The following is a 57,671-nucleotide window of genomic DNA, read 5'->3' as shown; positions in this document are numbered from 1 at the left end:
GGACACTCTGTATCCCGATCTGGCCGGCCCCAGTCCGGCCATGTCCATGGCGCGTCTGGCCCCCGGCCCGCAGATCGACAGCATGGTGGGCGGGCACGAGGTTGTCCGGGGCACAAGATTGGTATCTGGCTTACGCGACGGGCTGACCACACGTTCAACATTCACAACCGCACAAGCGGTGCACCTGTGGCCCGTCAAAATCTCCAAGGTGGAATACCTGCAGGACCCGGGCTCCCTGCGAGAGGCAGGGATCGGGGATCAGGCCGGATCGCAGCCCCAGGCGGGCTTGCGGATCGAACTGACACGCACCGGCCCTGGGCTAATGTCCGATCTGAGCTTGGACAGTCTGGATATCTACTTCGGAACCAGCAGCAGAGCAGGTGCAATTTTTGATGCGGTGTTTGGATTCGGGCATCGTATGGTGGTACGCCCAGCCGAACGCAACGCACGATTTCAGCCCGCGGCGGCACCGACCATGGTCGGTATCTCGGACGATGAGGCACTGACCCCCAAAGTTCGCCACGCCTTCGAAGGCTATCGATTGCTGCGGGAATACTTCCTGATGCCGGAGCGGTTCCATTATGCACGGCTGTCGGGCCTGTTTAACGCAGTGGCAACTTGCACGGGCACCAGCATCGAATTGGTGATCTTGCTGGACAAGGAACAACCCGCGCTCAACGATGTGAAGTTGAAGGATTTTCAACTTTTTGCCACTCCGCTGGTCAATCTGTTCGAACGGGAATGCAATCTGGTTCAGCTAGATCCGCAGAAATCGGCACACATCATTCATGCTGACCGCACGCGCCCCCGGGATTACGAGGTCTATCGCCTGCTTCGTGTTGAAGATGCCGAAACCAACGGGCCGCAGGCGCGTGTCACCCCGATATTTTCCGTCGAACAGCGCTCGGATTCCGGCTATGTATATTCGGTCGAACGTCGACCGCGCCGACCGGGCGAAGATGAAATCAGACGTGGGCAAACCCGGACCAGCTATACCGGTGATGATCTGTTCATCTCGGTGACCCACCCCGCTGGCATGAACAGCAGCGGGGCCCTCAAACGGCTGGATATCCGTGCCCTCTGCACAAACCGCGATCTGCCGATCCTTGATGACACCCCTGTGCTTACATTGGAAACCGGAGATCCGGTGGGCAAGGTCGACCTGTTAAGCGCCTTCAAACGGCCGCGCCCATCGCTGCGCTCGGCCCTTCCATCAGGGTCCGGGTCCGAACGCAAGATGGACGATCTGACCTGGCGCTGGATCGCACAACTCAGCCTGAACCACATCTCGTTGGCAGCCGAAGGGCGCGACAGTGAACCTTTGCGCGCATTGCTGATGCTATATGCCGACCGGGGCGATCCGACGCTGGAACGCCACGGTCGCTCGCTGACGCGCGTACAATCCCGGCCCGTGATCGAGCGGATCCAGCGCCCCGGACCTATCTGCTTTGGCCACGGAGTCGAGATCACGCTGGAAATAGACGAGACCGTTCTGTCGGGTCACAGTTCGCTGCTTCTGTCAGCTTTGCTGTCGCACCTGTTCGCCCGCCATGTCGGCATAAACTCATTCATCCGGACCCGCACGCATCTGACGCAGCAACAACAGGAGGTAGCATGGCCGATGACGCCCGGCGCGCGCAGCCCGATCTAGCAGAACAAAGCATCACCGAGATGGATTTCTTCCAGATGCTGGCACTGCTGGAAACTAATGGGCAAAGGTTTGGCCGCTCTGGCGGGCCCATGAACGAACCTGCCCGGCTGGGTCAATCACCAAGGCAAGGATTTGCCACCCAAGATGTCGCCAGCCTGACCCTTCGCGAAGGCGGCGTTCCGCAGGTTTCCGTCAATGTCCTGGGCCTGTTGGGTCCTGAAGGTCCGATGCCGCTACACCTGACCCGCTGGGTACGCGAGCGCTTGTCGAACCGCTGGTTCGCTGGCGACAACGCCGGCGCACTGGCGGACACGTCCTTTCTGGACCTCGTCAACATGCTTCAGCACCGAATGCTGGCGTTCTACTGGCGCGCCTGGGCCGACGCCCGCCCGGAAATTCACATGGTCCATGACGATGGCGGGCGGGTAACTGCCATGCTGCGAGCCCTAGCGGGGCTTGGCCTGCCCGGCACCCTGTCCGACGACAAAAAATTGAACGATGCCAAATTGCGGCACGCAACGTCGCTGGTACAGGACCGTCACAGTCCCGAACGTTTGACCGCCTTTATCGAGTCTGTCGTGGATGCGCCGGTCGCGCTTGAAGAATTTGTCGGTGTCTGGATCGATCTGCCCGAAGCGCTGCAAACCCGTCTGGGCCAGGCTCATTCAGGTCTGGGGACTGAGGCGGTCGTGGGCGCGCGCAGCTTTGACCGCCTGTCACGAGCCGAGCTACGTGTCGGCCCGTTGAGCTTTGACCAATTCGCTGCATTTCTGGAAAATCCGGATCTGTGGGAGCGGCTGTGCCATGCCGTGGTGTTTGCGGCCGGGCGCGAGATCGAATTCAACCTGCGCCTTGTCCTGCGCGCCGACGAAGTACCGGATGCCCGGCTGGGCGCATGCCAATTGGGGCGTACGATCTGGCTCAACCCGTTGCCGGATCAGGATGCTGACGACCTTTGCGTGCCCAGTATCACAAAAAACTGGAGTGCCACCCCTGACAACAAGGTGGCCGCATGAACGTAACCCTGACTCTCGAAAGCGCCCCACATGCGCAAAGCGAAACGCAGAAAACCTATCTGGGTGGCCAGATGCTGATCGGGAGAGGTGAGGATTGCGACTGGCGGCTGGATGACCCGGATATGTTCATTTCGCGCAAACACCTAATTCTGACCGACGAGAGCGGTGAGCTTGCGGTTCTGGATGCCAGCTCGGGCGGGCTGTTCATTGACGGATCATCGGAACCATTGGGCACGGGCAACAGCCTCCGACTGGAACATCAGATGCGCCTGCGTCTTGGCGATTTTGTCATTCGCGTCGATCTGCACGACGCTAAGACGGACGAAGCCACTTCGCCACAACCAGCCGGCGACAGCTTTTTCGATTTCGGCACATCTGAGATGCCGGATGCTGGACCAAAGGAAAGACCCAAGGAGTTGCCCGACCCATTTGGTACCAGAAGCACATCCGACGAGTGGGACAAATGGGCCGAGCCGAATGAACCGGCCCCTCCGCCCCGCCCGCTGGATCAGCGCGATCCGTTTGAGCTTGACCTCAGCAGGCGATCTGCCGCCCCGCAGGAGACATCGTTTTCGGCGAGCCGGTATTTCGACGACACGCCCACCGAGACACACGAAGATCCTCTGCCGGATGGGGCAGCAGACGCGACAGATCCTGCGCCATCCGTAAGGATTGCCCCCGAACCTGCACATAAACCGACAGAGCCGGTTCAGCCCCAGACACCTTTGGCAACCGAAGACGCCGATCTGCGCACGGCCCTGTTTCGGGGTTTGGGGCTTTCGGAAGAAGATGCTGAACGTGCCACAGCAGAAGAGATTGAGGCGATCGGCGCGCGCCTGCGCGAAAGCGTTGAAGGGTTGATGTTCTTGCTGCGCACCCGGGCACAGGAAAAGCAGAAGATCCGCGTAGCCCAGACCATCATTGCGAATTCAGACGTTAACCCGCTGAAGTTTCTGGCCAGCACGGACGAAGCACTGCTTTCTATCATACGCAATCGAGACGCCACCTACCTGCCCGGCGATCGGGCTGTAACTGATGCCTATCGTGACCTTGCCGATCACCAGATCCGCACTTGGAAAGCTCTGCAGGCAGCGCTACGCCGGATGATCGACCGGTTCGACCCGGAGGAGGTTGAGAGGGAACTGGAGGATACCGGTTTTCTGGAACAGATCGTGGCAGGCGGGCGTTCCGCCAAGATGTGGCAGCTTTATCAGGAACGATACCGAGACATCGCCAAATCTGCAGAAGAGCGGTTTCTTGGCGAGGTCGGCGCGGATTTTCGCGATGCATACGAAACAAAAGGGAGTTAGCAGAGATGAGCCTGAACCGACGTTTATTCATCGGCGGCATCGCCGCCACCCTGACCATTTCCGCCTGTAAAAAACCAGGTACTCTGACAGTGTCGGCACAGGGGCAACCCGGTGCGAACCCCGGTGTGGACGGGCAGGACCGACCGTTGACCATCTTCCTGCTTCAGATGTCTGGCAGCGGTGCTTTTGACAGCGCGGATTTCTTCGCCCTTCAGGACCCATCCGCGGCCCTGGGCAGTGAGCTGCTCAAAGCCGAACAGATCGTGCTGACCCCGGGCAATGTGGCAACCAAAACCCTGACCATGCAGCCGGAAACAACCGTCGTTGGGTTCGTAGCTGCCTTCCGCGACCCGACGGGCAAGCAATTCCGCGCCAAAACGCCCGCACCCGGCAAGAATGCCGGTGTGATCCTGTCCGCCGGACCCTCGGGTCTGCAACTTCAAGACGCCTGAACCGCAAAAGGAGCCGACTGCGCATGACCGATAGCAACAAGGTGGTCTGGTCCGAAGGGCTGTTCCTGCGTACACAACACTTGCAACAGCAGGATCGCCATCATGAATGGCTGACCCAGCGCGCAATCCGTGCCGTGCCTCTGCAAAACTGGGGCTTCGGAAGTCTGACGCTGGACCGCAATGCGCTTGAGGCAGGGCTTATCGGTATCGAAACGGCAGATGGTATCCTGCCTGATGGTACGATATTTTCAGTACCCGGCAGCACAGCGGCGGTGCCGCCAGCTCAGGTAAGCGCGGACACCGAAGCCGGGTTGGTACAATTGGCAGTGCCGCTGGAACGGGCCGACGCCGCACAGATTGACCCCAGCCATGCGGACCCATCCGGCACCCGCTATCGCGGTGAGATCATAACCGTGCGCGACGCCATACGCGGCGGGGCCGATCCCACCGAAATAGAAGTGGCACGTCTTGCACCGCGGCTATTGTTGCCCGGTGATGACACCGCAGGCTACACCTCCTTGCCAATCGCGCGCATCAACGGGTTGGATTCCAACGGTGCAGTGACTCTGGCTTCTGGATTTCTTGCGCCTGCTCTCACACTCGGAGCGCAATCCGGATATGCCAGTTTTCTGAAAGAACTGGTCACCGGTCTTGATCGGATTGCAGATGCCCATGGCAAAATGGTTCTGGGCGGCACGGGCGCATCAATGGAAAACCTGCTGATACTGCAACTGGCCAATGCAGCACGACCGCGGATGGCACACATTCTGGCGCAGAACAATCTACACCCCTCGGATCTGTTCATGGAGCTTTCCGGGCTGGCAGGACAGATGGCAACTTTCGGCTCATCTTCACGCAGGCTGGCCGAGTTCCCGTTGTATGATCACACGGATCCGCAACCCGCCTTCGATGCACTGACCGACACGCTACGTTCACTGGTACTCTCGCTTCAGCATGTCGAGCCGAAATCCCGTGCATTGGCCGTCAAACGGCATGCAGACAACATCTGGACCGTGCGCATCGACAATCCCGGTATCATCGAAAGCAACCGTATCGTAATCCGGGTCGGCAGCGAGATGTCCGAAGAGATGATGCGTAAGATCTTTATCAATCAGGCCACTGTCGGTGCCGCAGATGATTTCGACGATCTGTGGAAATCGAAACTGCCGGGTATTCCGCTAAAACCTCTTCATTCGCAGCCTCGTGAAATCCCCTATGACGGAGACAGGCTGTGTCTGGAACTTGATCGCAACTCGGAACATTGGGCGGCCCTCGCGGACGCGCCGGGTTTTGTTCTTGGGGTGGCGGGAAAGCTGGACCGCGACCCTGACATTGACTGCTACGCCGTGAGCCGCAAACCATGACGAAAGATGATCCATTCGGACTGGGCCAAGATGCTGGCCGCACGCGCATTCGACCTGTGTCGAAAAAGCGCGAAGCAACGGCGTCACAACATGGTCACTCACATTCGACGGTTCCAGTTTCCGATGCGCGATTGCGGGACGCCAGAGCTTCGGACAATCCACTAGTCAATGCGTTTTCGCCGCTGCTTGGGCTCGCGCCAGAGCTTGAAACCGCCTCGGCCCCTGAAAACCCCGAGGTTCTGCGCGCCCGTTTACTGGACAATCTGACATATGCCCGCGACAGCGCTGTCTCTTCGGGGCTGACATTGGGGCAAGCCGACAAGGGCGCCTGGTTTGTCGCCGCCCTGCTGGATGACATTGCGCTCAACACGCCATGGGGCGGTGGGTCTGGTTGGCCAAGGATGCCGTTGGTGGCTGAACTCTATGGCAATGTCGATGCAGGGGAGCGGTTCTTTGACTTGACCGACGACTTGCTGCGGTTCCCCGAGCGTGATCCGCATTTGGCCGAGCTGGCGTTCTTGTGCCTGTCCCTTGGGTTTCGTGGCAAACACCGGCTGACGGGTTCAAGCGGCGAAGCCACGCTGACACAACTGCGGGCTCAGCTGGCGCGCGCACTGACGGACCGTGACGCCGAAGACAAAGCCATTTCACCCCATTGGCAAGGGGTTGTCGCCGAACATGATAATCCGGGATTCATTGTGCCGCTCTGGGCGATTGGCCTGATCGCCATCGCGTTCATGGCACTGGTCTATGTGGGACTTGGCGTTCGTCTGTCAAACAAGGGCGAACAGCTCTATGCGCTGGCCGAAGTGCTCCCCCCGCCTGAAAGGGCCGCCATTTTCCGACCCATCATTGAAACCGTCAAGGAACCCAGCCCGATACCCGAACCGCTGATTATTGAATTGTTGCCATTATTTGCGCAGGCCGCCCCACCTGACACCGTATCCGCCCTGTCCGGGCGCGAGGACGTCTCGCTGGCGATTGTGGTCCTGCAGGCAACCAACCCCGAGGTCTTCCGCTCTGCCAAGGCAGATCTGAACCCGCAATACACGACTTTGGTTCAATCGATCGCCAGCGTAATCGTGGATAATCAGGACATCATCGGCAAACTGCGTATCGTCGGCCACACGGACAGCATTCCGGTGCAACGCACCAACCCATTCCAATCCAATCAGGGCCTGTCCGAAGCCCGAGCCAAAAGAATCGCAGAACTCCTGATCGCAGCCGGCGTTCCGACCGATCTGATCTCGGTCGAGGGGCGCGCTGCGGCGGAACCGATTGCTGACAACGGTACCAAAGAAGGCCGTGCCCGGAATCGCCGGGTCGAAATCATCGTTCAGAAGAGGGTTTAGGGATGGGTGTTGTCAAAGCAATCTTCGGCTTTCTCTTCTCCCGCCTTTTGTGGACTATCATCGGTCTCAGCCTGTTATCGGTACTGATCTGGCTGTTTGGAGGATTGCTGAAATTCGGCGAAACAGCGCCCCTGGAAAGTGATCTGTCGCGCACGATCACCATTGGCGTGTTCTGGATTCTCTGGCTACTGCGGCTGCTTTACAAGCAGATCAGGGCAGCGCGCGCCAATCGCATGTTTGTCGCCGAACTGGCCGCCGCCCCGCCCGAAGAGCCCAGCGCGCCCGGCGAGGAAAATGTTGCTGAGGTCAACGCCAAATTCGCCGAAATCATGGATCAGATGAAACGATCGAAACTGGGGGGGCGTAAATTCCTGCGCGACATGCCCTGGTATCTGTTCATCGGCCCGCCCGGCACTGGCAAAACCGCAGCCCTGCGTAATTCCGGTCTGCATTTCCCAATTGACCTGTCAGACGACCTCAAAGGCGTTGGTGGCACTCGAAACTGCGATTGGTTTTTCACCGAAGAGGCCGTGCTGGTCGACACCGCAGGCCGCTATGTACAACAGCAAAGCGACGCCGAGGTCGATGCCGCCGAATGGAAAGGTTTTCTCAAACTGCTGAGCAAACACCGCGGTCGGCGCGCGCTGAACGGTGTGATCCTGACCTTGTCGGTTCAGGAACTTGCCGGGTCCGACGCCTCGATCCGTGAACACGGGCGAGAGCTGCGCAAGCGTCTGATCGAACTGCAGGATGAGCTGGGCCTGCAACTTCCTGTTTATCTGATGATCACCAAGGCGGATCTGATACCCGGGTTCGAGCCCTTCTTTGCCGATCTGTCGACCCGTGAGCGCGAGCAGGTTTGGGGTGCTACCCTACCCACAGATGTCCGGGTAGATGGGGTTACGATAGATCGCGAAACCCGTGCCCTGCAATCCGAACTCGAACACCGCCTAGTCGGGCGCATGGCATCGGATTTACCGCTGGACCAGCGTGGCGCAGCCTTCCGCTTTCCCAGTCAACTGGACCAGTTGAGCGGTCCGATCAAGCAACTGATCGATGCCGTCTTCGGGGAAAGCCGCTATGAAGACAGCCCCTGGCTGCGGGGATTCTATCTAACTTCAGCCACTCAGGAAGGTTCGCCCATAGATCAGATGATCTCTGGTATGAGCCAGTCTTTGGGCTTGCCGGTTGCACCGCCCAAACCTCGGGCGATGGGGGAAAAACGATCGTTCTTCCTGCGCAATCTGTTAACCGAGGTTGTGTTCAAGGAGGCCGGGCTGGGCACCTTTGATCCACGTGCCGAAGATCGCCGGCGTTGGATATTCCGCGGGACATTGGCTGCGGCAACACTTGCCACGGTGGTGGCCGTGCTGATGTTTACATTCTCGTATCTCCGTTACTCCGGTGGATTGACGGATCAGGAGCGGCAATTGTCTAAGCTGAATGCGCGGCTGGCCAATGTTGCTGCCCGCCAAGCTCCGACCGATCCGCTGGATCTCGATCTGGCGCTGGATGCGGCCACCGAAACCATCAATTCCGACAGCGCTGTGCAAGCTGGTTTAATGACCATATTCGGCCCCACCGCCAAAGCTGAGCTGGATCAGGCGCAAACCCTGGCCTACGATCACACGCTGCGCAATATTCTCGAACCACGCATGGTTGCAACACTTGAGGCCACCATGTGGCGCCATTCACGTGATCCGGACTTCCTGCTTAGCGCCTTGAAAACCTACCAGATGATGACCGGATTGGCGGCCTATGACGCCGATTTCATCGCGGAATGGTGGCAGATTGATCTGCCCGAATACGCCCCGATTGATGTATTTCCGACGCAAGATGCCGTTGATCACCAATTGGCTGCCATTGCCCGGATGGCCAATGAGGAGGACCGTATCGCGCCCGATCCGGCCCTGGTGAATACCGCCCTGGAAAGCATCTGCACCATACCGCTTGCGATCCGTGCCTATCGGTCCTTGATGCGGCAGCCGCAGGTTTCGGGACTGGAGGACTGGATACCCGCTGAACATACCGGACCCAACGGGACACGTGTTTTGACACGGCTGTCCGAGAAAACTCTGCGGGTGGGCCTCCCCGGTGCCTTTACCTATGAGGGGTTCCACAAGACGGTGCTGCCCGCCGTGCCCGAAGTGGCTGCGCAGGCCATTCTGGATCGCGCCGTGTTCGAAGGGGGGTGCGCCGAAAGCTCGGATACCACAACGACATTGCTCGAGACGGATATTCTCAAGCTATATTACGATGACTACGTGGCCCAGTGGGACAGCTTCCTACGCGACATCCGGCTGGCCCCGATCACCGATCTGAACACGGCACGGGTCAATCTCAAGGATTTGTCGTCGGATGACAGCGCGCTCAAGCGGCTACTGCTGGAAGTGGTGGCCCAGACCCATCTCACACGCGTTGAAAATACCGATAGCGGCGGACCACCCAAAGGGTTGCTCAAGGCCGCCACCAAAAAACTCGGTAAAGTCGGAAAGCTTGCGAAAAAGGGTTCTAAAATCGTCGGGTCCGGCGGGGGCGCGACAGCGACCCTCCCCGGTGCACCGGTCGCCGATCACTTCAAACCGGTTCGCAGCGTTGTGGAAGAGGTCGAAGGACAACCACCGCTTATCGGCGACACAACCGTAGCGCTGACCGCGCTGTATAATGAGCTTCAGACAGTATCTGCCGGGGCGAACCCCCAGGCGGAGTTGCTGGCGCGCGGCGGATTGCCGGTGCTGACTGGTGCGATTGCCGACGAGGCGCAGTTCCTGCCCCCGCCGATCAATGATTGGGTACGCGGAATTGCGGGCGACACCATCGAATTCACGCGCGACGCAATCGTCGCTGGTCTCAACGCACAATGGCGGGCGGATGTGATGCCGTTTTGTGTTTCGGCAACGCGGGGGCGATACCCGTTTGATCCATCCAGTTCGATTGATGTGAATACGGCCGATTTCGCGCGACTATTCGGGCCTGGTGGCTTGGTCGACAGTTTCACCGAAAACCACCTTGCCCCTTATATCGATACCACCACCCGGCCCTGGAGCTGGCGCAATGATCTGGGGCTGGACCCGGCGTCGCTGTTCCCTTTCCAGAACGCGCGCGCCATGCGTCAGGCCCTGTTTCCCGGTGGCGCGGGTCCGGTGATGTCCTTTGCGCTGGAGCCCAGGGACCTTTCAGCCAACGCAAGCAGGATCACGTTGAATCTGGATGGTCAAACGCTCAGCTACTTCAACGCAGCCGCGCGGCCAGTGCCGATGACATGGCCGGGACCGGATGGGACAAATATGATCACGATGAGTTTCGCGCCTGTGGATGGCTCGACCGAGGTCATCACCTCGCAGACCGGGTCCTGGGCGTTTTTGCGACTGATCCGGGCCGGGCGCCTTTCGCCCACAACACTGCCCGAAGTGTTCCGCCTTAGCCTTTCGGCGGCCAATTACAAAGCCGATTTCGATCTCCGCGCCAATTCCGTGGACAACCCCTTTAATCTGGAAATGTTTTCCGGCTTTGATTGCCCCAGCGGGTTCTGATCGATGGGTACTGGCTTCTTTGGCAAAATGCCAGCATCCGGCGATTTCGTCGCACGCGGGTTGAGACCACATATCCGGCCTTTGCTGGATAGATGGCTGACCCTGCATCTGGCCGAACCGGCCCGTCGGCCCGAAATCTGGCCTGAGACGGCCCTGCACGCTTTGATACAGGGGCCGGAGCATATGCTGGCTCTGGCGATATTGCCCAGCCAAGATGCCGTCGGGCGGCACTTTCCTCTGGCGGCGTGTTGTCCTGTGGAGTCTGCCGATCAGGCAGGGGTTGAAAACTGGGCCGCCGCTGTTTTCCCAGCGCTTTGCATGTCACAAAGCCCAGCATTTAACCCGGATGCGTTGTACGCAGCCCTGCAGCCCGTTTCCGATCCTCCAGCCGTGGCTTCCTCGCTGACACCACCGCTGGCCTGGGCCTCAGACCCGCCGGTCAAACCAGAAGACTGCTTTGGCAATCTTTTTTGAGTGAGCCCCCAATAGCCGAACTCAGTTCTGGCTGATCTTGCTGGCTTTCAATGTCATGTTGCCACTGGCCTTGGCCACGATCTTACCGCTGGCCTTCAACGACAGATCTTTGCTATCCAGCACAATCGTTCCGTCCTTTTTCATCTGCAGCTTGGCATCTCCACAAACCAAAGTGATGCTGTCGACGGCCTTGATCGACAGATCTTTGCCAACCTCGACCTCCATCATCTCAGCAATTACGTGTTTCGAGTCTTTGGAGACATTAACAGACCTTGAACCGGCAATCTTATAGGCCCCGTCGGCACCAATCTCGACATCTTGCGTTGCTGCGATTTCGACCTTTTGGTTACCGCCGATTTTCCAACTGTCATCAGCACCGATCTCGTGATCCTGTTGCGCCCCCACGGTCATTGAACGGCTCGCACCGATTGTATTTGTCTGTACCGCCCCGACAGATCGGGTTTCTGCTGCGCCTACTGTATCAGTGCGCGCCGCACCAACTGTTACGGTCTGCAGCGCCGCTACGGTCTGGGTGTGGTTCAAACCGATAGTTTCCGTGGAACTGGAGCCGATGGTGATCGATTCCGTATCCCCGACAGTAAGCGTACGCGTTGCGCCGACTGTTTCAGTGTCATGGCTGCCGATGATCACATCGCGGTTTACACCCACCGATGTAGACTTGTTGTTGCCGACACTTTCAGTGCGGTCATTGCCGATGGATTGGGTGCCGTCATGGCCCACATCCTCGACCCAATCGTTGCCGATGGTGCGGGTCTCATTATTCTTGACCAACTCATTGTGATCTTTTTCGGCTTGGAAATAGACCTCTTCCGAGCCCTTTTTGTCTTCGAAACGCAATTCATTCCAGCCGCCCCCGCCCAATGACGAGTTAGACTTCCAACCTGATTGCGTCGCATTGTCAGGTAACCCGTAAGGCGGCATCTGTTCTGCGTTATAGACGCGGCCGGTGATAATCGGCTGATCCGGATCACCTTCCAGAAAATCAACGATGACCTCCTGCCCGATGCGCGGGATCTGGATAAAGCCCCAGCCCGCCCCAGCCCAGACAGACGACACCCGCACCCAGCACGAGGAATTTTCGTCATTCGCCCCCTCGCGATCCCAATGGAACTGCACCTTGACGCGCGAGTATTCATCTGTGTGAATCTCTTCTCCGGATGGGCCCACAACCACAGCTGTCTGCGGGCCACGCATAACAGATTTTGGAGTTACCTGGGGTGGCCGGTATTGGATGTCGCCGGGCATCAGAAGATATCTGGCCTCGAAGCCGGGGTGTTCGTTGTCGCCCAGAAGCGACGAATAGGCCTTGCCTTGCATGTCATAATCGACCCGCAGAATACAGTATTCCGCGTTCTCGGCATCACGCGGATACAGCGCCAACTTGAAGCGCGCACCGGACCACGGCATTCGTGCGGTGGATACAGCAGTGATCCTTTGTGCCGGGGACAGGCCCTCTTGCAGTCTGACAGTGGCCAGATCTTTGCCGCGTCCATGGTCCTTATAGGTACCGGGATAGCTGTAACGTTCCTTGTCGTCCTGTTCATGTCCGACCGGCAGCTCGTCCAGCGCCATCAGATCGGCGGACGGTTTGATGAAATCATAGTCGGTATGCACATAGGCACCCGGCACGACAGCATCAGTTCTGTCCCAATCCGTGATGACTTGCGGGTCCTGCGCAAAATCAATCTTGTCGCCTTCAAATTCGATCTCGGTCATCCCATCGGTGGCAATCAAGGTGGCAATGTCATCGACCAGAACCAGCTTGTGTTCTCCATCGTCAAATTCATGAAAATAGTAAATGCCTTCATGCTCCATCAGCCGCTGAATAAAATCCAGATCGCTTTCACCATATTGAACGCAATAGTCGCGCGGCTCATAACTTTCGTTCAGACGCAGTTCGAACAGCAGATTGTCCTGCTCACCCAGAATTTCTTCGATGATTTCGACAACGCTTTTGGCCTGAAAAATGCGATTATCTGTGGTTTTCGATAGAAACCACAAGGCAGGCCTGAGCGTGAGCTCATAAAGGCCCCACCCTTCTTTGAGACCGGCAAAGCGAAACTGATCGACCAAACCGTGAAAATAGCGCTCGTGTTCTTCAAACCCAGCCCGGACCGTAACGGGAGTTCCCAGCAACTTGTCCGAACTAACGTTGAAATCGGACGACTGCAGTGTGAGTTCGAATTTGAAACACGTGCTGATGGCATCGAAGCCGGTCATCCGGGCAAAGCGCAACCCATCCGGGTCGTCGGGGGTATCGACTAGCTCGGTCTTGGCCTGGAAATGCCGCTCGTCAAACATCACTGCACTCGCTTCCTGAAAATCTCTTTCAAATCTGCGTGCTAATGTAGCACAGGCATGGCGCGCCGCAGAGTCCCGGCGCGCAATTTACAGAACCGGTGGGCATGAGAATCCACGCATCAAGCTACGCGCCGAAACTGGGTTCGCCGCATCCGGGAACACAATTTCCACAAATGCGCGTCCATCATCGCTGCGAATGTCGACCAGAACCCGGGCACCTTCGTCGCGAAACCGCAGCCGGAACCGATCCAGAAGCCTCAACAATCCCCAATATCCGGCGGCATTAAGTTCTGCATTGTCTGTGCCCTCACGGAAGCTGATACTGGCCCCCATTAGCGGCGCCGGGCCCGGCCATGCCAATATCGCCGGTTCACCTGTTGCACGCACCGGCGCGCCCTGTCCCCCCACTGCGACAACCATTCGTCCGCGTTCGGCCAATGCCGCCATCTCGAGCTGCAGCTGCAACTGACCCTGCGCATCAAAAAGCGCATCGGACAACAGGACGGCACGTTCGAAAAAGGCGGCTGAATCTGGGTCCAGCCCGGCAAAACGTGCTTCTGGTTTCCAGCGCCATGGCCGTGAGGACTGATCGAGGAATTGGGCCAGATAAGCACTGTAGAACTGCATCAGACTGCCGTTTGGGGCCATCAATGCAGTAACCTCGGACGGAACTGCGTCCGCACCGTCTGCGAATGGGTACTGATTGTGCAACACTCTGCGGCAGGCGGGATAGATGGTTTGTTGCCAGCGTAGAACCAGTGGATCTGCGCCAGACTGAGAGGTTGCCGCGTTGGCCTGTGCCAGCACATCTTCAGCAATCTGCACAATGATCCGGGGGGCGGTTTGCAGCACGTTGATCGTCCGCGCACGTTCCTGCACGCTAACCAGTTTCGCTGTACCTTTCTCTCCGTCGCGCTGCCGCGTGCTGAGTGCCACGTTCAATGTTGAAAACAGCTGGCTGAGCTCTGCCATGCCGCCTTCATCCATCCATTGGACCACCGGACCAAAAACACGGCCCAATTCGACCTTTTGGTCAAAGCTTCGGCTTTGGTCCCGCCCTCCCATCTGCGTCCAGCTTGCGCGCAGCACCTGCGATAGCGGATTCGCGCGTTGCGCCAATACGCCTGAAACCAGAATGGCCCGATCCGGGTCATCGAACGGTTCCACCCGCAGATCGGACAACCACTCCGTCCACACGGCAATCGTTTCCCGATGCAATCGGGCCTGAACCTCGTCCGGGGTTTGATTGACCGGGTCAGACATCTGACCCAACACCACCGGAACCATGCGGCGGGCATCCTGTACGGCGACGCCAATGCCGTAATCCCGCGCATAGGCCCAGCCGTCCTGCGTGAACAACCCCGGCAAAGCCGAATCCAACGCAACGCCGGAACGGCGTACAAGGATGTCGGACAGACCCGGTATATTTGCCTCGGGATTCCAGGACGGCAGAGCCCGGGTCTGCGAAGCGCGCAACAGTTCCAGCCACACCCGATCCGCCTCGGACGTCTCGCTGGCAAAGCCACGCGCCAGATCCTGTATCTGCGCATCGGTGGCCTGTATCGTACCGTCGGGGGTTGGAAACGCCATCACATGACGAGAAAACCCGGGTAAACCATGGGCGTCTTGGTTATCCTCCAACCAGCCTTCAAGATAGGCGGGTGACCATTGCAGATCACCGCTGAGCACAGCAAAAGCCCGAAGCGCGTCGTAAAGTTTCAGGCTGTCGCCTTCGGTCGCCAGCACCTCCTCCAGTACAGTGGCCAGCGTGGCGGGACCAACTTTGGCTACGTCAGACCGGTATCTGTTTTCCGCGACTGTTTCGCTGTCCACGCGTGGCAATCGAACAACCCGGCGCAACGGTGCATATTGTGCTGCACGAACCACCCGATCCCGCGCTTGGGAAACCTGTGTCAGTGAGTTGGTCAACTCGGCCCTTGCCATATCAGGTGCCAGCGTAATCGCACCAATATCCTGTTCAAACCGATCCAGAATTCTGGCGTGGAACCGATACTCCAGCCAACACGCATATCCGGCCAGCGACAGCAAAAACACCAGAAAACTCAGCACCGCAAACACGCCCCAATTCGAGCGGCTTCTTGTCAGGCTGCGACCACCCGTTTGTACTTGCAGCGCCACATCGTCCAGAAACGCTGCAAGACCAGCATAGTCAGCCCCGGCATCGCGGGCGGTTTGGGAAAACTCGCGTATACGCGACAGCGACATTTGGTGGTCATCAAACAAAGCCTTTTGCGCCAGAACACTCCACGTAGTCAGTTTCAAAGCGCTCTGCGCGCGGGCCCGCGTATCGATCAGCATGGCGAGCCCCAATCGCGCCGGAGCAATCGCAGGCTGCGGAACATCGCTTTGCTCCAACGCACCTGCGAACACGGTCAGGGCCTCTTTTGCACGCGCCAACAACGCAGATTCGCCAGCGCGCACTTCTTCATCCATACGGTCAATCAAATCGAATATGGGAACCGCAGCTTTCTCGAAGACCTGCTTGCCCGACGCTGGCTGAGCATCTCTGCGCACCATCAGCTACAGCTGACCTTCTGCGCGCCAGCGCAGCAACGTTTCCTCGCCAACTTCGAAATGCATCGAATCTTCACGGCGATAGGTCGCGCCCCAATACCAGCCTTCGGCATTGAACAACTCGGCCAGTAACAACAGACCAAACTGCGTACCACCATCGCCAAAGCCATCCAGCTGTCCTTGAAGCTTGATGTCGATCGCCGTGCCGAATGAGTGATTGGAGATCGAACTGCTGGAGCCCCGGATCAGCCGTACGCACAGGCCACCTGCCGTCCCGAGCGCTGCATAGATATCAGGTTCGGTGGCTTGCAGGGTGTTAAAAATCCGCTCCAGCGAGTCCAGCGCCGGACGCAGCAGGGTTACACGAATTGGACCCACCTGCCTTGTTTCCACGAGCGCGCTCAGCGCCGCGTTGGTGATACCCTGACAGTTGGTGCCATAGTCGCGCCGTGGCTGACCCAACAGCTTGAGCATCGTGGAATTGCGCGGTTGCGTTATCCCCTTGTTGAAACGCGCCTTGGCCAACTGCATGACCTCGGTCATCTCTTCAGTGGGAATGTGGTCCGCGATCTCGGGCATGGTTTGCGTCACATCAAGGCTTAACCCCTGTGCTGCATCGCCGACGGGATTTGTCGTCGCGGCAGAGGGCACCTGGGCCGCAAGAAGCGCATTCGCTTCCGCCTGTCGTTCAATGGCTGTTTCAGCTTCATTCAACGCCTGACTCAGCGCTTTGATTTCGGTGGTCAGGGTCTCAATCCTGTCTTCGGCACGATCCAGCCGTAACTCAGTCCCGCCATCGGCGGTCTGCAAGACCGCTCCGACCACCGCAAAGGCAATCGCCGCGGCAATCAAACCTATCGCAATGATGATCGGGCCGATCAGCGTACCTTGTCGCATCAGCGTGCTTCCTGCACGAAGGTCGATACCACCGAAACATTGTCCGGCGCACCGCGTTCAAGGCAATGGATTATAAGATCGGCGCACAGGGCCTCGGGGTCTGTCGCCCTCAATGCGCAATCGGCGATGTCATGATCACCCAGACACGCCGTCAGCCCGTCGCTGCACAGCATCAGAATATCACCTGGCACCACCGGAACGGACAGCGCATCAAGTTCAATCTCAGGTTCATATCCGACGGCGCGGGTGACAACATGAGCGTCAGGATGGCTGGCGCTGTCTTCATCACGCAGCAACCCCTCATCGACCATAGTTTGAACGACCGTGTGATCACGTGTCAGCAACCTAAGGCAGCGTTGTCGCATCAGATATGCACGACAATCACCCGCCCAAACGATATTGGCGTGACCGTTCTGAAACATCAACGCCACCACCGTTGCACCAAAGCGTTGTGTTCCCTTGGACCGCGCCACTGACTGAATTTCAGTATTCGCCGCCTGAAGGCTACTACGCAGCGCAGGTATTGCTGACATCGTATCAACCACTTCAGACAAATGACGCGTGATTATGTCTGAGGCTACATCTCCGTTCCCGTATCCACCCATCCCATCGGCCACGGCCCAAAGAACCCCGGTTGGATCAGTTAAGATAGCATCTTCATTGTCAGACCGCACCCGGCCGGTATGGGTCAGCCCCGCCCCGGCGACATATAAAGCCGCACGGCGCGGCGGGTGTGGAATTTTGGTCGTCGGAACTGTCATACCGAGCGTTCACCCAAGTCCGGCAGCCCACAACACAGGGCCGAAGAAGCAGCCAATACAAAAGACAGAATTGAATATTTGTAGATATTAACCTAGTATCGGGACCGTACAAATCCTTTTTTCTCAGGTGATTCAAATGCGGTTTTATTCAGGATGTATCGGCGGAATCTGCCTTGCCGTTCTGGCCCTGCCCGCGCTTGGCCAAGAGATGACTCCGGAGGAAATCAATGAGATTTTCAACCGGCAGATTGAGGTTCAGAACCGGCCGCTGACCCGCTCGCTTGACGGCAGTTCGAATGCCCGTGGTGTTTCGTTGGTCACGGTAGAGGATATTCAGGCCGAGGCGGTAAGCCCCGAAAGCATTGAGATCTCACCTTCGGCGCAAACTGCAACCCTGCCAACGACGGAAACAGCAATCACGACACAGGAAACCGGCACGACGTCAACGCCGGATACCACTCAGGTCACCAGTGCAACCGATCCGAATAAGCCACTGGTCTACGCCAAGCTCGACACCGAATTGCAGATCAATATGCATATCAAATTCGGGTACGATTCTGCTGCGCTGGATGAAAGTCAGAAATCCAAGCTGTCAGCTATGTGTACCGCAATGAAGACCAGCCCGATTGACCTGTTTCGCATCATTGGGCACACGGATACATCCGGCTCGGATGAATATAACCAGCGCCTTTCGGTACTGCGCGCGAAAGAAGTCGCGCGTCATCTGGTACAGGAATGTGGTATCGCACCTCAGCGTCTGGAAACAGTCGGGATGGGGGAACGTTTTCCGGTCAACTCCAGCAATCCGCGCGCCGAGGAAAACCGCCGCGTAGAATTCCAGGCCATGAGTTGACGGCTTGCAGTTCAACCGGAGTTGCCCCGAAAATACGCGATGGTACGCCGTAGCCCTTCATCAAGATCAGTCTGCGGGGTCCAGTCAAGCACGGCCTTGGCGCGGGTAAGATCCGGTCGGCGACGTCTTGGGTCATCTGGTGTAGTGTCCTGAAACTCAATCCCCGAGGGCGATTCCGTGAGTGACAACACCCGCTGAGCCAACTGTAATATCGTGATCTCCTGCCTGTTTCCCAGGTTGAGCGGACCGGTCACTCCAGCATCGGTCCCCATTAGCGCCATAATGCCGTCGACAAGATCATCCACATAGCAAAATGAACGGCTATGGCTGCCATCACCATAGATGATCAGCGGTTTACCGGTTAATGCACGCGTGATGAAATTCGAAACCACCCGTCCGTCAGCAGGATGCATGTTCGGGCCATAAGTATTAAAAATCCGGGCGACCTTTATGTCTAACCCATGCTGCCGATGATAGTCGAAGAATAGAGTTTCGGCACAACGCTTCCCTTCGTCATAACAAGAGCGCGGCCCGATCGGATTAACATGCCCCCAATAATCTTCGGATTGCTCCGGCGTCGCGGGATCACCATAGACCTCCGACGTTGACGCCTGAAAAATTCGCGCATCCAACCGTTTGGCCAAACCCAGCATATTGATCGCGCCATGTACCGATGTCTTAACGGTTTGAACCGGATCATGTTTGTAATGTACCGGCGAGGCAGGACAGGCGAGATTATAGATCTCATCCACTTCGACATATAATGGCAAGGTCACGTCATGGCGCATGAACTCGAAATTCGGGTTTGAATGCAGATGCGCGATATTGCGCTTGGACCCGGTGAACAGATTGTCGACACACAGAACATCGTGGCCTTGTGCCAGCAGCCGATCCACAAGACGCGAGCCAATGAAACCGGCACCGCCTGTGACCAGAATTTTCTTGGTGCTGTCTCTGAGATGCGGCATCCGGCTATTGCGCGTCCCGTAAGACGCGGAAACCTACCGCCGAATTGCGCAGAATAATCCTGTCGGCCCATTGCCCGTCGTTGCGGAAGTGGTTTTTAGCGGGCACTACCCACGAGGCACCACGAAAAACCGCATTTGAACAGTCGCCTTTGAAGCAGGTGTTGGTCCATTGCCAGACATTGCCTACCGCATCATAGAGACCCAGTTGATTGGGCGGAAAGGCCCTGACCGGAGAGGTATAGGTATACCCGTCGTCGCAGGTCAGAAACTTCCGGCCATCTTCAGGAAAAGCAGCTTTGAAATTGGCATCTGCGGCGTTCGCGCGGTCACAGATTTCGGCGAAATCATCACCCCACCAAAAGGCCGTTTCCGCCCCCGCCGCCGTGGCGGCTACGGATTCTTCGTAGGTTGGCAAACGGTAATACTGACCAGTCTTCTCGCTAAGCCAGTCCGTATATGCTGTGGCCTCAAGCCAGTTCATGCAAACCGCAGGATGATCCGGCCCCTGTTCAAACCCCGGGTCAGACCAGCCTTTGCCGGGTGTGTTCTTCCATCGTTTGGCGATACGGATAAAACAGCTTTCATCGCCGGGTAATTCGGTTTCTGCAGCAAACTCGGCAAATTGTGCGCGGGTGATCAAAGTTGCGGCGATAGCAGAGCCATTTTCCAACAAGATCATCTCGGGACAGCTATCACAATCGCGAAAGACATTACCCGAGCTTGTCTCGTTCTGCGCCCATGCAATGCCCCCGGCAAAACAGAAAATCAGGACGTGGAAAAACCAACTTATATGTGTCATTCGAACTCCCTCACCACACGAATGCCATAGGTATTGAAAGGTACCGTTACGCTGTTGAAAATGCTTTTGGTCATCCTCAGATCCGATGGCGGGCTTGACCAGCCCCCGCTCAGCAGAAGCCGTTCCTCGCACGCAGCGGACACACAATCACTTGTCCAGATCCAGACATTACCCACGGCATCCAGCAGGTTAAAGGGATTGGCCTCATAACTGTCCACGGGGGTTGTCCCCACGGCGTCCAGCGCCCGACCGCACCCCAGACACGTTGCGCGATCCCGCCCAATCTGCTGACCCCACCAATAGTTTGTCGTTGCCGACGCCATCACCGCGTAAGTCAGCTCTTCGGCGGTGGGCAGTCGATAAGGCTTGCCAGTCTTGTCGCTGAGCCAATCGGCATAGGTTTCGGCCCCCTCATAGGTGATGCAAGTCGCCGGGTGTCGCGGACCCTGTTCAAAACCCGGAAAGTTCCATTTGCACCCCCAACCAGCGTTTTTGTAGCCGGTTTCCTGAACATAAGCGCGGAATTCTTCAACCATCACCGGGGCGCGGGACATATACAACCCGTCCGGCAGGATCACCATCTCAGGGCAGATATCGCAGTCTTTTTCAACACGAAGTTCAGGGGTCGGCAACAGAAGCTGTGCGTCAGCCAAAACGGGCATGATCCCGATCAATAGGATCGCGTACACTCTCAATTTCCAAGGCTCCGCAAAACCGGTTCGGCCCCTTCAACACCCAATGTCACGGCAACGGTCAGCAAGGATCGGGCTTTGGACAGATCGCGCTCACCCCCTAATCCATCGCGATAGAGGATGCCCAGATTGGCCATCGCCAGCCCATTGCCCTGATCTGCCGCCCGGTCCAGCCACAGGCGTGCCATCTTCTCGTTCTTGCGCAATCCCTGCCCCGCGGTCAGCATGATCCCCGTTGCCGTCAACGCATGACTGTCGCCCAGCGCCGCAGCCGATAGCAGGAGATCCACGATCTGTTGCGGTGTAAGACGGCCCGTTTGCGAGGCACCGATGGTGGCCTGATAATTGCGTACCGCCCGGCGCGTCGGGGCATCAAGAACGCCGGAGATATCAGAGACCTGATGCCCCAGCGCATTCAAACCGTATTGAATGAACTGCACTGGTATCTGCGTCACCTTGCGCTTGATTTCCCGCTCAAGTCGAACATCACTGACATCTTCGGGCAAGGCTCCGTCAGCCAGTGAGGCAACGATCTCTTCGGCGCGCAGGGTCGCTTCGAGGCGCTGTTGCGCCAGGTCGGAGAACGCGCCTTGAGGATAGAGCGACAGGAACATGCGGAAATCCGAAGCCGCATGAGAGTTTTCGATAGAGCGCCAGTGGATTTCCTCAAGCGTCATGCGGTTGCGCTCGATCTCGTCCTGCAATTCCTGCAGTTCTTCGCGGGCAATATCGGCCAATATCCCCTCGGGGAACGTTTGTAGGAAATTGTTCCATTCTTCTTCGGTATTGGTCGCCCGCGCCCGGACAAATCCCGACTGCGCCGCGCTTGCGCGTTCCTCGGATTGTTCCAGCGCGGTGATTTTCAGACGCGCCACCGAAGCGAAATTCCCGTCAGGAAAGGCTTGCAGAAAAGCTGCGTAATCCTCGCGCCGGTTCGTGCTGGCAATCGCCTGCCACGCCTCAGCCTCGGTGCGGGCGCTGCTGTCCAGACGTTGCAGCGTACTGTTTTCATCAAAGAAAAAACGACCGATTAACGAGTTATTCTCCCACGGCAATTGCCGTTGCTGCGTAGCTGCAAAGACATCGCGCCGCACGTCAGCCATCATCAGACGAATATCAGTGTTAGGCGTCGAGATGTGCTTCAACAAAGCCGTGGTAAACGGGCTGTTACGCCCCTCGCCGTCATACGCGACATTCCCCGGTGCTGTCGCAAAGGCAATGTACGACCCCCCATCCGCCCTCACCCGTGCCAGGCCCCGCCCGAACCCGTCCACTTGCCCGCCTATCGGTATATCACTGGTCAGCGGATTGTCCCTGCAGGCGTCAAGCAGAACAATCGATGTTTCGGTGAATTGGTTCATCAAACCAACCACGCGGTTTACTGTAATCGTCTCGTCAGACAGGTTGCGGTCGCGGTTTATTTGGGCATCCACCGGAATCAGGTGGTTCTCATTGTTCACCTGCACACCGTGTCCTGCATAGAAAAACAACGATGTATCTGCGCCTTCAATCTCGGTTGCGAAATTCAGCAGTGAGGCCCGGAAAGCGTGCAGGCTCAGATCGGTGGCGAGTATGACCTCGAACCCAAGCTCTTCAAGCTTGGTGGCAACATCTGTGGCGTCGTTGACTGGATTTCGCAGCTTGCCAAGAGTGCCCTGATAGGCCGAGTTGCCAACGACAAACGCAACCCGCTTGCCCGCCCCCGGTCCGGCAGACTGAGCAAATACGTCATCTGTCAACGCTTGAAAAAAAAGCGTTGAGATTATTAAAATTCTAAGCCACACCATCCAGAACCGAATAGTCGAACATCTGTAAAGCCTTAAAGTAGCTTGTTCCTTATACGCGAAAACGGTAGGTTTAGCGACAAAGATATTAGAATTTAAACACATTCAGAGACAGCCGGAGACCCAGCCCGTGACCACCAACAGCCTGGCCCTTGTGACCGGATCACTGGGACTTGTCGGGGTTGCTGCTGTGCGCAGATTTACGGCGTTGGGGTTTGACGTTGTCGGCATAGACAATGATATGCGGCGGGTGCTGTTTGGGGACGCCGCCAGCAATGCAGGTAAACAGGCAGCGCTTGCCGCCAGCTGCCCAGGTTACCAGCACTACAATCTGGATATTCGCGACGACGAGGCAATCAGAGCCTTGTTTCGCAAGATCGGTCGGGGTCTGGCTGTGGTCGTCCACGCAGCCGCGCAGCCTTCGCATGATTGGGCGGCGCGTGATCCTTTCACCGATTTCGCCATCAATGCCACTGCAACTTTGAACTTGCTTGACGCGTGCCGCACTTTCGCTCCGGACGCGGCATTTCTTTTTACATCCACGAATAAGGTCTACGGCACCCGTCCTAATCTGCTGCCATTGCAGGAACATGACAGCCGGTTGGAACCTTCGCCGGACCACCCGTTTTACGCACATGGTATCGATGAATCCATGTCCATCGATCAGACACAGCACAGCCTGTTCGGAGTATCAAAAACTGCGGCAGATCTGATGGTTCAGGAATATGCCACCCGCTTTGACCTGAGAGCTGCGGTGTTCCGGGCTGGATGTCTGACGGGCGAGGATCACAGCGGTTCCAAAGCGCACGGGTTTCTGTCCTTCCTCTGTCGGACCGCCTTACGTGGCGAATGTTATGAAGTGATCGGCAATGGCGGCAAGCAGGTGCGCGATAATTTACATGCAGATGATCTGGCCGAGGCGTTCGTGCGCGTCATGCAGGGCAACAAACTTTTGGGCGTCTATAACATGGGCGGCGGGCGTGGCAGCTCGGTTTCTGTAATCGAGGCGCTGGATATCGCACAGGACCTGCTAGGCCGCGAAGTGCCGCGCCGGATTAACCCCGAACCCCGCTATGGTGATCATCAGTGGTGGATTTCGGATACACGCTCGTTTCAAACCGATTACCCCGGCTGGGCACCACGTTATTCAGCACGGGACCTGATCGCGCGTATGTTAGGGCAATAACGTGTCCAGACGCGCAGACACGGCGTCATATATCTCGAATTCGATGGCGTTGTTCGCGCGAAATACGGCGATGTCTTCCTCTGTCGCGTCCTCGGTTCGCAAGCTTGCGTTTTCATGCGGCAGCACATCCGGTGCAGGTTTGCCGAGCTTGGCTGCCAAATAGTCCATACACGCAGGTATCCGTTCGAGCGTGCCGACAAACCAATAACTGTCCAGCACCTGTCGCCAGTTGCTTTCATCACACTCGAAATGCGTCAGAAAGATCCCTTCGTTGCTCCGCAGGTACTCTCCCAGCGGGACGGGTTGATAGGTTTGATCATAGTCGAGCCGCAGTTTCTTTTCATAGGCGTGAATTGAAATCGCACGCTCCAGCGGGTCACGCAGAAAAGTGATTTTGCGCCAGCGATCTGAGTTGGCAGTTTGCGGATATCTTTCCGTCAACCGGGCCCGATCGGCTGCAAAATGACCACATAGCATCGTCTTCGCTCCCAAACTATCCAGATCCAAGGCTGGTGGCATGATATAGGCCCAGGGCGCGCGATAATCTTCGGCCAGTTCGAACCAACTGCTGAAGATCCGCTTCAGACTGGTGCCGCCTGTTTTTGGCATGTGGTGAAACAGATAACGCGGCTCCGGGCCGCCTTGGGACTTGGGCAGCAGCAGGTCCTCAAACCAGCGCGCGAATTCGTGCTGCTTCATCGCCGTTTCCCGACTTTCCGCAATCCGGGCTCGCACCTCAGATAAGCGGGCGGGATCACCAGCCAGATCAGCCACAATATCCACATAGGCCTGATGCGAATTGGCAATCAGATCACCCAGCCCGAATTCTGCCAGCCAACCTGCAGCTTGTTGTCCGCGCTGCGTTTTACCTTGCAAGGCAACAACGGGCAGACCGCATTGCAACGCTTCAACCGTGGTCGTTGCCCCGGAATACGGGAAGCTGTCCAGATACAAATCCGCTGCAACCAACACCTGTTTGACTTCTGCATTCGGGATCGGAGGGAGGATGCGGATCCGGCGCGGATCGACATCGGCGGTTTTACAGGCCTCTGCCACTCGGGCATTGAAAATCGATCCGTCATAGGTCTGCTGCCAGCTGGCGGCAAAAGGATAAAGCACCAGCACAGCCTCGGGAACGGCTGCCAACGCGCGGGTCCAGACTTGTAGAACTTCCGCGCCTATCTTGTCCGTCATTGCACCACTGACAAGCATTACCGCCCCAGCATCGATGCCGACTCGCTTACGAGTCACCTGTATCGCATCCACATTCACCCTGGGTGCCGGAGGTATGTCGAACGCCTGCCCAGCGCCGGGGGCCCAATGTATCGTCTCAGTATAGTCATCGGAAGCGCATGAAGGGGCCACGGATTTACCAAGAACAAAACTGTCAACACTGGCAAATCCGGTAGTCGCCGGGAAAACCGCCGACAATGCAATCTGCCTTGGCGCCAATCGATGCGCGCAAAGCTCGGCCATGAAGCAATGGCCATAAAAATTGGCACCAAGCAGCATCACATCCACCTGAGCTCTGCGAATGGAGACCACCGTCTCGGATAGGGAATACCCGGCAAGGCCGACCACCCGACAGCCTTCAAAGCCCGAGTCGGGGGCCGCATTCTGTTCTGTCAAAAACAGCGTCACTTCGACCCGGTCAGCAGAGAGCTTGCGTAACAATGCGCGCCATATCCAAGTCTCAGGCGAAGGTTTCGTGTTGTGCAGGACCACCCCAATTCTGAACGGGCCACGACGCGGCCCGCGCGCACGGGTTTGCGGCGCGAACAAATCGAACCCGGCCCTCAGCAGCTTGGCCTCAAGCGCCTGTGCAAAAGCTTGAACATGCGGTCGCAGCGGCAGATCACTGAACAGCAACTGCCGGGCGCGGAAGGATGTAACCACCTGCCCCGCCAAAAGACCAAGGGGGCTGTTTTCCGGGCTATTGGCGATAACTTCGCGCGCCTGAGACAGTATCGAAACCAAGTGATCCTGATAGGCCTGTAATTCAGATTTCTTGGTGCCAGCAACTGGATCGGCAACGAGGTAAGCCCCAAGTATCCGGGCGAAATCCGGCGTCAGCTCGGGCAAGGCGGTCAGCTCTGTTCCCTGCAGAGTTATATATCCGGGACCCTGCAGCATTCGAAGCGCCAGATCACGCAACCAATCAGCCCGATCCAGCGGTTCAAACTTTTGTTTGCAGCTTGGAAGTTTTGCCGACAATTGCGTCAGCATATCCAAGTCATTCGCTGCCAGCCCACCAAATGCGGCTGAGGGGCTAAGCGCAGAAATAGCGGCGGTCAGCTCGTCTCTGAATGCTTCGAGTTTTGAATAATCGGCCCCTTGCCGCAACGCTTGCCGCAGCTGTTTCAGAATGCGCGCGACCTGCATATCCGGCAAAGCCGGGACGGGCTGAGCCAGCGCTTGTTCTTGCCCGTTGTCGGCAGCAACTCCAATCCGGTTCAGCCGCAGACCACCGTGGTTTCCGACAAGCCCGTCATCTTGGTTATCCTGTGGGCGAGTAGCGGCGTAGATATCGATTTCTATCCGATGCCGGGGGCCCGCCAGAACGCCGTCAAGATCGACTTCGACAATTCCCGCCCCGGTTAGCTGTACCGTTGCTCGGGCAGTGCCGCCCACATTGATCACCAGCACCAGCCGATCCCGCAGCGCGATTGGGTCCAAAGGCTCCAGATCAAGGCGCAGAACGGAACCGGTGCGAACAGCCGCCTGCGACACCACAATCTGTGCGGTGCTTCCAAACATCATCGCGGTGCCGTCCGGATCATGCATCCAGCCATCGGACAGGAACGACGACAAGGCCCTCCCTGTGCCCGGACCAGCCCAGCCACCCGGAACCAGTGCAGGCAACTCATACCGCCCAACCGGACCCTCGGGTAGCCAAGACATGCTTTGAATTTCGATGACCGGGTCATCCAGGAATTCCTGTGGTTGCAGGTCAAATCTCAGCACGGCCGGGCTGTCAAAAACGTCCATCATATGTGGAATTTCGATCAAGCACTGTCCCGAAGGACCGATTTCAGCGTGGTATACCGCGTCACGTATTCCAATTGTCAAAGACCCTGGCACTTGATCCGGTGAAAAACTCAACTGCAGGCAAAAGGGCGGCTTTAGGGGCGGCACAGCCAGTGACAGTGCCTCGCCAGAACCAATCAACCGCTCGCCCGACAACACGTGACCATTTTTCGTCTGCACCACATCCCCAAAACCCGACATCAGAGCACTGCCAGCCACCGGCACGACAGCTGAAGCTGGTTCAGCTGGCTCCGGCTCCAACCCGATGCGCTGGATTTGCAGGCGATGGGCTTTGCGCCAAATCCTGGAAAACACGCCAAATCGCCCGGGAAACTGATCCGTAATCCGTAGCTCAATATCATCCGGGGGGGGAGGCAACCTTGCTGCTTCGGGCAGCACGACTGTTATAGTTTTCTTCGATATGACTTCTTCAGATCCCACTGGCAATCCATTGTGAAAGACTGCGATCTCAACGGGTAGATCTGAACGCGGAACAACATCCAAGCTAAGCTTGGCGGGTCCGGACCAGACCCGCGCAAAGCTGAACCGCCCTCTCCCGGCACTCAGGTCAGCACCACCCGTGCTGTGATCACGGGACCACTCCGGACCTGTCAGCCACTCCATGGGATCCTGGGGCGGTTCAGATTCCGGCGACAGACGGGCCTCAAAAGGTGTGCGAGTGGCTCCAGGCGCGGCAAGATCGCGGGTCAATCTGCGGCCTCGTAGAATATCGAGTGCAGTGCGCAAGAAACGTCGTTGATACCGGGGATCAACACTCCATTTCCTGATGGTTCGGCTGAAACGGGCGCAGGTGAGATAAAGCCACAGGCTAGAGGTTACTCGCCCGCCTTGAGCAAGCGACAATGCTCGTTTCCTAAATGCAGCCAGAGATCCCGTGTCAAACACGAGGTTTTCGGCCTTCATCTGACATCGCGACGCCGCAAACAGCAATTTCGTGCGATCGGAACGCGACAAATCACGCCCTGCGCGATCAGACAACGCGATAAGGTCCAAGCCAGCCTGCGCAATGTCACGCAAACCGCGGTTGGCCCGCCACGGGCCTGTGACGCCACTGCGGAAATAGTTGTTCTGCCCATGAACACGATATGCCCCCAGCGTCTGCCGGATTTGCCGGATCGGGGCCGCCAGGACCGCCACCCGAATAAGCAGCGCATCTGCACTTATGCGCCAGCGTTCCGTGGGCAGAGGAAAGGCCCAAGCAACAACGTCACGGCGAAAGGCATTTCCGCTGGTGGGCATGAACGGAATCGTCAGTTGGCTGAGCATCCGGCCCAGAAGATCGTCGTCAGGCAAGTCCATTGCATATTGCCCGATCCCTCGCCCCTGACCGTCGATCATGCAAAGCCCAAAGGACAAAGCCGATATTTCGTCGCTCCACAACCGGCGCACAACCTCGATCGCCTGCGGTTCAAGCTTGTCATCTGCGTCAACGAACATCACGATCTTACCGTGGCTGGCGGCAAAACCAGCATTGAACGCCGCTGCCTGCCCGCCATTGGGTTGATCAATCACGGTGATCCCCTGCTGGAGCGCCAATATTTCGGAGCTGCCATCGGTTGAGCCATCATTTACCACAATGATCTCGTCCGGCACGCAGGTCTGAGCATACAAACTGTCCAGGCACGCCTGAAGATAGTGTCCGTAATTGTAGTTGGTTACGATTACGGAAACCGAGAGCAAATTGCTGCTTTCAATGGAAGAGGTATCAGGTTTCACGCGCTGATATTCGGGAGCTATCCGCTATAGCCGTCAGACGCACCTTCACGCCCATCGCCGCCATCACCGCGATCCACCTGTATCCCAAGAGCTTGTTTTACGCCGGGTGAAAGCGAGCTTACAACCGCAGGGCTTAAACCCTGAACAACAGCGTCGCTAATCCGGCTAAGGGTAGCTGGCGATTGATCTTGCAGCAGTTTTCGCACCAGCATGCTGTCAGGATAACCGCGCAGAAACTGTTCGACCGATGCCACGGTACCCTGAGATTTCGCTGCTTCAAATGCTGCAATCTCGTCCGGAGATGCGGTTATGCTAGGGGTTGGACCACCCGATGAAGACTCAATTGCATCGATAAGATCGCACCCAGCCAACGGAATGGCCGATACAGCCACGCCCATCAAAATCTTCTTCCTCAAATTCCGTGGTCTGGATGGTTTTGCCATCGGTCCACCTCGTACATATGAAATAATATGAGTATGACCTTTGCGCGAGTTCCCAGTCAACCTTTTGCAATTGGACCGCTCATCGCTTTGCGATCAATGCCAGGTAGGGATCTGATCCGGCAGAGGGAAGGATAGCACGGTTCTGTTCTACGCCGCGCGCTGGCACAGGCGGTCAACGACGCCACAGTTCTGGAGCTCGCCTATAACAACCTCGGCAGCGTCGCAGAAAACCATCACGTCTCGCCCAAACATCCTGAATATGCCGACATCAGTGCTCCGAAGCGCGATGCCGGAGCTGCCCTGGCCCTGTTGGAAGAGGCCGGGATGAGCGATTACGAATTCGACCTCGTTACGCTCGACAGCGCATTCTGGAAGGCCACGGGTGATGCGATCGCCGGCCAGCTGCGCGATGCGGGCATAAACGTGAAACGCACGGTCTACCCGTCTTCGACCTTCTGGAACGAATGGGCGAGTTACCCCTTCTCGGTCACCAACTGGAACCACCGTCCGCTTGGCATCCAGACTTTCGCGCTTGCCTACAAAAGCGGAGCAAGCTGGAGCGAGACCGGTTTCGAGAATACCGAGTTCGACGCGATGGTCGATCAAGCTTTGGCGACGCCAAACCCGGACGCCCGGTGCGAGATCATGGCGAAGCTGGAACAGATCACGGTCGACGAGGGCGTCATCATTCAGCCCTACTGGTGGTCGCTACATAATCACCGCAACAGCAATCTAAAAGGAGCTGCAGTGCATATCTCCAATGAAATTTACCCACAATACATGTACTGGGAATCCTGAACTTAGCTGCTTGTCCGGGCCGGTCCCGGGCGGGCGAAATCCACGGATAAGAGATGCTGGATACTGTTTTACTTGTTACCGGGTGCGTCAACTTGGCATTCATGGCGGCCTGGCTAACGATAGGTGAGTTTGAGAATGTGTTTCACCCGTTCTTAAACGAAACCTATACAGCGCAGGTTATGGATATGGAACGTAAGCGTGAGGAATATCCAGAAGCCTACGTACATGTTGCTTACTGGCACCTCACCAACTGAAAGATCCGACGCCGGTTGTTCTCGTTCATTGTCGGCTGGGAGTTGCTGACCGTCGCCGGGCTTTGGCTTGGTGTTGGAGCACTGGCGGGCGCAGCCTTAGGCATTGTCATCATTTCAGTGGGGTTGTCGCTGGGCCTGATTGGCGCATTGCTGTTTTGTACCACCTGGGCCGGATTTCTTATCGCAGGGAATTACTTCTGCCACTGGTTCGGGCATGAAGGAGGTCAGAATACTCATCTCCAAATGTTGCTTTGGGGCCTTGCCAATAGCGTTGGACTGATCGCACTGGCCATCTATTTTGCCTGACGTTAGGACATGGAACACTATGATGTGGATTCGCACCGCACTAGTTATTCAGCAACATCGTTTTGACCGATCCTACAAGTCGCTCATTACACGAAAGTGTGAATCGTCGATGTTCATTGTGTTTCTTACCATCATCTCTATTGATCGATCAATTTCCGGATCGTCAGGTTCAAAAACAGCACACGCCTTAAGAGCGTCCTTAATTTTGGTTTCTTTTCCGAGGAAGCAATAGAGAACGCGCGCGCAAAGCGGTTCTCTGGAACTGCTGGTCGAGACTCCGAGCTTCAGTCCGGGAAGCCGATTGTGGCGGTTCTTGAAATTAGGATAAAGAATTGTCTGACTGATTTCTTCGCCAGTGATCGCATCGAAATCGACCTGAAAGATGCGGTCGTTCAAGTAGAAAGCCAGCCCGTTGTAGCGACCATGCATGCGGGCCTTGTCCCGGCCCTTGATCGCCATGTTTTCGATGCGCGAGTAACGCGTGACTCCTCCTTCTGTCGACAGTCGCACCAGAGTCCGCAAGATCAATCCCGGATATGTCATGGCATAGGAATATTCGTGGTAGAAACCATCATACCGGGACAGATCATTGCGAGAGCGCCTGGCCAATTGTTCCAGATAGGCAGAATAGGCCAATGGGCCAACGTTGGCGTCACGCCGAAGTCGAACCAGTTCCGCAAAATTATCATGCGGAAGTAATATCTCGCCTTCTTCGACACCAAAAAAATCGCAGATCTTCGCAAGGGCATGTTGCGATGGCCGAGAGGCACCATTGAGGTATTTGTTGAACTGCGATCGGTTGATCTCCAGCTGACGACAAACCTCGGCCACAGACTTGAAATGGTTCGTCAGCAACCTCAGGTTCCGTTGGAAATCATCCGCCATATTTGGCTTACTCCCTTCTTTTCGGATCATCGAATCCAAAAACATCAGATATTTCGATCAACACCCGACAATAATGTGGCGCTATCTGGCGCTCATGCAAGACCTTTTTGCAACTGGTTGCATCACCTCACCAAATTGAGTCGAACGCGGGCCCGGTGCTACCAGACTTGATGCGGTGCGGCGATCAGACCATTGCCCACGGCGCATGGTCATCACTAACAGGGAAACATAGGAAACATGGGAATTTTCGACGGCCTGTTCGGCGCCATTAATGACCTGACATGGGGTTGGTCGCTTGTACCAATACTTGTCATCTTTGGCGTCTTCATCACTCTACTGACCGGTTTCGTTCAGTTTCAGTTTTTCAAGCGCATGTTCCGTGTGCTGTCTTCAAACAACCAAAGCGCTGATCCAAATGCCATCTCGGCTCGGCAGGCGCTGTTGGTGTCGGTCGGCGGTCGCGTTGGTGGCGGGAACATCGCCGGGGTTGCGGTTGCCATTACGCTTGGTGGCCCGGGCGCGGTGTTCTGGATGTGGGCGATCGCGATTGTCGGTATGGCTACCAGCTTGGTCGAATGCTCGCTGGCGCAGCTTTATAAGCGTCGTCAGGAAAATGGAGATTTCCGCGGCGGACCCGCACGTTCCATCATACACGGGCTTGGTCAGCAGTACCGTTGGCTGGCCATTGTTTATGCGATCTGCCTGATCGCGTCCTTTGCCATCGGTTTCAACGCATTCCAAGGCAACACGGTTGCAGGCGCTGCAGAAGAAAGCCTTGGCCTTAGCCGTTTTGTCACCGGTGCAGTGCTCACAGTGATTGCCGGCTTCGTGGTTTTTGGCGGCATTCATCGGATTGCCAAAGTAGCGGATGTGGTTATTCCTATCATGGCAATGGCTTATTTGCTGATGGCCTTTGTGATCATCCTAATCAACATCGCTGACGTACCGGGTGTGTTCGTCTCGATTATTGCGAACGCCTTCGGTTGGGAAGAAGCAGTCGGTGGCGGCATGGGCGCGGCCATTGCGAACGGTCTGCGACGCGGTCTGTTTTCGAACGAAGCCGGTCTGGGTTCCGCTCCGAACGTGGCCGCAACAGCGGATGTACGTCACCCGATCAGCCAAGGCATCACCCAGTCGTTCTCAGTCTTCATCGACACGATTGTCATCTGCACATGCACCGCTTTGGTCGTGTTGCTGAGCGACGTATATCAGCCCGGTGCAGATATCGATGGGGTGGTCCTGACGCAGCAGTCGTTGGTAAGCCATCTGGGCGAATGGACCCAGTATTTCCTGACGTTCATCATCCTGCTGTTCGCGTTCAGTTCGATCATCTACAACTACTATCTGGGTGAAAACGCGCTGACTGTGATTACCAAACACCCCATGGCGATCAACGTTCTGCGCGTTGCTATTATGGGTATCGTGTTTCTTGGGGCGACAGCGCCGGGTGCGACATCGGTGTTCGCATTCTCTGACCCCGCAATGGGTCTGCTAGCCCTGGTCAACCTTGTCGTGATCATGATGCTGCTGCCGACATGCCTCCGCATCTTGCAAGACTTCCGTAAGCAGCTTGCAGCAGGTGTGGAACGCCCGGTTCTGAACCCAGACGATTTTCCTGATCTGGACATCGATCGCACGGCATGGACCGGGAAAGTGAAAGACTGATTTCCACAAAGGAGCGTGACGGATTAATGTTCGTCTTCAATGCTCGAGCTCTAACTAACTTGAACCTCGCCAGTTTTGGCGAGGTTCTTTGTTGTATTAGAGGAAACAGAAATTTCCGGTCCGAATTGCACATGAAATCTGGCCCGACATGCGGCCAACGCGTGGGGGGATCCTAATGAACGATGTGATGCAGAACATTGCGGCTGAAATATTCAAACAGGATGACTGGGGGCGAACGGCTCAGTACATTCCCGAACTTGCTGAAATTGACCCAAAGCAGTTCGCGATAAGCGTATGCCTGAACGATGGACATGTGTTTAGCGCGGGCTCGGCTGACACACCGTTTTCCATTCAGAGTGTATCAAAGGTCTTTACGCTTGTGGCGGCGCTTGGGCGAGTGGGGGACCAACTATGGAAAAGGGTTGGCAGAGAACCATCGGGGGCCACTTTCGATTCTGTCGTTCTATTGGAAATCGAGAAAGGTCGACCCCGCAATCCATTCATCAACGCTGGCGCGATTGTTACCACGGATGCTTTGCTATCCAAGCGAGAGCCTAAAATTGCACTTTCAGAAATACTTGGACTTGTTCGGCAAATGGCTGGATCAGACGAAATTCATATCAATCGCAGGGTAGCCGCGTCCGAACAGGCGACCGGATCCAGAAACATTGCGCTTGCGCATTACCTCAAATCCCATGGGAACCTCTTTAATTCACCGGAACTTACGCTTGGGGTTTATTTTCATCAATGTGCGATCGAAATGACGACCAAACAGTTGGCAATGGCTGGCCGCATTCTTGCTGGGTTGGATGGCGCTCCTCGCGTTATTTCGCGACATCATGCCCGCCGGGTAAACGCTCTGATGATGACTTGCGGACACTACAACGGTTCGGGTGATTTCGCTTACCGGGTGGGTCTGCCCGGAAAGAGCGGTGTTGGTGGTGGTTTGCTTGTTATCGCACCAAAAATCGCTTCTATCGCATTGTGGTCTCCTGGGCTGAATACTTATGGCAATTCGCATGCCGGAACACGCGCTGCTTCAATGCTCTCTCAAGCGACAAATTGGTCGGTCTTTTAGGTAGGTCCAAGATGGTTTTAGCCGTCTAAAAGTAATGAGAAGACTGAATTCGACTTGTCGAGATAATACCCAGATACAGATTGTCCGTAGCACATGACGCCGCGCGGCACCCTGGTTCTGCCCGTCCAACAAATGGTGGCAATCGCGGTTGCGACCGCAGAATGACAGCACCGTATCTAATGATCGCTTTGGGTCGTTTTCACCTGCGTGAAGCGGGGCAGTCGACGATATGTCGCGACTAGCTCGCCATCAGTATAGTGCTGGTTAGCTTACGGCTCCGAATGCTTCTCGAATTGCATCAGCCATCGCTCCGCAAATCTCAGGATCATTTTTCTGACCATACTCAATCACAAGCTTGGATGCGGGCAGCGGCAGAAACCCGTTCTCGGCGGTTAGTTTAACCATGTCGTATGTCAACATGTCCGCGTTCAGAACACCGATGGCCACACCCGCCCGAACGGCTGCAGCAATGCCCGAAGCGCTTTCACTGGAATAGACAACCCGATAGTCGCGGCCGCCTTCATTCAGTGCATTCACCGCTACGTCCCGCCACCAGCAATCACGGTCAAACAACGCAACAGGCAATGGGTCTGCTTCGTGAATGGCATAGGCCCGCGATCTTGCCCAGACAATGTGTTCATCTTTCAGGGGCTCCATATTGGGGCCTAATTCCGCGACTTCGTGAACAGCGATATCCAACTGCCCGGAAGCCAATGCAGCTGAATAGCCAGTGCTCAATGAACGCTGTACATTGAGTTCCACTTTAGGATTGTCGCGGGCAAAGTCCGCGATGATTTTAGACAACAACTCAGAACTATGGTCGTCGGGGATTCCAATTCGAAGCACCCCGGTCAGCTCTATTCCGGTTAGCTCCGCAAAGATGTCATTGAGCTCTCCTACGACTTTTCTGGCGACTGGCTCAAGCCGTTCTCCAACGGTGGTCAGACGCACGCCTCGACCGTGACGCACAAAGACGTCGTTACCCAGAAGCTCCTCCAGTTTTCGGATTTGCATACTGGCGGCAGACTGGGTGCGATGGATTTTCTCCGCGCCCGCGAGAATGCTGCCGGTATCCCTGACAGCAAGGAAGGTTCTCAGCAGATCGCTATCCAGATGCGGCATGACAAGGTTTCGTATTCTCTTATACCTGCCTTCAATACTATTCGATTTTCCGAGTTCACTCAAGTTGCTACTTGTAGCGCAGCCTTTGAAAGGACGTGCCATGGCAAACGACAGCACTCTCGCTCCCAGAATCTCAAAAACGAAAATCCTGATAACTGTGCTGCTTGTCTCCATGGTGGGAATTTCTGTTACCTTTCCCGCCAAGGCCATGGAGACGCTTTCGTTTGTGGCAATCAGCCTGCTTCAGGTTTCGCCGCTTGTCATTCCCGGAATTCTGATCGCGGCATGGGTCAGCGCCAGCGGGGCCAGCGGCCAAATCGCCGAGGTGTTTAACGGCAACCTGCTCAAAACAATCGTTGCAGCCTCTTTGATCGGAGCGGTGACACCTGTCTGCGGTGTTACGGTTCTGCCCTTAATGTCTGGATTGTTGGCCGCCGGTGTTCCGCTGGCACCTGTCATGGCATTCTGGCTGTCATCGCCTGTCACCGATCCAGCCATGCTGGCCACAACCATCGCTACCTTGGGGATGAGTTTCGCAATCGGCAAAACGCTTGCCGCTATGGCACTGGGTTTGTTAGGAGGAGGGGTAACCGCGCTGCTTCGCAGCCAATCTTGGGCCCAGTCGGCGCTGCGTGATAACGCGCTTATCGGAAACCTCGGGCCGGTCTGCCAGGCGAATGAAATCGAATGGGCTGTCTGGCGTTCACGGGAGTATCGCCGTCACTTTAAGACCGAGTTCGTCGCGATAGCGCGTCTCGTCCTGATTTGCTTAATCCCGGCCTTTGCGGCCGAGTTTGTTCTGCAAAGCCTGTTGGAGCCTGAAGCTTTGTCGTCTTACATGGGTGGCGACGTATGGTGGGCCATACCGCTGGCGGTCATTGTTGGTGCTCCTGCTTATCTGGATGGATACGCCGCTTTGCCGCTGACCCGCTCCCTTATGGATCATGGCATGTCGCCCGGCGCAGCGATGGCGTTTCTGGTATCGGGTGGCGTCGTCAGCATTTGGGGCGCAATGGCGATCTTTCCAGTACTGAAGTTGAAACCGTTTTTGCTCTACCTCTCCCTAGCGGTAGGTGGCTCAATGGCAGCAGGTTGGGTTTTTGGAATGTTCGGTTAGCATTGCGATATCCGTTGTCGCCAAAAAAGTTGCTAAGCATTCTGGACCAGATCTGGATGTCGGCACCACGAAAGGTAGATCATGGCACACCGCCGACTTCGGGCAACGCGTCGACATCGAGGGAGCAACGAATGGCCGGTTCGGTTAAGCTGCATCGAGGCTTGGCTTGACGCAGTGAATAACCGGAGTGGAGCGCCGGGCGTAAGGCGCCTGCGCCTCTCCACTGCAGCACTGCACCCTAAGACCATCTTGGTCGATGCGGCATGTTGTATGGATGGGAGTGCTCAGACAGAGCTACGCGCATTAGGATTCCGTCGGTGCATAGCTTCCGTCTTCGCGGTGAACTTCGCGACCGCTAAGCGGTGGATTAAATACGCAGACAAGTCGCAGATCAGCGTCTGTCGCTTGCACTAAGTGCCGGTCATTTTGATCCAAAGCATAGAGGGTGAATGGTTCAAGGGAATGCCAGGTTTCATCGCAAGACGCTCTGATCTGCCCTAGGCCCTCGATACAGTAACACGCCTCTAGATGATGGGTGTATTCAAGCTCAAGCACGATACCTTTTTTGATGATCGTATCCGTCAGCGAGAACCCCATCCCATCCGAGACAAGCAGTAACCTTCTGCTATTCCAACCCGGACCGGAAACGTCTCGATCTGTACCAAGGATATCTGAGAGTGCCGTAACAATCATTTATCATCACCTATTCTCTAACGAACTGCGCGGTTCATCCCGCCGTCGGACAGTATACTCTGACCGTTGATATACCGGGCTCCATCGCTGGCAAGAAACACGCAGGCTTGTCCAATTTCTTCGAACGTCGCAGGCCGCTGCGCCGGGATGGACCTGCGAGCTTCCTCAGACAGGTTCACGTTCTCGCAAAAACCAGGCAACAGGTTGTTCATGCGAATGTTGTGCCGCGCATACCGATCCCCGTAAAGCTTCGAGAAACTGTGCAAAGCGCCGCGCAACATACTCATGGGATAGGGCGCGCGTGGCTCAACCGCATTCATGGACGAGATGTTTACGAAAGCACCCCCGCCTTGTTCAATCAGAATGGGCGTGACGATACGGGCAATCTTCACGACATTCAGCACATACATGTCTAGGCTTTCGTGCCACAACGCGTCACTGAGTTCCAATAGTGGCCCATCGAAATCAGGATCGAAGCTGACGGTTTTGATGGCTTCCGGCACTGTTCCGCCGTGGCCCATGTTGCTGACAATTGCATCAATCCGGCCATACCTGCTCATGGTGCTATCGATCATCGCTTGCAAATCATCGACATCCAAAACAGAGCCGCGGCGACCTATACCTCCAAGTTCTTCCGCCAGTTCGACAGAACGGTTGGAGGGGGACATCAGCGAGACTTTGTAGCCAGCCTTTGCCATTTCAATGGCGCAGCCCCGGCCAATGCCTTGTCCTGTACCTGTCATCAGCGCAACTTTGACTTCGGGCATAGTGTTTACTCCCTCTGGGCGCATTGGGTGTGAGATTTACTAGGTTGAGATCAGTATAACTTCTCAAACTTCAGGGTGCCTATCGAATTTCTAGAACATTGCTGTTAGATTTTCTCACATGATGGAAAACCTCAGACATCTTAGGGCGCTTCAGGCCTTTGACGAAACCGCAACCCATTCCAGCCTGACTAAGGCAGCGGATGTTCTGAACGTTACCCACGGGGCGATCAGCCGGCAAATCAAGTTGCTGGAACTGCATCTTGGCGTGACGCTCTTTCACCGCCGCCCCAATGGCGTTGAACTGACCACCGCCGGGGAGCGCCTGCATCAATCGACACGCAGCGCGTTTTCTGCATTGCAATTGGGCGTGACGGAGGTGAAGCGATTACATCACCGCCAGTCGATTACAGTGTCCCTGTCAACATCGCTGGCGCTCAAATGGCTTGTTCCGTTACTAAGCTCGTTTCAGCAAGAGCATCCGGGTATCGCACTGTTGCTGGACACAAATGATGCCTATGCAGATTTTGAAACATCCGAGGTCGATGTAGCTCTGCGGTTTGGAGAACCCGGCTGGGATGGGTTGTATCATGAGCAAATAAGACATGAGGAACTGATTGTCGTAGCAGCGCCGTCCCTTGTTGAACAAGCAAAGCTACCAATGCGTGCCGAAGACGTGGCTGCTCTCCCACTATTGCACGATGCTTTCAACGTTGGATGGGAAACCTGGGCTGTGCAAGTCGGGCTGAACGCAGATCAGATCAACTCGCAAAGTATCAAATACGTCGACAGTGCCGTTCTGTTGGAGGCGGCGATTGACGGACAAGGCGTGGCCTTGGCAAGACATCTCTTGGCAGAGAGAGACTTGAAACTTGGTCGACTGATCCGTCTTGATGATAGCCGTGTTCCGCTGGATCGTGGGCTCTACTTCGTCTGCCGCCCGGGCGATCAGGAGCGGGAATGTGTGAGAATTTTCAAGAAGTGGCTTATGTCGATTTGAGATTCGGGTTCGCGCTGTGCAACTTAGCTCTGCGTCTTGGTTTGACCTTGTGGCGAGCGCCCGGCACCACGGGCCGTATCGCAGCATCAAACCGTCGTGACGAATGGCAGGTTCAGGCTGGTGACGTTCGTTTCTCAAATTTTTTCTTAATCTTGAGTTGGATGGGGTCGGTATCTCCAACGTTGAACGACCTGGGACTGACAGCATTCGTTTCTGAGAATGGCGATTGCTATTCGGGGCACTGTTGAAAAGTTCTGAACGCACTAAGTCATCTTGGTAGTTGTAATAAACTAAAGCAGCCGGTTCCGTCATTCTAAGTTGCGGTTTTCGTATGAAACCTGGATCCCTCACAACGCAAGAAGATCCCACAGCCAGCAACCGGACCAAGCCGCCAAGGCACCAAGCCTGGCCGTCAACCTCGGCAGTTTGTCGAACCTTGCTCCGATATCGATCTGGAAGCAGAGCAACGGCTGGCAGAGCTGGTACATCGGCTCTCACCGGAAGAGTTGGGCAGGAAGTTAATGTGACAACACCCTCGCTGCGAACAAATGCCGGAACATGCATGATCGTCAACCCAGCCCCCAAAAGGTTCGTGACACGTCCAGTTTACAACAGAACCTAACAGAGCCCGAGAATACTCGGTGGAATCGGGCAGCAACATCATTAATGCTCATTATAATAGGTTTTTGCGCACTGCCTTCACATTGCTGTAACCAAGTCAATGTAGCCAATCTTGGCAACTCGAATGCTGACTTATACGATTCCCTATCTACACTGATTTCTAAACCCTTCTACATACAGAACCGACACAACCACGTAGTTCCTCTATTGCCGATGGTAGCATCCAAACGGCCCGCAATCACCTTTGAACCCGCTCGAACTTCACCTGTTAGGCGATAGGACGCGTTCCTGTGACTAAACTCCGAAACTTAATCCAAGGTCGGGTGCCACACTTCTTTCAGCGCCGAACACCCCACCATAAAAACAACCACATTACGGATCATTGGAACCAAAAGACATAGTTAGACACAATCGCAATGAGCACCCTACTCTGCGCCTTACCCATGGGTAAGATCATCCTCTTCACGCAGATCATCAATCAATACGCTCACGGCTCGTTCCAGTTTCGCGCGATCAACGCGCGTGAAATCCAGATTGTAGCGTAGTTCCAACCGACCACTTGAAGCGGAGCATTTGGCGATCCCTGCCCTGCCCGTAACCTGAAACGTGGTTTTCGCTCGGCGCGGCTTGCTCACCGATTCAGCCGGAGGTTTCGCTGCGACTTCATTCTCCTGAGCCAAGAAACCACGCAATATGGCGACCTCTCGAGTGCCATCTCTTTCTGGCTCGTTCATCAGCGCTGTATTGACCTGATGGATCAACCCGGGATCAGTATCCAGCTTCCGCTTTAACTCCACCCCGACATTCCGCGGAATGTCATTCGGATGCATCAGCGTCTCCTCGAGCATCGCAAGCAAACTGGCGAACGCACGGATATAGCTGCGTTTGGTGTAGCTTGCTGACTTGAACAACGCAGACACGGCCTTGTCTACGTCCGGGCAATCGTTCGTTGGATCATCTGCATACGCACGCGCCAAAGATCCCATCTCAGCAAATGAGATGTCTTTTCGGATCAGGTTTTCATCCACCATCCGACGATAGCTGTCATTCAAATCCGCCGGCTCTGAAATTCCGGCGGGGATTGTCGCATATCCTGTATCGCCGGTTTCCTCTAGCAAGGCGCGATAGGCCGACAACCGTCGCATACCCTGTACCAGCTCATAGCGCCCATCAGAACGGCGCTCGACACGGATCGGGTTCGACAGGCCGATATCCTGAATTGATGCTTTTAACTCATCCAGTTCCGGATCAGGCCCAGGCTTGCGATCTCGTGTCAGACGTTCGGTAAGCACATCCGCCAGAGCGACCTGCTCTGTCACCAATCCTTCACTGCGGAGTCGAACCAGTTCATGCGCGAGCCTGTCATTCTCAACACGGATCGCGTCTTCGGTAGACTGTTGATCACGCAACGCATCTGCGTTCTCGGAGATAGCCGCCGCCATTGGACCACGGCGCTTTTCAAGCGCTCCGTCAGGTGTTTTTCTGGCCGGGATATCTTCCATCGCTGGCATGTCGATATCGAACATTCTGCGTTTGCGGCTCATGCGTCATCCTCCAACTTATCCCAGGCCGACAACATAACGCCCCGGAATTCATCGTAAACGTTGTCAAAAGTCGACCGTGCACGACGCCAGGTTTCCCGCGTCATCTCACGATAATCCATCTCGTAAACCGAGCTCAGGAAGCGCCCCGATTGTTCAACGGCTCGCGTCATTTCAACCGGGTGTTCGGCAAGATGATCCCCAAAGACTTTGCGGAAAGCGTCGTACATTGCTGTGTGAAGTGCATTGCCCGGCTCATACCGAGTCAGCAGGAAGCGCAGTTCGCAGAAGGTCTTGGGTAAACCGATCTTACCCGTGGGTAAGGTCTTGTCGAAGCCATAGGCCAGATCTTCGAGCGCTTCAGCCAACTGACCGATGAACGATGTCGTTGAATCGTATTCCCAATAGCCGGGCCCGGACGGGATATAGAGCATATCAGCGGCGAACACTGCGTTCATCGACTGATAGCCAATCGCGGGTGGACAATCGAACAGGATCAGATCGTAAGCGTCGTCCGGGATCTGATCCAGATAGCGTGACACCGCGGCAAAGAACGACCACTCTGGATTCAGATGGCGATACTGAGCAGACGCGAATTCAACAAAGGCTGCGTTTGCGCATGAGGGAATCGCGTCAATGGTCGACCACGAGGTCTGCTTGATGAAGTCCGATATCCGCAGATCACCAAGGCCCATATCGGTAATTGATGGTGGCAATTCGCGGCGGGGCAGGGCGGTTCCGGACTCCGCAGCCGCAGGGCGGTTGTTCATCCGTGTCGTCTCACGGATCAGATCGCGGGCCATGATGCCCCAAACCGTATAGTCTTCGGCAACGTCGGTCAGCCCCATCGAATGGCTGAGCGTAGCCTGTGGGTCAAAATCCACCACCAACACACGATAACCGTCTAGTGCCGCAGCATGCGCGAGGTGCAGAGCAACAGTCGATTTACCAGCGCCGCCCTTGAAGTTCGCGACGGCTGCGCGGATCGCGCGCTTACCCGCTGGGCGCGGCGGCGTTAGCGCCTTGCGATTGATCTTGAGCCTCCGCCGCAACTCATTGACTTCTTCCAGGCTGAACCAGCGCTGACGCCCATCAGGCTCTACCTCACCGCCAGGCAAGGAGGGATCAGCGGCCAGCTTTCCCCGGAAGGTCGACTGATTCACTTTGAAGATCAGCTCGGACACCTCCCAGCTTGAGAAGCGGCGTAAGGTCTTCTCCATCTCGGGACTGAAGGTTTGCTGCCGAATCCAGCCCTGCAGCTTCAGGGACTGCGTACGCAATGCGTTTAGGTCTTCGTGCGTGTACATGCCTCAATTCTCATTTGTTGGACGCTATTTTTCTCACTTTCGTTATTTACGCTTGATTTGCGGTTTTAGCAAAAGAAATTATTGTGGAGTTGTGAACTTACCCATGGGTAAGAAAATAAGACTGATGAGCGCTGAAACCGATTCGGTTAGTAGCCATCAGTAAGATGGGACTCCGTCGCCGGATTCAGGCGACATTTAGGGGGACGTATTTGGCCGAACCTCTGCATTTGGGGGGACATCATAGGCTGTTAAGGGGTCAACTAAGGTGTCCCCCATCACCAGAACTTCACCTATTTCTTTTCTTTTTTGAAAGCAGATTGGGGCATCCATCGAACGCAAGTGTAACCAAGTCTTGACAGAATCGGATTATTGGACGCTAATCGGGCCACAATCACGAAAAGCGTTGGGAAACAGCGCATTCATGGCGGATAAACCCGTTTGAGGCATGTAAAGGCGGTGAGGACACCTATGCAGGTTGCGAAACCAGTCGGGCGTAATGCGCCTGCACTGAAGTATGATATCCTGTCAGCATTGGCAGTTTATGCGTTGTCCGGTGACAAGCATAGGCACCGTAGCGTCCTACGACTGATGACGTTGGTCACCACGCGGTACAATTGGCGTTCCAACGAGCTGTCGATCGGTCGTGAGGAGATCGCACGCCTCTGGTCCGTGAACGAACGGACGGTAAAGCGAGAAATGGCGAAATTTCGGAGCTCGGGTTGGATAGCGGTAAAGCGTGCAGCCGTACGTGGGCGTGTCGCTGTATACGAGCTGGACCTCAAACAGCTCATGCTGGACACGGCTGAAATCTGGCCTGTGATCGGATCCGATTTTCAGGATCGGATGCAGCAGGAACCGACAGAGACGACAAATGTCGTACCCTTTCAGGGCAAGCCGACTGTCCCGCCGCCTGAAAGCGAAGATGTCTGGGGCCAGGTCCAGTCCATTTTATATGGTCGCGATCCTGAGCTTTGGGCCAGCTGGTTTCAGCATCTGAACGAAGCCGAGCGGGCAGGGGGGCAAGTAACGTTGATTGCGCCGTCACGCTTTATGGCGGACTATATTGCCCAAAAGTGGATGTCCCGTGTTCTGGCAGCCTATGGGCGCGTCGATCCATCGGTCCGGACTGTGCGCATCGAGGCCGCAGAATAGGGCAGGGGGCGGGTGGGCTTGCTCAACGAGGGTGGGCAGACTATCTAGCGACGATGGTTTAAGGGCGGTACGATCCATTCCGCCTCGCCGTTGATCACTGTGGAAGCTGACATTGCTAAAGATCAAATCGAAATTCGCAGCACTCACCGAAGATTCAATCCTGTGGCGGTTGCTGGCTGAGAACATCCGGGCCCAGATGGTGCCTTATATCATTGCTACCATTGCAATGGTCTTTGTTGCGCTCACCACTGCAGCGGTGGCATTCATCATGCGCGATGTGGTGGATTCGCTGTTTGACAGTGAAAATTCCAGCAAGATTCTGGGTGTTTCGATCGCGGTCTTCATGATCTTCCTTATCAAGGGTATCGCGACGTACGTGCAGGTGGTGGCGCTGACACGAGCGGGAAACAGAATAATCGCTCAACAACAGATCAGGCTCTATGACAAGCTTTTGCGGCAAGGGGTTTCTTTTTTTAACCTTACCGAAAGCTCGGACCTCTTGATGAGGGTGACTCAATCAGCGCAGGCTGCACGGATGGTGATCGAGGTCATGGTGACCACCGCTGTTCGTGATGCGCTGACATTGCTTGGTTTGCTGTTCGTTATGTTCTATCAGCAGCCGGTTCTGTCATTGTTCACTCTGATCATTGGTCCCCTGGCGATTTGGGGTGTTCGATCCCTACTGCGCAAGGTGCGCGCGATTGCGGATATGGAATTGCAGTCGATGGCGGCGATCATGAAAGTGATTCAGGAGACTTCGGCGGGCATTCGAGTGGTCAAAGCCTTCGGGCTCGAAGAGCGGATGGCCGGACAGATGTACACGGCCGTGAAAAGCGTGGAAAAGCGCAGCAACAAACTCGCGCGTTTGCAAGCAGCAACCAGCCCGTTGATGGATATTTTGGCGGGTTTTGCCATCGCTTCGGTGATCGGACTAAGTGCCGCCAAGCTTTTCGGTTCAGCTGGCTCCACCCCGGGTGAGTTGATGTCATTTGTGACGGCGCTGATGATGGCCTATGAGCCTGCCAAACGTCTGTCAAAGGTGCGGGTGAAGATGGAGGTTGGCCTACGGCGGGTGAAGATGCTGTTCAACCTGCTGGATCAGCCCGAAACCCTTCCTGAAGAAGCAGACCCCAAGGCGTTGCCGGATGGTCCGCGTCAACTCGTGTTCGATAACGTTTCATTTGGGTATCGCAAGCGCGACCTGATCCTGAAAGACCTGTCGCTGACCTTTGAAGCGGGTCAAACGACGGCGCTTGTTGGCCTGTCGGGTGGCGGTAAATCGACCATTCTGAACCTCGCGCTGCGGCTCTATGACCCGATTAGTGGATCGGTGTCGATTGACGGGTTGGACATCAAATACGCGTCCTTTGAAACGCTGCGCAAGAACATGTCTTTCGTGGGTCAGGAGACGTTTCTGTTCTCGGCTTCAATAGCCGACAACATCCGGTTTGGTCGCGAAGGGGCGTCACAGCAAGACGTAATTGATGCCGCGAAGGCTGCAAACGCTTACGATTTCATCATGGCGCTTGAAGATGGGTTTGACACCATGGTCGGCGAAAACGGCGCCTTCCTGTCAGGGGGGCAGAAACAGCGTCTTGCGATTGCGCGCGCGTTGTTGCGTGACAGCCCGATCTTGCTGCTAGACGAACCGACCAGTGCGCTGGATTCACGGTCAGAACATCAGGTGCAGGAAGCATTGCATCGTTTGACCAAAGGGCGGACGACGATCATCGTTGCGCATCGCCTGTCCACTATCATGCATGCGGACAAGATCGTGGTCATTGAAGCCGGAGAAGTTCTGGAACAAGGCAGCGCGGCGCAGCTGCTGGAACATGATGGACCGTTCAAAACTCTGTACGACCATCAGTATTCCAGCTCGGTCAAAGCAGAATGAGCTTAGGGTCTAAAAAAACGCCTCTGGACGCTTCGGTTATCATCCCGACCTATCAGAGCTGGGATCAGCTGCAGCTTTGTTTGGATGGTCTTGTGGCGCAGACCATTGCGGCTGATCGCTTTGAAATACTTGCGGTAAACAACGATCCCACTGATCCAGTGCCTGAGGGTTTTCGGTTACCTTCAAACGCGCGCATTCTGAGTGAGGCAAAGCCCGGTTCATATGCTGCGCGAAACCGCGGTATCGAAGATGCGGCGGCTGAGTTGCTGTTTTTCACCGATTCCGATTGCCAGCCTGATCCCCAATATGTAGCGGCGGGTCTGAAGATCGCCTCAGACCATCCTGAGGTCGGGCGGTTTGGCGGCAATGTCGTGCTGATCCCGAACGGTCGGGATTGGACAACAACCGAACTTTACGATGTGCATCTTGGGCTTGAGCAGCAGAAATGGGTCGAACGGGGCAGGGCGGTGACCGCTAACCTGATCGTACGTCGCTCTGTCTTGGATCGGGTCGGTCGTTTTAACGACACGGTGCTATCGGGCGGGGACATGGAGTGGAATGATCGGGCCAAATCTGCAGGTGAGCCCATCCTGTTTGCTGCAAATGCCATTGTCCGCCATCCCGCGCGCGGCAGCCTGCGAGAGCACATTACAAAAGCCCGCCGCATCGAGGGCGCGCGTTTGCGCCGCAATGCTAAGCGTGGCTTCGTGAATTATATCCCGCCTATTCACAAAATGATCCCGTCCTTCAAGACACTGAGAAATCTCCTTAGGACTCCTGAGCTGTCGACGGGGCAAGCTTTTGGGGTTTGGGGCGTTCATTATGCACTGCGGATCGTGAAGATCACTGAAACTGTTCGGTTATTGTGGTTCCGGCAGCCTGACCAGCGGAAATGAGGGCGTTTCGGCAGCTCGGTGGTGCTGCGCATTTATTACCGATTATGAGCGCAATGAGCCCTGCGCCTTACATCTAAGCGGATGTTCCGCAAACTTTTGGAATGGCCAGCGACTTACTGGACACACGGATTTGTTGCGAAGTTTCTGACTGAACGAAGAGATGACACCGAACCAGCGGCTTATGTCGCCAGTTCCGCAAATTGACGAAATGGGCAGATTCCGAGTGTGAGTAGGCCTTTGCGGATCATGTGCGTCACTTCGATTCCGTCCAGTTTAGCAGCCGCTGAAGCAAAGGCCATGAACCCTAGCAGGCGCACTGCGCTCGCCACCCGCGACGGGCTATTCTCCGGTAGTGACGCAATGGGGTTTTGTAAGATGGCCCTGATTCACCCGGATTGGTGCGTTCCCCTGATTTAATTTACTTGCCGCAACAGCAATAAGCATATCTGGGAGTTCCGCGTTCTTTATGCTGCGTTCGCGCGAGTCCGCAAAGTCTGCATTCTGTGAGATTGAGCGGCTCCCAACTTTGCCCATGCAGCGATTGACCGCAAAGCGGGCTGCGATCACAGCGCCCCAATTCCGCGCGCAAGGCCCGGTTTGGGCCGTCCTCAACTGAACCAGTCGGACCTATCGATCGAATGTTGCGCCGCATCTGATGTCGGCTTCGAGACCGAATTAACCACCGCCGCGATAAGCCTTATCTGACGCGATCCGCTCCTGCAGTCACTAGGTTAGCGAGGCAATTCCAGCGGAACTCTGCTAGACAGGCTTCGCACGCAAAGCTTGCCACCCAAATTTCTTCAGGTTGTACTATTCTGTAGTCACTTTTCCAAGCTACGTTTTCAGAAAGGGGATTGATCCATGTCCAACAAATCCAAATCCCGGTCCGACGAGAAAGGCGATGCACTCGCACGGCAAAAACGTCTGCTGCGCCGACAGCACGAAGCTCGCAAGAACGAATGTCGCGGTCTCCAACCAGACGATATCGGAGTGGTCCGGGTGGAATTCAGCGTCCCCGCCTCGCGCTTGTTCGGCGCGGGAAACTTCTCGGCTGGGGGCAATACCGGCGGACGCACCGTCGACGCCGATGGAGACCCCAACGACGATATCCTGATCTTCGACAGCGACACAGGCCCCGGTGGCGACGAAGTGCTTCAGATACCGTGGCCCCCGGGATCTGATCCCGACTGACGGGTTTCCGGGCGATGTTCGATCTATCTGCGCTGGTGGCGCCGCTATCTCCTACGGTGTTCAAAGACGAGTACTGGGAGCGGAAACCCTACGTCACCCATCGCGGCGATCCGGGTCGCTATGTCGGTCTGCTCGACCTCGAGGACGTCGATGCTATCCTGTCGGAAAGCCATGTCTCCGCCCCTTTCATAAGATTGGCTCGCGATGGCAAGGTCATCCCGTTCGAGGCGCTGCGCGGGGCTGGACCGTTCGGTCACGTCGGCACGCTCGATCGCCTGTACGAAGAATACCGTGACGGGGCCACGATCATTCTTCAGGCGCTTCAGGACCGCTGGACACCGTTGCGGCGCTTTTGCCAGGGGCTTGCCACCGAGTTCTCGGCGGCGTTCCAGGTCAACGCCTACCTCACCCCGCCGGGTGAACAGGGATTTGCTACGCACTACGACACTCACGACGTCTTCGTGCTGCAACTCGAGGGTCGCAAGCACTGGCGGTTGTTTGACAACCCCCGGCACCTGCCGACCGTTGGTCAGCCACCATCCGAGGCCGAGGGCGGCCCCGGTGACCTGATCGACGCCTTCGATCTCGAAGCCGGCGATATTTTCTACCTGCCGCGCGGCTGGTGGCATGATGCCGTCGCCCACGACAGAACTTCGCTGCACCTAACCGTGGGCGTGTTCCCCGTGACCTGGGGGGCTGTTGCCCTGCACGCGCTGGAACGCGCCGTTTTGGCGAATCCACGGTTTCGCGAATCCTTGCCGGTAGGGTTCTCCGGAACGCCTGCCGCGCGCGACGTGGCCCAGGTGCGTTGGAACTCGCTGGTCGAACTGCTCTGCCGCGAACTGCATCGCCCCGAAATCCTCGAAACCGCCTCCGATGCCGCCCGTGCCGCGCGTCAACCGACGCTCCGCGGCCATCTCGTCGATATTGCTGGGATCGAAGCGCTTGGGCTGGACACCGATGTGATCCCGCGCGCAGGCACCGGAGCGATCCTCGACTCTGGCCCTGACGGGCTTTGGCTGCACTTCAACGGTAAAGCGATGACCTTTCCGCCGCATGTCGAACCCGACCTCGTGGCTCTAATGGACGGGCGATGTGCCACCGCCCGCGCCCTGCCTGGGAATCTCGACGACGACGCACGGCTGCTTCTCGTACGCCGCCTTGTGGAAGAGGGTTTTCTCACCCTCGTCCCTCCGAAGGAACAAGGTTGATCACGCCGTCCTTCGTCTCGCGCTTCTGACCTACGCCTTAGCCACCCTTGCCAATACCCAGCGCCAATCCGTCCCCAGTTCCTAGCGACGGGTCGTGACAAGTTCCAAAGGAAATGTTGCGATTGCTTGAAAGAATGGGGTCAAAGAGGAGATATTGTCCAAGAGTGACGAGCACCTGGTCAGGATTTCCATCCTACAGAAAATCTGTATCTGTCAGAGACGGAGGCATGGGTTGAATGTCGGCCCGCGCAGCCGGGTAGGCTATCACCGTTGTCAGGCATAGTATCGAGATCGTCAGATTTGCTGAGCGCTTGGAGCAATATTTAAGAGTCATGTCTTTGTCCTTCGCAAGCTGACGCCTCTTGCTGCGTTTGATAGCGACTCAGCAACTCTGGTTTTCATTTTCAAAAAGAGTGGTTTGCCAGATGGCCGACGCGCAGATCGGCCGCTGCGTGATGATCCGACAATCGGCCCATCATCACTGCATCGACAAAGCCGCCTGGGCGACGGGCGTATTTGCGAATTACGCCTTCGCGCTCAAATCCAAATGCTTCGTAAAGCTCGATGGCGTGAGTGTTGTCCGACCACACCAAGAGGCCGGTCCGTTCCAGCTGCAACCAGTTGTCACAGAGATCTAGCATCGCGCCCAGCAACGCTTTGGCAATTCCCTTGCCCTGAAAATCGCTGCGCACCGCGATCAGGTCAATTTCGCCCGCGTGATTGTGGCGTGGCACGTCCGGCGTCGACGACAAAAAGCAGATGCCAACGACACTACCGTCTACTTCAGCCACCAGTTTGTAGTCGCCCGGTCCCGAGTTGATACGCGATTCTACATTGGCGTTTGCGATATGTGGCAGGCGCATTGTGCCCAACATCACGGAATCATCTGTTAAAATGCATTTGATGTCCGATACGTCTTGTGCTTCGACATGGCGGATTTCAATTCTCATTTTATTGTCCTCTCAATCAGGTCTTCTGGCGCGAGCAAACCGCGCTCGCGCCAGTTTCTTTGGAACGATGGTTGTTAGGCCACGGTCGCAGAGCCCAGGGGGTCCGCGTTCGCACGGCCCAAAAAGCGTTTATTGATGGGGCTGTGGGGTTTGACGGCAATCCGTTCGTTTGCCAGGGCTTCTGCCGCATTTCGATTGCCAGAACGAAGCGCGGCTTCGGTCAACGTCCAATCGATAATGTCCCGTTGCGCGTGACTGCCGCCGAATGAATTTGCGATAAACCGCGCGCCATGAAGCGCCTCCGTCGCATCTTCGTAGCGGCCCATCCAAAATGCCCTGAATCCTTCGATCAAGGGCAGCCCTGTTGCCTTGGCCCAGCGAGATGTTTCGCCGCTATTTACAGGCGCGTTCCGATACCGATCAACGATACGATCAACCTCGTCATCGCGACCTGCCCCCAGATATGCCATTGCCGCGTGCCAATCGTTGAACGGGTACAGCTTACCATCGGCGTGGTTGTCCCAGCACGCTGCGACATCGGCCCAGCGGTCGGAGATGTCGTGATCTTCCAGATGCAAGCGCCACAGAAGGGCTGAGGCATCGACCAAATCCAGCGCCACATCGCTGTTTTCTTCGCGGATCCGCGCATCGTACAGCTTGATCGCCTCATTGGCCTGACCAAGGTCGAGGTGATAAAGCGCCTTGTGCCACCAGTTGTGGACTTTGAAGAAGTTATCATCACCCGACCAATTTGGTTCGCGCGACGCCATCCATTCGATGCCGTCCTCAGCACGCCCCTGCATTTCCAGCACATGCGCGACAGCGTGCTGCGCCCAGCAGTCTAAGGGATCGCGTTCGACCGCTTCCCGACCGACGGCTTCAGCACGGCCATAATCACCAGACTCTTCCAGCCCAAAGGAGTACATGCCCAGGAGGATGGAATAGCCCGGCTGGTCTTCCGACCACTTAGGTAGGACCCGTGCAATTCGGTCACGCAGGTCGCGCGCATTGGCGCGGTAAAAGTCCATCAGGTGACCAGCTTGCAGGCCCAGAATGTCGTGTGGAAACGACATGTTGTGACGATCCAGCTTTACGGCAGCTTCTGTCCAATTGTTGGCAAGAAGCGCACTAAGGGCATCGACATGCGATTGTTCCAGGTCGGAATTGGCAAGTGGGCGGACTTTCGCCAAAATGTTCCGTGCCTCGACAGCGGCCTCGGGTTCTGTTGCCAATCCGAACAGATAGGCTTTCAGGATATATGGCATTGCATAGTCCGGTGAGGCCTCGATCGCCTGGTCGGCCAGCGCTACGGGATCGCCCCTGTAAATGTTGAACGCGCGCATGGCGGCGTTGAAATAGTCCGCAGCGACTTCTTTTGAGCCTGCAGCTGGCCAGTTTCCGGACAATTTCGTTTCTTGGTGGGACATGTCACTCTCCAAACTCTGTTTTGACTGGGCGGATTGCCCGAATGCGATGGCTTTACTGCGCCGTCGCCTGCGCTGCTTGAAGTCAACTGGGAGATTTTTGGGAGATCATTGGAAATCTGTATTTGAGACATCGCTTGGGATAAAATGGCGAGAGCGAAGGAGCGGTACGAGAATGCGATACGAGTTCGATGCCTTCACGTTAGACACTGACACCCGCGAGCTTAGCCGCGGTACGACCGCTGTCGCGCTCGAGCCGCAAGTTTTTGATCTGTTGGTTCTTCTGCTCGAAAACCGATACCGGGTGGTTTCCAAAGATGAGATTGTCCAACGAGTATGGTTTGGACGCGTAGTTTCGGATTGGACAATCCTCAGCCGCATAAAATCGCTACGTCAGGCATTGGGTGATGATGGGAGCGCCCAGAAATACATCCGTACGTTGCGCGGGCAAGGGTTTCGCTTTGTGGCACCCGCCAAATTAGTGTCGGTAGAAAGCGTCACAGCACTGGAAGCGTCCGAGCAGAAAACAGTCGGGGCGCCACCATGCATCGCGGTGTTGCCGTTTTCAGCGATCGGCGACCTAGAGGTCGGAAGATCCTTGGCGGATGCAATCCCGCGCGAATTGATCAGATCGCTTTCCAGTGTGCGTTGGTTGCGTGTCATTGCACACGGATCGTCATTCAGGTTCCGAGGACAGACGATTGAGTTTAAAGACGTAAAGTCACTGCTGGGTGCTAAGTACTGTATCTCCGGAATGGTGGAGACTTTGGCTGGTCGTCTCTATGTAGATGTTGAAATGGCCGATACCCGCACGGGTGAGGTCGTCTGGGCAATTCGCAAAGAGGCTCCGATTGACGAGGTGCAGCGTTTGCGAACCGAAATTGCAGGGGCTGTGCTCAATATTTCTGAGTTTGAGCTTCCCGAACACGAGGCGAGACTCCTAGAAGTGGATGATGCAGAAAACCTGGATGCATGGTCATCCTTGCATCTGGGAATTCGTCATATGTATCGGTTCAACAAGTCAGATACAGAAACAGCCCGAAAGATGTTCGAACGTGCTGTAGCGTTAGAGCCAACATTGGCACGCGCGCATGCTGGGATTTCATTCACCACTTTCCAACGCGTGTTTCTGGGATATTCGTCCGACCTTGCTGCAGACCGACTGGCCGCCAGACGCAGCGCCGAGGAAAGCGTTATGCTTCAACCTCGTGACCCGTTTTCGAATGTTGTGATGGGCAGAAGCCTGTGGCTGACGGGAGATACAGAGGCGAGTAAGCCGTGGTTTGATCGGGCGGTTCTTGAAAGCCCGAATTACGCATTTGGCCGTTACGCTTCCAGTTGGGCAAAGGTTTTCACATCGGACTACGCAGGTGGAAACGAAATGACTGACCTTGCCATTGCTCTTAGCCCGCTCGATCCGCTCCGGGGCGGCATGCTCTGCAACAAGATGTGGATCGCACTTGCCGCAAAGGACTATGATGCTGCCGTTCAGTGGGCACAAAAAACCGCGCTGACTCCTGGTGCGCATGCGGGCCACGCGATGTTTGCGGCGATGACAAACCGTTTGATTGGCAATGATGAAGGTGTGTCGCGGTGGCTGAAGGAAACGAAACGCCGTAATCCGGGGTTCAGCAAAGCAAAAGCAAAGGCTCTGGTTCCGAGTAGTCACACTGAATTTCGCGCCCTAACAGAAGAGGCTTCGATCGCGCTTGGTCTTCCCGATTAATGGTTGCGACGCAAAGCTGGAATTACCGCGCAAGCTACCAAGTGTAGTTTCGGCAATAGCTGCATGAGAAGTCGCCGGTTTGGTCCTTTTATCGAGCTTTGCAAAGCCCAGTTACGAAAGTCTGGATTGGGCTGCCCTCCGACGCTCAAACATAAAGGTGGACCAAATCAAATGGAGCATTCCAGAGGTCCACTTTAGGAAAGCTGCAATCCAGCACCGCGGAGCAGGATGAATGTCGCCTTTGCGCCGAAAAATTGTGCCAAATCAACATTCTTTGGACAACCCGCATATCTTTTCCTACCGATTTGTCGATAGGTGCCGGAGTGTTCAATTTCTTCTAGAAGGCTTGCGGAAAGGTCTTGCTTCTCCGCCCTTGCCGTTTTTGCTTTTTGAACGCGGCGCGTTTGAGACTTTGTTGCCGGTCTTGGGAGGCGCCTTTCGTGCTCTCAGAGATTTGGATGTGTCGGAGGCGTTCTTGTCTTGTTTTTGCCGCTTCTTATCCTTCGCGGCGGGCTGTGGTTTTACCTTTGCCCGCTCGCTTTTCGGTTGCGCCTGCAGACCCTTGTCCTGCTTTGACTTGTCTTCGTTTGCTCGTTCATTCGATTTGCTTGCAGCGGATTTTCCTCTACCCTTTAGGCGCTTGAACGCATTCTGGGCATCTTGGTCGGAAAGCTCGGAGCCGCGCGCAGCTTTCGTCGGATTGCCTGAACGAGGTCCTCGTTTTTTGGCTGTGTCGTTTGATGAATAAGGTGCCGCGGGCGGCCCCTTAGGTGAGGCATCGAAATCTGGTGTGCCCGCCAGCTCAGTCAGCGTCGCACCTTGTTCTATGGAGAGCTCGGCCCCCAACTCTTGTTTCAATGCGGGCACTGCATCATTGGCAATCTCGACAAAGGTCTCTTGGTATTGAACGCGGATTGCGCCGATCGCATCTTTGGACAAACCCGTATTGCGGCACAGCATTGGCAACAACCAACGCGGCTCTGCACGCTGCTTGCGCCCCAAAGAAAGTGAGAACCAAGTGCTTGGCCCAAACGCCGCGCGCTTGTCAGTGTTGCGTTTTTCGGATTCCGGCGTCGCGCTGAGTATCTCAGGTGCGGAGTGGCGCTCTCGGTAGAGTCGCAAATAGGCTGCCGCGACCTGCTCTGGAGCCCTTCCGCTGAGCAGCCGCTCTGCAAAAGCTGTTTCCTCGGCACTTGGCGGCTCATCCAAGGCGGGATTGGAGATTATGCGTTCCTCTTCCCGTGCGAGCACCTCATCCGCAGAGGGCGGGGCGCCCCATTCGGCTTCCAACTTGGCTGTCTTCAGCAAGCGCTGCGCCTTCGCGCGTTGCCGACCCGGCACGATCAGGATGGACGATCCCTTGCGCCCGGCGCGGCCTGTGCGTCCAGAGCGGTGCAGCAAGGTTTCCGCATTAGAAGGGAGATCTGCATGGATCACCAACTCCAGCCCCGGAAGATCAATACCGCGGGCGGCCACGTCCGTCGCAACGCAAACTTGCGCGCGCCTGTCACGCAGGGCTTGCAGTGCATTGGTGCGCTCTGTCTGGCTGAGCTCCCCTGACAATGAGACGACAGCAAATCCCCGGTTGGAGAATTTCGCGGTCAGCCGGGCAACCATGGATCGGGTGTTGGCGAACACAATCGCAGTCTGTACGTCGTGATAGCACAGCAAATTGATGATCGCTTTTTCGATGTCCGATGGCGCCACGTTCAAGGCGCTATAGGTGATGTCCGAATGCTGTGCTTCTGAATTTCCAACCTTGATCCGCTGTGCATCTTCCTTCTGGTAGGTCTGGGCGAGCTTGGCAATGCCGCGCGGAACGGTGGCCGAGAACATCAAGGTGCGCCGGTTCTGAGGTGTTTGATCAAGGATGTATTCAAGGTCTTCAGCGAAGCCCATGTCCAGCATTTCGTCGGCTTCGTCGAGGACGACGGTCCGTAGATCGCTCAGATCGATCACCCCGCGTGTGATATGATCGCGTAGCCGTCCAGGGGTGGCGACCACGACATGTGCACCGCGCTCGAGCGCCCTGCGTTCAGTGCGCGCATCCATACCACCTACTGCCGACGCAGTGACTATCCCGGCCTCAGCAAACAGCCAGTCGAACTCTCGCCGAACCTGCAAGGCCAATTCGCGCGTGGGTGCGATGACCACGGCCAATGGCGCCGCTGCTCGGTCAAATCGACCGTGCTTATCGAGAAGCTCTTCCGCCATAGCCAGCCCGAAGCCCACGGTTTTACCCGAACCGGTTTGCGCAGAGACAAGCAGATCTTTTCCTACCAACGCTTCGTCTGACACGGCCTCTTGTACAGGCGTCAAGTGTCTATAGCCTTTTTGAGACAGCGCTTCGGATAGGGTTTTAGGGAGGGCAGAGAAATCTTGCATGGGTCACCAAATGCGGGGAAAGACTTGGCGATAGTGGTATTTGGTTCAGATGTATAGCCCGTAATGTGCGCCCGAAAGAGAATGTATCAACCACAGGAAACTGGCTTTCGCGACCGCCCAACCAATGGTTGCTGCGTTTTAACCTTGTGAATTAGGTCGGCGGTTGTGTCGCAAACATTGGACATTGGTTGACCTAATCACGTGTCTTGGTTCTTTTGCTTTGAAATCAATTGCGAGCAGGTTTCAGTGTGGTCTCTTTGAAAGGCTGCCACTTCCCCAAGGAAGTGGTTTCGTATGCTGTGTTCTTCTATTTGCGCTACACAGTTTCCTATCGCGATCTTGAAGAAATCATGGCTGAACGCGGCGTGCGCCTAGGTCATGCCACATTGAACAGGTGGGTTGCCAAATATTCGCTGCTGATCGCAGCGCGGGCGTAATCGAAAAAGCGACCAACGCTGAGTTCTTGGCGCATGGACGAGACCCACCTGCGTGTTCGCCACATTTGTGGGTTAGATCTTTCACATTCGCGTCCGCAACTCTGGACGGCATTGAGGTTGCCAACATGATCCGAAAGCAGCAATTCCCCAATATTACGACGTCTGGAATTCGGCTTTTTGCCGAAATCGGAGGATAGGAGTGTGTAGCAAATTGCTAGTGCTGGTCGTTCCAAAAGCTTGCGACACATCTGGCAGGTTTGGGCAGGGCGTGCGAAATTGATCACACCCGCCTCGATGGTCGAGCGGCGCGCTCCGTCCCGATCGCGTAGAAGGGCGCGCTTTTCATGGTGCAGAACACGCTAGTATCGCCACCCATCGTGAACTCGGTCGTCGCCCCACGCCCCTGCACGCGGATTTCCGACAGGCCTTTGCCACCAGATCCATCAACAGGGTGCAGTCGATCTGCACCTGGTCACCTGAAACATCCGCTCCGGCCCGCTGCCAGCGGTCCAGCGCGACGGGATCGTGACAATCAATCCCGACCGCCCTTTTACACGCGGCACGACACCCCTCCGTCGACGGTGATTTCGGTACCAGTGATATAGGATGCGTCATCGCTGGCCAGAAAGACGGCGGCATTGGCCACGTCCCAAGGGGTGCCCACGCGACCCAGCGGGATGCGCGCGGCGCGTTGTTTGTCCAGCGCGTCCCAGTCGATTGTCGACGGGTCATCCGTGTTCTGTTCGGTGATGTTACGCGCCATCGGCGTGTCGATGAAGCCGGGCAGGATTGCGTTGGCGCGCACCCCATGCGGGGCCATTTCCGCCGCCAGATTGCGGGTGAAGGAAATGATTGAGCCCTTGGTGGCGTTGTACCCGATGTAAGGCGTGCCCAGATACCGCAGCCCGGCGATCGAGGAGATATTGGTCACCACCCCGGCCCCGCGCTCAACGAAATGCAGCAGTACATGTTTGGTGGGCAGGAAGACCGCTTTCATGTTCACATGAACCAGCAGGTCCCAATCCTCGACCGTGCTATCCATCGCGCCGCCGGTTTTTAGGATACCCACGTTGTTTTGCAGAATGTCGATCTGACCGAATTCGGACAGGCATTGAGCAATGGCGGCCTTTACCTGATCTTCCCGCGTCACGTCTGCCGTCAGGGCAATGGCCCGTCCGCCGTCCTGCCGGATCAGGTCACAGGTTTCCTCGGCGGCGTTCTCATCCAGATCCAGCGCAGCGATGGCGGCCCCCTCCTGTGCCAGCCGGATGGCCGTAGCCTTGCCATTGCCCATGCCGCGCTTCATCGAGCCCGCACCCGTCACCAAGGCGACTTTCCCTGTCAGTCGCGCCATGTGTTACCCCTCGTTCGATTGCAAAAAGGCACTCATGCCGCCGTCGATGGCCAGCAATTGCCCGTTGATGTAGGATGCCGCCTCGGACATCAGGAACGCGACCGGGGCCGCGATTTCTGCAGGCTCGGCCCATCGTGCCGCCGGGGTCCGGTTTTCAATCCGGCGCACGAAATCCTGATCGCTCAGGATTTTGTGGTTCATCTCGGTCAGGACATAGCCCGGTGCAATGGCGTTGACGCAGATGCCATCCGCCCCGAAATCCGCCGCCAGAGACCGCGTCAGCCCAGCGATGGCCGCCTTGGACGAGGCATAGTTGCCGATTCCGGGCCGCGGGTGCGTGGCCGCGATCGAGGACACCGAGACGATCCGACCCCGCTGCGGCCCCGGATTGGCCTTCATCACCTGAGCTGCCTCACGCGCCAGTACGAAAGGCGCAAAGACATGCAAGTCATAGATGGACCGGTAGTCGTCGATAGTCTGGTCCAGCACATGCCCGTGATTGGTGATGCCAGCATTGTTGATCAGGCCCCAGATCGAACCGATGCCCTGCACCCAATCGGTGCAGGTGTCGAAATCAGTCAGGTCGAAGGCGGCTGTTTGCACAGTTGCTCCATCCGCGCGCAAGCTGTCCGCCGTGGCCTCGACTGCCTCAGCGTTGATGTCTTGCAGGCACAGCTGTGCGCCCTGCGCAGCGCAGGCCTGCGCCATGGCCGCGCCTAATCCGCGCGCAGCCCCGGTGATCAG

44 protein-coding genes and 2 pseudogenes (2 of these 46 only partly in view) are annotated in these 57,671 nt (G+C 56.3%); 23 read left to right on the top strand and 23 right to left on the bottom strand.

The window, feature by feature from the left end; genetic code table 11:
- The 8 genes in view from tssF to tagF are tightly spaced (at most 23 nt apart) and all read left to right on the top strand, a layout consistent with a single transcriptional unit that may run on beyond the window.
- A protein-coding gene (gene tssF / locus ACR0NF_RS14390) for a type VI secretion system baseplate subunit TssF (protein WP_480778468.1) crosses the window boundary here: on the top strand, positions 1-1,651 show its 3' portion. 227 nt of this gene lie to the left of the window's left edge; only the last 1,651 of its 1,878 coding nucleotides appear in the window; its start codon lies off the left edge, out of view; the stop codon is at positions 1,649-1,651.
- The gene (gene tssG, locus ACR0NF_RS14385; RefSeq protein WP_480778467.1) at positions 1,615-2,667 is read left to right on the top strand and encodes a type VI secretion system baseplate subunit TssG; all 1,053 of its coding nucleotides are present in this window, start codon (positions 1,615-1,617) and stop codon (positions 2,665-2,667) included. Before tssF ends, tssG begins: the two co-directional genes overlap by 37 nt.
- Complete coding sequence (tagH, locus tag ACR0NF_RS14380) at positions 2,664-3,977, top strand: type VI secretion system-associated FHA domain protein TagH (protein ID WP_480667676.1); 1,314 nt, start codon at positions 2,664-2,666, stop codon at positions 3,975-3,977. The genes tssG and tagH overlap by 4 nt, the downstream gene beginning before the upstream one ends.
- Before the next feature lie 5 nt (positions 3,978-3,982).
- Positions 3,983-4,429, top strand: coding sequence for a type VI secretion system lipoprotein TssJ (tssJ, locus tag ACR0NF_RS14375; RefSeq protein ID WP_480472152.1), 447 nt, complete (start codon positions 3,983-3,985; stop codon positions 4,427-4,429).
- A gap of 23 nt (positions 4,430-4,452) precedes the next feature.
- Positions 4,453-5,793 (top strand): type VI secretion system baseplate subunit TssK, encoded by a 1,341-nt coding sequence (tssK, locus tag ACR0NF_RS14370; protein WP_480667675.1) that lies wholly within the window; start codon positions 4,453-4,455, stop codon positions 5,791-5,793.
- A complete protein-coding gene (icmH, locus tag ACR0NF_RS14365) occupies positions 5,790-7,145 on the top strand; it encodes a type IVB secretion system protein IcmH/DotU (RefSeq protein ID WP_480659466.1) in 1,356 nt (451 codons plus the stop codon). The genes tssK and icmH overlap by 4 nt, the downstream gene beginning before the upstream one ends.
- Positions 7,146-7,147: 2 nt before the next feature.
- Positions 7,148-10,678 (top strand): type VI secretion system membrane subunit TssM, encoded by a 3,531-nt coding sequence (gene tssM, locus ACR0NF_RS14360; protein ID WP_480778466.1) that lies wholly within the window; start codon positions 7,148-7,150, stop codon positions 10,676-10,678.
- A gap of 3 nt (positions 10,679-10,681) precedes the next feature.
- Positions 10,682-11,152, top strand: coding sequence for a type VI secretion system-associated protein TagF (gene tagF / locus ACR0NF_RS14355; RefSeq protein ID WP_480472156.1), 471 nt, complete (start codon positions 10,682-10,684; stop codon positions 11,150-11,152).
- A 21-nt stretch (positions 11,153-11,173) separates the two neighbouring features.
- On the opposite strand, the gene ACR0NF_RS14350 is transcribed toward tagF, so the two are convergent.
- From ACR0NF_RS14350 to ACR0NF_RS14335, 4 genes are all read right to left on the bottom strand, one after another.
- On the bottom strand, positions 11,174-13,474 hold the full coding sequence (locus tag ACR0NF_RS14350) for a type VI secretion system Vgr family protein (protein ID WP_480778465.1): 2,301 nt from the start codon (positions 13,472-13,474) through the stop codon (positions 11,174-11,176).
- An 87-nt stretch (positions 13,475-13,561) separates the two neighbouring features.
- Positions 13,562-16,012 (bottom strand): ImcF-related family protein, encoded by a 2,451-nt coding sequence (locus ACR0NF_RS14345; RefSeq protein ID WP_480472158.1) that lies wholly within the window; start codon positions 16,010-16,012, stop codon positions 13,562-13,564.
- Positions 16,013-16,015: 3 nt separating this feature from the next.
- Positions 16,016-16,906: a M15 family metallopeptidase gene (locus ACR0NF_RS14340; protein WP_480472159.1), complete on the bottom strand. Its 891-nt coding sequence runs from the start codon at positions 16,904-16,906 to the stop codon at positions 16,016-16,018.
- Positions 16,906-17,667 carry a PP2C family protein-serine/threonine phosphatase gene (locus ACR0NF_RS14335; protein ID WP_480472160.1) on the bottom strand — a complete coding sequence of 254 codons (762 nt, stop codon included), beginning with the start codon at positions 17,665-17,667 and terminating at the stop codon, positions 16,906-16,908. Before ACR0NF_RS14335 ends, ACR0NF_RS14340 begins: the two co-directional genes overlap by 1 nt.
- A 136-nt stretch (positions 17,668-17,803) precedes the next feature.
- On the opposite strand from ACR0NF_RS14335, the gene ACR0NF_RS14330 reads away from it, so the two are divergent.
- Positions 17,804-18,520, top strand: coding sequence for an OmpA family protein (locus ACR0NF_RS14330; protein ID WP_480472161.1), 717 nt, complete (start codon positions 17,804-17,806; stop codon positions 18,518-18,520).
- An 11-nt stretch (positions 18,521-18,531) separates the two neighbouring features.
- Here the strand turns inward: ACR0NF_RS14330 and ACR0NF_RS14325 are convergent, their stop codons facing one another.
- The 4 genes from ACR0NF_RS14325 to ACR0NF_RS14310 are packed head-to-tail and all read right to left on the bottom strand — an operon-like array spanning position 18,532 to position 22,718.
- A complete protein-coding gene (locus ACR0NF_RS14325) occupies positions 18,532-19,488 on the bottom strand; it encodes a UDP-glucuronic acid decarboxylase family protein (RefSeq protein ID WP_480472162.1) in 957 nt (318 codons plus the stop codon).
- A gap of 4 nt (positions 19,489-19,492) precedes the next feature.
- The gene (locus ACR0NF_RS14320; RefSeq protein WP_480472163.1) at positions 19,493-20,287 is read right to left on the bottom strand and encodes a formylglycine-generating enzyme family protein; all 795 of its coding nucleotides are present in this window, start codon (positions 20,285-20,287) and stop codon (positions 19,493-19,495) included.
- Positions 20,284-20,976, bottom strand: a complete 693-nt coding sequence (locus ACR0NF_RS14315; protein ID WP_480472164.1) for a formylglycine-generating enzyme family protein — start codon at positions 20,974-20,976, stop codon at positions 20,284-20,286. Before ACR0NF_RS14315 ends, ACR0NF_RS14320 begins: the two co-directional genes overlap by 4 nt.
- A 2-nt stretch (positions 20,977-20,978) precedes the next feature.
- Complete coding sequence (locus ACR0NF_RS14310) at positions 20,979-22,718, bottom strand: caspase family protein (RefSeq protein ID WP_480472165.1); 1,740 nt, start codon at positions 22,716-22,718, stop codon at positions 20,979-20,981.
- Between the two features lie 175 nt (positions 22,719-22,893).
- On the opposite strand from ACR0NF_RS14310, the gene ACR0NF_RS14305 reads away from it, so the two are divergent.
- A complete protein-coding gene (locus ACR0NF_RS14305) occupies positions 22,894-23,949 on the top strand; it encodes an NAD-dependent epimerase/dehydratase family protein (protein ID WP_480472166.1) in 1,056 nt (351 codons plus the stop codon).
- On the opposite strand, the gene ACR0NF_RS14300 is transcribed toward ACR0NF_RS14305, so the two are convergent.
- Together ACR0NF_RS14300 and ACR0NF_RS14295 are read right to left on the bottom strand one after the other, a co-directional pair.
- Complete coding sequence (locus tag ACR0NF_RS14300; protein WP_480778464.1) at positions 23,938-28,713, bottom strand: glycosyltransferase; 4,776 nt, start codon at positions 28,711-28,713, stop codon at positions 23,938-23,940. The genes ACR0NF_RS14305 and ACR0NF_RS14300 overlap by 12 nt on opposite strands.
- A gap of 17 nt (positions 28,714-28,730) precedes the next feature.
- The gene (locus tag ACR0NF_RS14295; RefSeq protein WP_480485023.1) at positions 28,731-29,156 is read right to left on the bottom strand and encodes a hypothetical protein; all 426 of its coding nucleotides are present in this window, start codon (positions 29,154-29,156) and stop codon (positions 28,731-28,733) included.
- 159 nt (positions 29,157-29,315) lie between these two features.
- Here ACR0NF_RS14295 and ACR0NF_RS14290 point away from each other — a divergent pair, with 159 nt between their 5' ends.
- Complete coding sequence (locus ACR0NF_RS14290) at positions 29,316-29,954, top strand: ABC transporter substrate-binding protein (RefSeq protein ID WP_480472902.1); 639 nt, start codon at positions 29,316-29,318, stop codon at positions 29,952-29,954.
- Positions 29,955-30,007: 53 nt separating this feature from the next.
- A pseudogene (locus tag ACR0NF_RS14285) lies at positions 30,008-30,514 on the top strand (DUF2165 family protein).
- Between the two features lie 72 nt (positions 30,515-30,586).
- Here ACR0NF_RS14285 and ACR0NF_RS14280 read toward each other — a convergent pair.
- Complete coding sequence (locus tag ACR0NF_RS14280) at positions 30,587-31,444, bottom strand: helix-turn-helix domain-containing protein (RefSeq protein WP_480778463.1); 858 nt, start codon at positions 31,442-31,444, stop codon at positions 30,587-30,589.
- 192 nt (positions 31,445-31,636) lie between these two features.
- Between ACR0NF_RS14280 and ACR0NF_RS14275 the strand changes: the two genes are divergently transcribed.
- A complete protein-coding gene (locus tag ACR0NF_RS14275) occupies positions 31,637-33,064 on the top strand; it encodes an alanine/glycine:cation symporter family protein (RefSeq protein ID WP_480472170.1) in 1,428 nt (475 codons plus the stop codon).
- 175 nt (positions 33,065-33,239) lie between these two features.
- Positions 33,240-34,142, top strand: coding sequence for a glutaminase (locus ACR0NF_RS14270; RefSeq protein ID WP_480778462.1), 903 nt, complete (start codon positions 33,240-33,242; stop codon positions 34,140-34,142).
- A 264-nt stretch (positions 34,143-34,406) separates the two neighbouring features.
- Here the strand turns inward: ACR0NF_RS14270 and ACR0NF_RS14265 are convergent, their stop codons facing one another.
- Positions 34,407-35,264 (bottom strand): LysR substrate-binding domain-containing protein, encoded by an 858-nt coding sequence (locus ACR0NF_RS14265; protein ID WP_480472172.1) that lies wholly within the window; start codon positions 35,262-35,264, stop codon positions 34,407-34,409.
- Here ACR0NF_RS14265 and ACR0NF_RS14260 point away from each other — a divergent pair.
- Positions 35,263-36,381 (top strand): permease, encoded by a 1,119-nt coding sequence (locus ACR0NF_RS14260; protein WP_480667671.1) that lies wholly within the window; start codon positions 35,263-35,265, stop codon positions 36,379-36,381. The genes ACR0NF_RS14265 and ACR0NF_RS14260 overlap by 2 nt on opposite strands.
- A gap of 303 nt (positions 36,382-36,684) precedes the next feature.
- Here the strand turns inward: ACR0NF_RS14260 and ACR0NF_RS14255 are convergent, their stop codons facing one another.
- Together ACR0NF_RS14255 and ACR0NF_RS14250 are read right to left on the bottom strand one after the other, a co-directional pair.
- On the bottom strand, positions 36,685-37,074 hold the full coding sequence (locus tag ACR0NF_RS14255; RefSeq protein WP_480778461.1) for an ectoine synthase: 390 nt from the start codon (positions 37,072-37,074) through the stop codon (positions 36,685-36,687).
- A gap of 17 nt (positions 37,075-37,091) precedes the next feature.
- A complete protein-coding gene (locus tag ACR0NF_RS14250; RefSeq protein WP_480660332.1) occupies positions 37,092-37,841 on the bottom strand; it encodes an SDR family oxidoreductase in 750 nt (249 codons plus the stop codon).
- Positions 37,842-37,962: 121 nt separating this feature from the next.
- On the opposite strand from ACR0NF_RS14250, the gene ACR0NF_RS14245 reads away from it, so the two are divergent.
- Positions 37,963-38,838, top strand: coding sequence for a LysR substrate-binding domain-containing protein (locus ACR0NF_RS14245; protein ID WP_480778460.1), 876 nt, complete (start codon positions 37,963-37,965; stop codon positions 38,836-38,838).
- Between the two features lie 1,058 nt (positions 38,839-39,896).
- Here the strand turns inward: ACR0NF_RS14245 and ACR0NF_RS14240 are convergent.
- Positions 39,897-41,003, bottom strand: coding sequence for a ParB N-terminal domain-containing protein (locus ACR0NF_RS14240; RefSeq protein ID WP_480667669.1), 1,107 nt, complete (start codon positions 41,001-41,003; stop codon positions 39,897-39,899).
- A complete protein-coding gene (locus ACR0NF_RS14235) occupies positions 41,000-42,307 on the bottom strand; it encodes an AAA family ATPase (protein ID WP_480472178.1) in 1,308 nt (435 codons plus the stop codon). Before ACR0NF_RS14235 ends, ACR0NF_RS14240 begins: the two co-directional genes overlap by 4 nt.
- 468 nt (positions 42,308-42,775) lie before the next feature.
- Here ACR0NF_RS14235 and ACR0NF_RS14230 point away from each other — a divergent pair, with 468 nt between their 5' ends.
- The 5 genes from ACR0NF_RS14230 (at position 42,776) to ACR0NF_RS14210 (ending at position 48,651) form a co-directional block, all read left to right on the top strand.
- Positions 42,776-43,459 carry a DnaA N-terminal domain-containing protein gene (locus tag ACR0NF_RS14230; protein ID WP_480472179.1) on the top strand — a complete coding sequence of 228 codons (684 nt, stop codon included), beginning with the start codon at positions 42,776-42,778 and terminating at the stop codon, positions 43,457-43,459.
- A gap of 112 nt (positions 43,460-43,571) precedes the next feature.
- A complete protein-coding gene (locus tag ACR0NF_RS14225; RefSeq protein ID WP_480472180.1) occupies positions 43,572-45,353 on the top strand; it encodes an ABC transporter ATP-binding protein in 1,782 nt (593 codons plus the stop codon).
- A complete protein-coding gene (locus ACR0NF_RS14220) occupies positions 45,350-46,249 on the top strand; it encodes a glycosyltransferase family 2 protein (RefSeq protein WP_480778459.1) in 900 nt (299 codons plus the stop codon). The genes ACR0NF_RS14225 and ACR0NF_RS14220 overlap by 4 nt, the downstream gene beginning before the upstream one ends.
- Before the next feature lie 861 nt (positions 46,250-47,110).
- The gene (locus ACR0NF_RS14215; RefSeq protein WP_480472182.1) at positions 47,111-47,440 is read left to right on the top strand and encodes a hypothetical protein; all 330 of its coding nucleotides are present in this window, start codon (positions 47,111-47,113) and stop codon (positions 47,438-47,440) included.
- 14 nt (positions 47,441-47,454) lie between these two features.
- Positions 47,455-48,651 carry a cupin domain-containing protein gene (locus tag ACR0NF_RS14210; protein WP_480778458.1) on the top strand — a complete coding sequence of 399 codons (1,197 nt, stop codon included), beginning with the start codon at positions 47,455-47,457 and terminating at the stop codon, positions 48,649-48,651.
- A 37-nt stretch (positions 48,652-48,688) separates the two neighbouring features.
- Here ACR0NF_RS14210 and ACR0NF_RS14205 read toward each other — a convergent pair whose 3' ends face one another.
- The 3 genes from ACR0NF_RS14205 to ACR0NF_RS14195 form a co-directional block, all read right to left on the bottom strand.
- On the bottom strand, positions 48,689-48,826 hold the full coding sequence (locus ACR0NF_RS14205) for a cytochrome c peroxidase (protein WP_480667665.1): 138 nt from the start codon (positions 48,824-48,826) through the stop codon (positions 48,689-48,691).
- Between the two features lie 229 nt (positions 48,827-49,055).
- A complete protein-coding gene (locus ACR0NF_RS14200; protein WP_480778457.1) occupies positions 49,056-49,601 on the bottom strand; it encodes a GNAT family N-acetyltransferase in 546 nt (181 codons plus the stop codon).
- A 74-nt stretch (positions 49,602-49,675) separates the two neighbouring features.
- Positions 49,676-51,028 (bottom strand): tetratricopeptide repeat protein, encoded by a 1,353-nt coding sequence (locus ACR0NF_RS14195; protein ID WP_480778456.1) that lies wholly within the window; start codon positions 51,026-51,028, stop codon positions 49,676-49,678.
- Here ACR0NF_RS14195 and ACR0NF_RS14190 point away from each other — a divergent pair.
- Positions 51,027-52,751 (top strand): winged helix-turn-helix domain-containing tetratricopeptide repeat protein, encoded by a 1,725-nt coding sequence (locus ACR0NF_RS14190; RefSeq protein WP_480778455.1) that lies wholly within the window; start codon positions 51,027-51,029, stop codon positions 52,749-52,751. The genes ACR0NF_RS14195 and ACR0NF_RS14190 overlap by 2 nt on opposite strands.
- 327 nt (positions 52,752-53,078) lie before the next feature.
- On the opposite strand, the gene ACR0NF_RS14185 is transcribed toward ACR0NF_RS14190, so the two are convergent.
- Positions 53,079-55,136 carry a DEAD/DEAH box helicase gene (locus tag ACR0NF_RS14185; protein ID WP_480778454.1) on the bottom strand — a complete coding sequence of 686 codons (2,058 nt, stop codon included), beginning with the start codon at positions 55,134-55,136 and terminating at the stop codon, positions 53,079-53,081.
- A 248-nt stretch (positions 55,137-55,384) separates the two neighbouring features.
- On the opposite strand from ACR0NF_RS14185, the pseudogene ACR0NF_RS14180 reads away from it, so the two are divergent.
- Positions 55,385-55,633, top strand: a pseudogene (locus tag ACR0NF_RS14180) (IS6 family transposase); the annotation flags it as partial.
- A gap of 282 nt (positions 55,634-55,915) precedes the next feature.
- Here ACR0NF_RS14180 and ACR0NF_RS14175 read toward each other — a convergent pair.
- The 3 genes in view from ACR0NF_RS14175 to ACR0NF_RS14165 are tightly spaced (at most 3 nt apart) and all read right to left on the bottom strand, a layout consistent with a single transcriptional unit that may run on beyond the window.
- Entirely contained in the window at positions 55,916-56,188 is a 273-nt protein-coding gene (locus tag ACR0NF_RS14175) for a trimethylamine methyltransferase family protein (RefSeq protein WP_480561663.1), read from the bottom strand.
- Positions 56,124-56,927, bottom strand: coding sequence for an SDR family NAD(P)-dependent oxidoreductase (locus ACR0NF_RS14170; protein WP_480667650.1), 804 nt, complete (start codon positions 56,925-56,927; stop codon positions 56,124-56,126). The genes ACR0NF_RS14175 and ACR0NF_RS14170 overlap by 65 nt, the downstream gene beginning before the upstream one ends.
- Positions 56,928-56,930: 3 nt before the next feature.
- Positions 56,931-57,671 carry the 3' portion of an SDR family NAD(P)-dependent oxidoreductase gene (locus ACR0NF_RS14165; protein WP_480472196.1) on the bottom strand. The gene runs 39 nt beyond the window's last position, so the window shows 741 of its 780 coding nt (coding positions 40-780); its start codon lies off the right edge, out of view; its stop codon occupies positions 56,931-56,933.

The sequence above is a fragment of the Ruegeria sp. CF4 genome, from assembly GCF_056537345.1.
The sequence above is the reverse complement of the archived record's forward strand: the minus strand, read 5'-3'. Positions and strand labels throughout refer to the sequence as shown.

Bases quoted from the DNA above. Each gene is read 5' to 3' on its own strand.
- ACR0NF_RS14240 (WP_480667669.1), bottom strand. From the start codon at position 41,003: ATGAGCCGCAAACGCAGAATGTTCGATATCGACATGCCAGCGATGGAA.
- ACR0NF_RS14275 (WP_480472170.1), top strand. From the start codon at position 31,637: ATGGGAATTTTCGACGGCCTGTTCGGCGCCATTAATGACCTGACATGG.
- ACR0NF_RS14270 (WP_480778462.1), top strand. From the start codon at position 33,240: ATGAACGATGTGATGCAGAACATTGCGGCTGAAATATTCAAACAGGAT.
- ACR0NF_RS14335 (WP_480472160.1), bottom strand. From the start codon at position 17,667: ATGACAGTTCCGACGACCAAAATTCCACACCCGCCGCGCCGTGCGGCT.
- ACR0NF_RS14230 (WP_480472179.1), top strand. From the start codon at position 42,776: ATGCAGGTTGCGAAACCAGTCGGGCGTAATGCGCCTGCACTGAAGTAT.
- ACR0NF_RS14260 (WP_480667671.1), top strand. From the start codon at position 35,263: ATGACAAGGTTTCGTATTCTCTTATACCTGCCTTCAATACTATTCGAT.
- ACR0NF_RS14235 (WP_480472178.1), bottom strand. From the start codon at position 42,307: ATGTACACGCACGAAGACCTAAACGCATTGCGTACGCAGTCCCTGAAG.
- tagH (WP_480667676.1), top strand. From the start codon at position 2,664: ATGAACGTAACCCTGACTCTCGAAAGCGCCCCACATGCGCAAAGCGAA.
- ACR0NF_RS14265 (WP_480472172.1), bottom strand. From the start codon at position 35,264: ATGCCGCATCTGGATAGCGATCTGCTGAGAACCTTCCTTGCTGTCAGG.
- ACR0NF_RS14195 (WP_480778456.1), bottom strand. From the start codon at position 51,028: ATGTCCCACCAAGAAACGAAATTGTCCGGAAACTGGCCAGCTGCAGGC.
- tssJ (WP_480472152.1), top strand. From the start codon at position 3,983: ATGAGCCTGAACCGACGTTTATTCATCGGCGGCATCGCCGCCACCCTG.
- ACR0NF_RS14320 (WP_480472163.1), bottom strand. From the start codon at position 20,287: ATGACACATATAAGTTGGTTTTTCCACGTCCTGATTTTCTGTTTTGCC.
- ACR0NF_RS14175 (WP_480561663.1), bottom strand. From the start codon at position 56,188: ATGACGCATCCTATATCACTGGTACCGAAATCACCGTCGACGGAGGGG.
- ACR0NF_RS14185 (WP_480778454.1), bottom strand. From the start codon at position 55,136: ATGCAAGATTTCTCTGCCCTCCCTAAAACCCTATCCGAAGCGCTGTCT.
- ACR0NF_RS14215 (WP_480472182.1), top strand. From the start codon at position 47,111: ATGTCCAACAAATCCAAATCCCGGTCCGACGAGAAAGGCGATGCACTC.
- ACR0NF_RS14340 (WP_480472159.1), bottom strand. From the start codon at position 16,906: ATGCGACAAGGTACGCTGATCGGCCCGATCATCATTGCGATAGGTTTG.
- ACR0NF_RS14330 (WP_480472161.1), top strand. From the start codon at position 17,804: ATGCGGTTTTATTCAGGATGTATCGGCGGAATCTGCCTTGCCGTTCTG.
- ACR0NF_RS14350 (WP_480778465.1), bottom strand. From the start codon at position 13,474: ATGTTTGACGAGCGGCATTTCCAGGCCAAGACCGAGCTAGTCGATACC.
- ACR0NF_RS14200 (WP_480778457.1), bottom strand. From the start codon at position 49,601: ATGAGAATTGAAATCCGCCATGTCGAAGCACAAGACGTATCGGACATC.
- ACR0NF_RS14245 (WP_480778460.1), top strand. From the start codon at position 37,963: ATGGAAAACCTCAGACATCTTAGGGCGCTTCAGGCCTTTGACGAAACC.
- ACR0NF_RS14255 (WP_480778461.1), bottom strand. From the start codon at position 37,074: ATGATTGTTACGGCACTCTCAGATATCCTTGGTACAGATCGAGACGTT.
- tagF (WP_480472156.1), top strand. From the start codon at position 10,682: ATGGGTACTGGCTTCTTTGGCAAAATGCCAGCATCCGGCGATTTCGTC.
- ACR0NF_RS14220 (WP_480778459.1), top strand. From the start codon at position 45,350: ATGAGCTTAGGGTCTAAAAAAACGCCTCTGGACGCTTCGGTTATCATC.
- icmH (WP_480659466.1), top strand. From the start codon at position 5,790: ATGACGAAAGATGATCCATTCGGACTGGGCCAAGATGCTGGCCGCACG.
- ACR0NF_RS14295 (WP_480485023.1), bottom strand. From the start codon at position 29,156: ATGGCAAAACCATCCAGACCACGGAATTTGAGGAAGAAGATTTTGATG.
- tssK (WP_480667675.1), top strand. From the start codon at position 4,453: ATGACCGATAGCAACAAGGTGGTCTGGTCCGAAGGGCTGTTCCTGCGT.
- ACR0NF_RS14170 (WP_480667650.1), bottom strand. From the start codon at position 56,927: ATGGCGCGACTGACAGGGAAAGTCGCCTTGGTGACGGGTGCGGGCTCG.
- ACR0NF_RS14280 (WP_480778463.1), bottom strand. From the start codon at position 31,444: ATGTTTTTGGATTCGATGATCCGAAAAGAAGGGAGTAAGCCAAATATG.
- ACR0NF_RS14250 (WP_480660332.1), bottom strand. From the start codon at position 37,841: ATGCCCGAAGTCAAAGTTGCGCTGATGACAGGTACAGGACAAGGCATT.
- tssG (WP_480778467.1), top strand. From the start codon at position 1,615: ATGGCCGATGACGCCCGGCGCGCGCAGCCCGATCTAGCAGAACAAAGC.
- tssM (WP_480778466.1), top strand. From the start codon at position 7,148: ATGGGTGTTGTCAAAGCAATCTTCGGCTTTCTCTTCTCCCGCCTTTTG.
- ACR0NF_RS14210 (WP_480778458.1), top strand. From the start codon at position 47,455: ATGTTCGATCTATCTGCGCTGGTGGCGCCGCTATCTCCTACGGTGTTC.
- ACR0NF_RS14345 (WP_480472158.1), bottom strand. From the start codon at position 16,012: ATGGTGCGCAGAGATGCTCAGCCAGCGTCGGGCAAGCAGGTCTTCGAG.
- ACR0NF_RS14325 (WP_480472162.1), bottom strand. From the start codon at position 19,488: ATGCCGCATCTCAGAGACAGCACCAAGAAAATTCTGGTCACAGGCGGT.
- ACR0NF_RS14190 (WP_480778455.1), top strand. From the start codon at position 51,027: ATGTCACTCTCCAAACTCTGTTTTGACTGGGCGGATTGCCCGAATGCG.